General features: G+C 69.2%; 54 protein-coding genes and 1 pseudogene (2 of these 55 running past the window's edge). 18 read left to right on the plus strand and 37 right to left on the minus strand.

The features are described 5' to 3' along the window. A protein-coding gene (locus ACIGWZ_RS09530) for a tRNA-dependent cyclodipeptide synthase (protein WP_400062550.1) crosses the window boundary here: on the minus strand, positions 1–368 show its 5' portion. Its footprint begins 346 nt before the window's first position; the window shows 368 of its 714 coding nt (coding positions 1–368); the start codon lies at positions 366–368; the stop codon falls past the left edge of the window. Between the two features lie 429 nt (positions 369–797). After that, positions 798–1,967: a macrolide family glycosyltransferase gene (locus tag ACIGWZ_RS09535; protein WP_400062552.1), complete on the minus strand. Its 1,170-nt coding sequence runs from the start codon at positions 1,965–1,967 to the stop codon at positions 798–800. Between the two features lie 96 nt (positions 1,968–2,063). Here ACIGWZ_RS09535 and ACIGWZ_RS09540 point away from each other — a divergent pair. Then, a pseudogene (locus tag ACIGWZ_RS09540) lies at positions 2,064–2,466 on the plus strand (IS5/IS1182 family transposase); the annotation flags it as partial. 160 nt (positions 2,467–2,626) lie between these two features. Here the strand turns inward: ACIGWZ_RS09540 and ACIGWZ_RS09545 are convergent. After that, positions 2,627–4,417 (minus strand): protein kinase, encoded by a 1,791-nt coding sequence (locus ACIGWZ_RS09545; RefSeq protein WP_400062554.1) that lies wholly within the window; start codon positions 4,415–4,417, stop codon positions 2,627–2,629. Positions 4,418–4,480: 63 nt separating this feature from the next. Here ACIGWZ_RS09545 and ACIGWZ_RS09550 point away from each other — a divergent pair, with 63 nt between their 5' ends. Both ACIGWZ_RS09550 and ACIGWZ_RS09555 read left to right on the plus strand, forming a co-directional pair. After that, positions 4,481–5,071, plus strand: a complete 591-nt coding sequence (locus ACIGWZ_RS09550) for a TetR/AcrR family transcriptional regulator (protein ID WP_400062556.1) — start codon at positions 4,481–4,483, stop codon at positions 5,069–5,071. 311 nt (positions 5,072–5,382) lie between these two features. Further along, positions 5,383–5,760 carry a DUF6193 family natural product biosynthesis protein gene (locus ACIGWZ_RS09555; protein ID WP_400062558.1) on the plus strand — a complete coding sequence of 126 codons (378 nt, stop codon included), beginning with the start codon at positions 5,383–5,385 and terminating at the stop codon, positions 5,758–5,760. Positions 5,761–5,943: 183 nt separating this feature from the next. Here ACIGWZ_RS09555 and ACIGWZ_RS09560 read toward each other — a convergent pair whose 3' ends face one another. The 13 genes from ACIGWZ_RS09560 to ACIGWZ_RS09620 all read right to left on the minus strand — a co-directional run bounded on the left by ACIGWZ_RS09560 (position 5,944) and on the right by ACIGWZ_RS09620 (position 18,344). Then, positions 5,944–6,129, minus strand: a complete 186-nt coding sequence (locus ACIGWZ_RS09560) for a DUF5132 domain-containing protein (RefSeq protein ID WP_400062560.1) — start codon at positions 6,127–6,129, stop codon at positions 5,944–5,946. Between the two features lie 376 nt (positions 6,130–6,505). Beyond that, positions 6,506–6,694 (minus strand): hypothetical protein, encoded by a 189-nt coding sequence (locus ACIGWZ_RS09565; protein WP_400062562.1) that lies wholly within the window; start codon positions 6,692–6,694, stop codon positions 6,506–6,508. A 31-nt stretch (positions 6,695–6,725) separates the two neighbouring features. Beyond that, positions 6,726–7,490, minus strand: coding sequence for an SRPBCC domain-containing protein (locus ACIGWZ_RS09570; RefSeq protein ID WP_400062564.1), 765 nt, complete (start codon positions 7,488–7,490; stop codon positions 6,726–6,728). 3 nt (positions 7,491–7,493) lie between these two features. Beyond that, complete coding sequence (locus tag ACIGWZ_RS09575; RefSeq protein ID WP_400062566.1) at positions 7,494–8,741, minus strand: cytochrome P450; 1,248 nt, start codon at positions 8,739–8,741, stop codon at positions 7,494–7,496. A gap of 10 nt (positions 8,742–8,751) precedes the next feature. After that, positions 8,752–8,967 carry an MbtH family protein gene (locus ACIGWZ_RS09580; RefSeq protein WP_400062568.1) on the minus strand — a complete coding sequence of 72 codons (216 nt, stop codon included), beginning with the start codon at positions 8,965–8,967 and terminating at the stop codon, positions 8,752–8,754. 5 nt (positions 8,968–8,972) lie between these two features. Next, a complete protein-coding gene (locus ACIGWZ_RS09585) occupies positions 8,973–10,268 on the minus strand; it encodes a condensation domain-containing protein (RefSeq protein ID WP_400062570.1) in 1,296 nt (431 codons plus the stop codon). A gap of 106 nt (positions 10,269–10,374) precedes the next feature. Further along, positions 10,375–12,669 carry an ATP-binding cassette domain-containing protein gene (locus ACIGWZ_RS09590; RefSeq protein ID WP_400062572.1) on the minus strand — a complete coding sequence of 765 codons (2,295 nt, stop codon included), beginning with the start codon at positions 12,667–12,669 and terminating at the stop codon, positions 10,375–10,377. A 169-nt stretch (positions 12,670–12,838) separates the two neighbouring features. Continuing rightward, positions 12,839–13,237 (minus strand): DUF5132 domain-containing protein, encoded by a 399-nt coding sequence (locus ACIGWZ_RS09595; protein ID WP_400062574.1) that lies wholly within the window; start codon positions 13,235–13,237, stop codon positions 12,839–12,841. A gap of 476 nt (positions 13,238–13,713) precedes the next feature. Beyond that, entirely contained in the window at positions 13,714–13,932 is a 219-nt protein-coding gene (locus ACIGWZ_RS09600) for a hypothetical protein (RefSeq protein ID WP_400062576.1), read from the minus strand. A 255-nt stretch (positions 13,933–14,187) separates the two neighbouring features. After that, positions 14,188–15,750, minus strand: a complete 1,563-nt coding sequence (locus tag ACIGWZ_RS09605; RefSeq protein ID WP_400062578.1) for a carboxylesterase/lipase family protein — start codon at positions 15,748–15,750, stop codon at positions 14,188–14,190. A gap of 15 nt (positions 15,751–15,765) precedes the next feature. Continuing rightward, positions 15,766–16,404 carry a GPP34 family phosphoprotein gene (locus ACIGWZ_RS09610; RefSeq protein ID WP_400062580.1) on the minus strand — a complete coding sequence of 213 codons (639 nt, stop codon included), beginning with the start codon at positions 16,402–16,404 and terminating at the stop codon, positions 15,766–15,768. 114 nt (positions 16,405–16,518) lie between these two features. After that, complete coding sequence (locus ACIGWZ_RS09615) at positions 16,519–17,178, minus strand: response regulator (RefSeq protein ID WP_400062582.1); 660 nt, start codon at positions 17,176–17,178, stop codon at positions 16,519–16,521. Then, positions 17,175–18,344, minus strand: a complete 1,170-nt coding sequence (locus tag ACIGWZ_RS09620; RefSeq protein ID WP_400062583.1) for a sensor histidine kinase — start codon at positions 18,342–18,344, stop codon at positions 17,175–17,177. Before ACIGWZ_RS09620 ends, ACIGWZ_RS09615 begins: the two co-directional genes overlap by 4 nt. 443 nt (positions 18,345–18,787) lie before the next feature. Between ACIGWZ_RS09620 and ACIGWZ_RS09625 the strand changes: the two genes are divergently transcribed. Further along, positions 18,788–20,548 (plus strand): M28 family peptidase, encoded by a 1,761-nt coding sequence (locus tag ACIGWZ_RS09625; RefSeq protein ID WP_400063248.1) that lies wholly within the window; start codon positions 18,788–18,790, stop codon positions 20,546–20,548. Positions 20,549–20,704: 156 nt separating this feature from the next. Here the strand turns inward: ACIGWZ_RS09625 and ACIGWZ_RS09630 are convergent, their stop codons facing one another. Next, a complete protein-coding gene (locus ACIGWZ_RS09630; RefSeq protein ID WP_400062585.1) occupies positions 20,705–21,409 on the minus strand; it encodes a TetR/AcrR family transcriptional regulator in 705 nt (234 codons plus the stop codon). 125 nt (positions 21,410–21,534) lie between these two features. On the opposite strand from ACIGWZ_RS09630, the gene ACIGWZ_RS09635 reads away from it, so the two are divergent. Further along, entirely contained in the window at positions 21,535–22,236 is a 702-nt protein-coding gene (locus tag ACIGWZ_RS09635; RefSeq protein ID WP_400062587.1) for an NAD(P)-dependent oxidoreductase, read from the plus strand. A gap of 160 nt (positions 22,237–22,396) precedes the next feature. Here the strand turns inward: ACIGWZ_RS09635 and ACIGWZ_RS09640 are convergent, their stop codons facing one another. Beyond that, positions 22,397–23,338, minus strand: a complete 942-nt coding sequence (locus ACIGWZ_RS09640) for an alpha/beta hydrolase (protein ID WP_400062589.1) — start codon at positions 23,336–23,338, stop codon at positions 22,397–22,399. A gap of 574 nt (positions 23,339–23,912) precedes the next feature. Here ACIGWZ_RS09640 and ACIGWZ_RS09645 point away from each other — a divergent pair. The 5 genes from ACIGWZ_RS09645 to ACIGWZ_RS09665 all read left to right on the plus strand — a co-directional run bounded on the left by ACIGWZ_RS09645 (position 23,913) and on the right by ACIGWZ_RS09665 (position 28,842). Then, the gene (locus ACIGWZ_RS09645) at positions 23,913–24,614 is read left to right on the plus strand and encodes a helix-turn-helix transcriptional regulator (protein WP_400062591.1); all 702 of its coding nucleotides are present in this window, start codon (positions 23,913–23,915) and stop codon (positions 24,612–24,614) included. Positions 24,615–25,259: 645 nt separating this feature from the next. Next, positions 25,260–26,009 (plus strand): uridylate kinase, encoded by a 750-nt coding sequence (locus ACIGWZ_RS09650; RefSeq protein ID WP_400062593.1) that lies wholly within the window; start codon positions 25,260–25,262, stop codon positions 26,007–26,009. A 225-nt stretch (positions 26,010–26,234) separates the two neighbouring features. After that, entirely contained in the window at positions 26,235–26,777 is a 543-nt protein-coding gene (locus ACIGWZ_RS09655; protein ID WP_400062594.1) for a DUF4232 domain-containing protein, read from the plus strand. 364 nt (positions 26,778–27,141) lie between these two features. Then, positions 27,142–28,059: an endo-beta-N-acetylglucosaminidase H gene (locus ACIGWZ_RS09660; protein ID WP_400063250.1), complete on the plus strand. Its 918-nt coding sequence runs from the start codon at positions 27,142–27,144 to the stop codon at positions 28,057–28,059. Between the two features lie 162 nt (positions 28,060–28,221). Further along, the gene (locus ACIGWZ_RS09665; protein ID WP_400062596.1) at positions 28,222–28,842 is read left to right on the plus strand and encodes a GrpB family protein; all 621 of its coding nucleotides are present in this window, start codon (positions 28,222–28,224) and stop codon (positions 28,840–28,842) included. Between the two features lie 80 nt (positions 28,843–28,922). Here the strand turns inward: ACIGWZ_RS09665 and ACIGWZ_RS09670 are convergent, their stop codons facing one another. The 6 genes from ACIGWZ_RS09670 to ACIGWZ_RS09695 form a co-directional block, all read right to left on the minus strand. After that, the gene (locus tag ACIGWZ_RS09670) at positions 28,923–29,192 is read right to left on the minus strand and encodes a hypothetical protein (RefSeq protein ID WP_400062598.1); all 270 of its coding nucleotides are present in this window, start codon (positions 29,190–29,192) and stop codon (positions 28,923–28,925) included. An 88-nt stretch (positions 29,193–29,280) separates the two neighbouring features. Further along, positions 29,281–29,784, minus strand: coding sequence for an SAM-dependent methyltransferase (locus ACIGWZ_RS09675; protein ID WP_400062600.1), 504 nt, complete (start codon positions 29,782–29,784; stop codon positions 29,281–29,283). Between the two features lie 283 nt (positions 29,785–30,067). Continuing rightward, positions 30,068–30,976, minus strand: a complete 909-nt coding sequence (locus tag ACIGWZ_RS09680; protein WP_400062602.1) for a class I SAM-dependent methyltransferase — start codon at positions 30,974–30,976, stop codon at positions 30,068–30,070. 241 nt (positions 30,977–31,217) lie between these two features. Next, on the minus strand, positions 31,218–32,321 hold the full coding sequence (locus ACIGWZ_RS09685; protein WP_400063252.1) for an NAD(P)-dependent alcohol dehydrogenase: 1,104 nt from the start codon (positions 32,319–32,321) through the stop codon (positions 31,218–31,220). A gap of 2 nt (positions 32,322–32,323) precedes the next feature. Beyond that, a complete protein-coding gene (locus ACIGWZ_RS09690) occupies positions 32,324–33,727 on the minus strand; it encodes an aldehyde dehydrogenase family protein (RefSeq protein ID WP_400062604.1) in 1,404 nt (467 codons plus the stop codon). A 6-nt stretch (positions 33,728–33,733) separates the two neighbouring features. Next, the gene (locus ACIGWZ_RS09695; RefSeq protein WP_400063254.1) at positions 33,734–34,510 is read right to left on the minus strand and encodes a (5-formylfuran-3-yl)methyl phosphate synthase; all 777 of its coding nucleotides are present in this window, start codon (positions 34,508–34,510) and stop codon (positions 33,734–33,736) included. A gap of 452 nt (positions 34,511–34,962) precedes the next feature. Between ACIGWZ_RS09695 and ACIGWZ_RS09700 the strand changes: the two genes are divergently transcribed. Further along, on the plus strand, positions 34,963–35,496 hold the full coding sequence (locus ACIGWZ_RS09700) for an EF-hand domain-containing protein (RefSeq protein ID WP_400062606.1): 534 nt from the start codon (positions 34,963–34,965) through the stop codon (positions 35,494–35,496). Positions 35,497–36,091: 595 nt separating this feature from the next. Here the strand turns inward: ACIGWZ_RS09700 and ACIGWZ_RS09705 are convergent. The 4 genes from ACIGWZ_RS09705 to ACIGWZ_RS09720 form a co-directional block, all read right to left on the minus strand. Beyond that, complete coding sequence (locus ACIGWZ_RS09705; protein WP_400062608.1) at positions 36,092–36,829, minus strand: DUF6333 family protein; 738 nt, start codon at positions 36,827–36,829, stop codon at positions 36,092–36,094. Then, entirely contained in the window at positions 36,826–37,185 is a 360-nt protein-coding gene (locus ACIGWZ_RS09710; RefSeq protein WP_400062610.1) for a hypothetical protein, read from the minus strand. Before ACIGWZ_RS09710 ends, ACIGWZ_RS09705 begins: the two co-directional genes overlap by 4 nt. Positions 37,186–37,440: 255 nt before the next feature. After that, positions 37,441–38,316, minus strand: a complete 876-nt coding sequence (locus ACIGWZ_RS09715) for an LLM class flavin-dependent oxidoreductase (protein WP_400063256.1) — start codon at positions 38,314–38,316, stop codon at positions 37,441–37,443. A gap of 134 nt (positions 38,317–38,450) precedes the next feature. Beyond that, positions 38,451–38,858 (minus strand): RidA family protein, encoded by a 408-nt coding sequence (locus ACIGWZ_RS09720; protein WP_400062612.1) that lies wholly within the window; start codon positions 38,856–38,858, stop codon positions 38,451–38,453. Positions 38,859–38,967: 109 nt separating this feature from the next. Here ACIGWZ_RS09720 and ACIGWZ_RS09725 point away from each other — a divergent pair, with 109 nt between their 5' ends. Next, entirely contained in the window at positions 38,968–39,348 is a 381-nt protein-coding gene (locus tag ACIGWZ_RS09725; protein WP_400062614.1) for a winged helix-turn-helix transcriptional regulator, read from the plus strand. A 177-nt stretch (positions 39,349–39,525) separates the two neighbouring features. On the opposite strand, the gene ACIGWZ_RS09730 is transcribed toward ACIGWZ_RS09725, so the two are convergent. Further along, complete coding sequence (locus tag ACIGWZ_RS09730) at positions 39,526–40,473, minus strand: GlxA family transcriptional regulator (protein WP_400062616.1); 948 nt, start codon at positions 40,471–40,473, stop codon at positions 39,526–39,528. Between the two features lie 280 nt (positions 40,474–40,753). Between ACIGWZ_RS09730 and ACIGWZ_RS09735 the strand changes: the two genes are divergently transcribed. Continuing rightward, complete coding sequence (locus tag ACIGWZ_RS09735) at positions 40,754–41,572, plus strand: alpha/beta fold hydrolase (RefSeq protein ID WP_400062618.1); 819 nt, start codon at positions 40,754–40,756, stop codon at positions 41,570–41,572. 153 nt (positions 41,573–41,725) lie between these two features. Next, entirely contained in the window at positions 41,726–42,772 is a 1,047-nt protein-coding gene (locus ACIGWZ_RS09740; RefSeq protein ID WP_400062620.1) for an SgcJ/EcaC family oxidoreductase, read from the plus strand. A gap of 346 nt (positions 42,773–43,118) precedes the next feature. On the opposite strand, the gene ACIGWZ_RS09745 is transcribed toward ACIGWZ_RS09740, so the two are convergent. Further along, complete coding sequence (locus ACIGWZ_RS09745) at positions 43,119–43,598, minus strand: MarR family winged helix-turn-helix transcriptional regulator (protein WP_400062621.1); 480 nt, start codon at positions 43,596–43,598, stop codon at positions 43,119–43,121. 223 nt (positions 43,599–43,821) lie between these two features. Here ACIGWZ_RS09745 and ACIGWZ_RS09750 point away from each other — a divergent pair, with 223 nt between their 5' ends. Next, the gene (locus ACIGWZ_RS09750) at positions 43,822–44,448 is read left to right on the plus strand and encodes an isochorismatase family protein (RefSeq protein WP_400062623.1); all 627 of its coding nucleotides are present in this window, start codon (positions 43,822–43,824) and stop codon (positions 44,446–44,448) included. 163 nt (positions 44,449–44,611) lie between these two features. On the opposite strand, the gene ACIGWZ_RS09755 is transcribed toward ACIGWZ_RS09750, so the two are convergent. Further along, entirely contained in the window at positions 44,612–45,022 is a 411-nt protein-coding gene (locus tag ACIGWZ_RS09755; protein WP_400062625.1) for an ester cyclase, read from the minus strand. A 91-nt stretch (positions 45,023–45,113) separates the two neighbouring features. Further along, entirely contained in the window at positions 45,114–46,325 is a 1,212-nt protein-coding gene (locus ACIGWZ_RS09760; protein ID WP_400062627.1) for an MFS transporter, read from the minus strand. 122 nt (positions 46,326–46,447) lie between these two features. On the opposite strand from ACIGWZ_RS09760, the gene ACIGWZ_RS09765 reads away from it, so the two are divergent. Both ACIGWZ_RS09765 and ACIGWZ_RS09770 read left to right on the plus strand, forming a co-directional pair. Further along, positions 46,448–47,011 (plus strand): TetR/AcrR family transcriptional regulator, encoded by a 564-nt coding sequence (locus tag ACIGWZ_RS09765; RefSeq protein ID WP_400062629.1) that lies wholly within the window; start codon positions 46,448–46,450, stop codon positions 47,009–47,011. A 275-nt stretch (positions 47,012–47,286) separates the two neighbouring features. After that, the gene (locus ACIGWZ_RS09770) at positions 47,287–48,393 is read left to right on the plus strand and encodes an alkene reductase (protein ID WP_400062631.1); all 1,107 of its coding nucleotides are present in this window, start codon (positions 47,287–47,289) and stop codon (positions 48,391–48,393) included. Between the two features lie 118 nt (positions 48,394–48,511). On the opposite strand, the gene ACIGWZ_RS09775 is transcribed toward ACIGWZ_RS09770, so the two are convergent. The 4 genes from ACIGWZ_RS09775 to mdlC all read right to left on the minus strand — a co-directional run bounded on the left by ACIGWZ_RS09775 (position 48,512) and on the right by mdlC (position 54,255). Next, a complete protein-coding gene (locus ACIGWZ_RS09775) occupies positions 48,512–49,792 on the minus strand; it encodes a cytochrome P450 (RefSeq protein WP_400062633.1) in 1,281 nt (426 codons plus the stop codon). A 52-nt stretch (positions 49,793–49,844) separates the two neighbouring features. Further along, positions 49,845–51,458 carry an FAD-dependent oxidoreductase gene (locus tag ACIGWZ_RS09780; protein WP_400062635.1) on the minus strand — a complete coding sequence of 538 codons (1,614 nt, stop codon included), beginning with the start codon at positions 51,456–51,458 and terminating at the stop codon, positions 49,845–49,847. Between the two features lie 468 nt (positions 51,459–51,926). Continuing rightward, positions 51,927–52,412 carry a VOC family protein gene (locus tag ACIGWZ_RS09785; protein WP_400062637.1) on the minus strand — a complete coding sequence of 162 codons (486 nt, stop codon included), beginning with the start codon at positions 52,410–52,412 and terminating at the stop codon, positions 51,927–51,929. Positions 52,413–52,635: 223 nt separating this feature from the next. Beyond that, positions 52,636–54,255: a benzoylformate decarboxylase gene (gene mdlC / locus ACIGWZ_RS09790; protein ID WP_400062639.1), complete on the minus strand. Its 1,620-nt coding sequence runs from the start codon at positions 54,253–54,255 to the stop codon at positions 52,636–52,638. Between the two features lie 167 nt (positions 54,256–54,422). On the opposite strand from mdlC, the gene ACIGWZ_RS09795 reads away from it, so the two are divergent. Then, positions 54,423–54,959 carry a tautomerase family protein gene (locus tag ACIGWZ_RS09795; protein ID WP_400062641.1) on the plus strand — a complete coding sequence of 179 codons (537 nt, stop codon included), beginning with the start codon at positions 54,423–54,425 and terminating at the stop codon, positions 54,957–54,959. A 774-nt stretch (positions 54,960–55,733) separates the two neighbouring features. Here ACIGWZ_RS09795 and ACIGWZ_RS09800 read toward each other — a convergent pair. Beyond that, positions 55,734–56,307: the 3' portion of an NAD(P)-dependent oxidoreductase gene (locus tag ACIGWZ_RS09800; protein WP_400062643.1), read on the minus strand. The gene runs 374 nt beyond the window's last position; the window shows 574 of its 948 coding nt (coding positions 375–948); its start codon lies beyond the right edge, outside the window — the gene reads right to left on this strand; it ends in the stop codon at positions 55,734–55,736.

The following is a 56,307-nucleotide window of genomic DNA, read 5'->3' on the forward strand; positions in this document are numbered from 1 at the left end:
TAGGCGGGGTTGTCCAGCAGCGCGGACATGGGGCGGCCGCGGAGCCTGATGCCGTCCGGGTCGAGCGCGGCAACGGCGGCGGTCACCTTGGCCCGTACACCGCGCAGGTTCTTCACGGCCTTGCGCTGGGCGTCGACAGCCGGATATCCGAGCGCCTCATACATGTCGGCGACATGCAGATCCGTAAAGATGAGATCGACCTGACGGAAGTTCTCCACTCCCCAGGCGGCGAGGCTGAGGACTCGCTGATGGGTGAAGTAGGAGTTCCCCGGAGAGATGCCGATGACGGCGTGATCACCTTCGTCGGTGATGACCTGGCAGTGCGGGGTGTACGGACGGACGTGAAAAATCTCGGTCGCTGTCGTCAAGAGACGATGTCCCTACGTGCCGCTAGTCCCTGGGAACCTTGTGTTCCCGGTGTGGCGGCGACAGCGGAAACCTACCTGACTGTCGGTTCCGGGTGATGCCGAACTAGGCAGTAACTCGCAGGTCAGACCGCCTAGTTGAGTTCATATGGCGTTCACAAGCGCGGCCTGAAGATCGCGAACGAGCTTGTCGCGAAGCCGCTCAGGTCGAACCGTCGGGTCGGGGAAGGCGCACCATTCCCCGCCAGTCCGCGCCGGTACTCCCTCCCCTGACCGTCGAACCCGGCAGTCGGCCTCGGATGGCACGCGCTCAGCCCTTGCTGTCACGGGACGGTGATCGCGGTGGGGCGGAGCGTCCTCGCTGCGACGAGATCGCCTCCTTGGTTGGCTTCTTGGTCGGCCGGACCGCGCGGTGCCTGCTGCCCGGCGGGATCAGCCCACTCGCTCCGGCACCAGCTGCTCCTCGATCACATCCACGGCCCGACGGGTGCCGCCCTCGGTGCGCACCTCGGCCCACAGCCATGCCGAGCGCGCGGCGACCTGTGGATCGCCGATGAGTTCCATCAGGGCCGTACGCAGCGCCGCCGCCGTGAGGTCCGCGGTGTCGATCCGACGGGCGACACCCAGTTCGACGAGCCGGTCGGCGTGGAGGCACTGCTCGGCCCCGTGCGGTACCGCGATCATCGGCACACCGGCGTACAGGCCCTCACCGCTGCTGCCCATGCCGGTATGCGTCACCCATGCGTCCACCTGCTCAAGGATCGTCAACGACGGCACCCATGGCAGCACTTCGAAGTTGGGAGGAATGCGTTCCCCCAGCCCGACCGGATCGCTGCTGCTGTCGAACTGCAGCACCACATGCCAGCCCGGAAGATCCGCGAAGGCCGCCATGCACTGCTGGTAGATCTCCCGCTGCCCGGTGGACGCCGAGCCGCTCAGCGACACCAGCAGCACCTTCTTCGCGCCGGCCGGCCGCATCCAGCCGCCCTGCTTCTCAACGGTGCCGCAGCACGGGCCGACGAACGTCACCGCCTTGCTGTCGACCCGGTCCGCATGTGGCTGCATGGCGCGCGGGATCAAGGCCAGCACCCGCCGCGGCCGACCCGTGAACTCTTCCACGTTCGTGGTCACCGCACCGCACCGGGCCAGCCAGCCGGCGAACCGCGCGCGGTGGGCGGGACCTCCCGGCAGCCCGGCAAACGCCGCATCCATCTCCTCCTGGGCACCCTCCCAGGCCACATGCGCCGGTGACAGCTGGACGAGGCCGCGGCCCTGCGCCTCGGCCAGCGCGCGGCCCGCGTACGCGCCGATGTCGTAGAGGTAGAGGTCGGCGGGGGTGTCCCCGTACGCGGCGTGCAGCTGTGGCAGTACGGCCATCGCCTCATCGAGGAAGAGGGAGGCAGCGGCGATGGGATCCTGCGGCCAGTCGCTGTCGGCGACCGGCAGAGTGGAGGTCAGGCGGACCAGCTCGGCACCGGAGGGGGTGATCAGCTCGGCGACGCGGTCGGCGTTGGCGTACGTCACGCGATGGCCGCGGGCCACCAGTTCACGGATGATCTCCAGGCTGGGCAGCACATGGCCGACCATAGGTGTGCCGATCATGGCGATATGGAATGGAAGGGGCATATCCGAACTTCCTTGCATAGAGGTCTACGGCAGGCAAACGCCGAGGGGCGCAACTGGGCAACGCGACAGTGCGCAACAAGGCAACGCGGCGCGCAGGGCCCGGGATGCGGGGAAGGCACATACTCGGCAGTGACCGTCCCGCTGGTGGCCGTGTACCACCGCACGAACCTGACGATGCGCCAGCTCGCGCCGCTGCCCGGGATCTCGTCGGCAACGGTGTGCCGAGTCATCCAGCGGCCGCGGCCGCTTCTGGCCCTGGAGCCGGCTTGCCGCCCCGCCCGACGCGGTTCAGTGGCCGTGGATCGTGGACGGCACACTGATCCCGGTGCGTTGCCGGAAGGCCCGCGCCTCCTCACGTACCTACCGTTTCTCTGCAAACGTGCAGGTCATCATCGATGCCGACACCCGCCTGGTGGTCGCCGCGGCCCGCCCGGTACCCGGCACCACCGCGGACGCGAAGGCGTGGCGAGGAGCACCGCGAGCGGACCGAGGCATGGCTGCGTCGGCACGGGGTCCCGTACGACGAACGGTGAGGAGTGAGGAGTGAGGGGTGAGGAGAACGCCGCACCGCTGTATGCGGGAGATGTGGCTGCGTCCCTCCTCGGTCCCCACCCCGAGGATCCGAAGGAGGCGGCTCAGGCCTGCCGCGTCCAGCGCTGCGATGCTTCCCCGGCGCATGTCTGCGTCACCAGGTTGCCGCTCATGCCCAGGTCGAGGCAGCCGCCGCCGTAGTCGCTCCGGAGGCTGCCGCCCGAGCCCGTATGCCACAGTCGGCCGGTGTCCTGGGTGCAGTCGCCCACGAAGACGGCTTGGCCGAGCCCGTTGGAGTACAGGCACTGGCCGGTCTGCTGGTTGACGAGGGTGAAGCTGCCGTCCGACTTGCTCCGCGCGGTCCACCGGGTGGACGAGTCCGAGCAGTCCCGGTAGTCCGCGGCGCCGTAGACCTGGCTGATGCACTTGCCGTTGTCGCCGTTGCGGTAGCGGGAGGTGCCGGAGGTGGGAGGCGTGGACGCTCCGCCGCCGGAAGTGCCCGTGCCGCCCGCACTCCCCGGACTGCCGTTTCCGCCCGTGCCGTCCTGTGCGCCGGTTCCGGCGCCCCCGGCGGCCGGGGCCTGGGACCCGCCCTTCTTTCCTTGCCCCTTGTCCGTGGCCTTCTCCTCGCCCTTGGTCCTGCCCTTCTCCTTGGCCGGCAGCTTTGCCGGTGCCGCCGTACCCGACGGGCTCCCGCCGGCCGTGGACGCCGACGGACCGGCCGCTGCGGGGGCCGAGCCGGACGGGGTGGCCTGTCCCTCGGCCCGGGGCGAGGACGTGTACGGCAGGTTCTGGAGGGCGAGTGTCGTACCGCCTGCCACCACGATGGGTATGAGGGCGAGGAGGATGCGGGTACGGCGGCGGCGTTCCGGCCGCTCGGGTCGTGCCGGACGGGATGTGGTCCCGGGCTTCGGTTCGGGAGCTGTCTCCGGTTCTGGCTGTGCCTCGGTGAGCGGGGCCGTCGGCAGGTCGATCTTCTGTACATCCGCGGCAAAGGCGGCCCGCTCGGACAGGCACTCGGTGATGGCCGCGGGCCAGAGCGGGGCGGTGAACGGCCCGCGCTGCCCGGCGCGTTCGAGAAGCTCGGCGGCGGTGGGGCGGCCCTCGGGGTCCTTGTCGAGGCAGGACGCGACGACCTCGGCGAGTTCCGGTTCCAGCTCCCACAACGGCTCCAGGTCGGGTTCTTCATGGACGATGCGGTACAGCACGCCGTGCCCCGACTCGTCGCCGAACGGTGGCCGGCCGCACGCCGCGTACGCGAGTACCGAGCCGAGTGCGAACACATCGGTGGCGCCGCTCAACCGCCGTGAGGTGGAGGCTTGTTCGGGAGCCATATAGGCAGGCGTGCCCACGGCCATGCCGGTCCTGGTCAGCTGGCTCTGTTCGGCGGCCCGGGCGATGCCGAAGTCAATGAGGGTGAGACCGTCGAGGGTCAGCATGATGTTGGATGGTTTGAGATCCCGATGCACCATGTCCAGCCCGTGCACTGCCGCCAGGCCCGCCGCCGTCTCTCGCAACAGCAGCCACAGTGCGTGCGCAGGCAGGGGGCGGCCGTGCAGCTCGACGGCTTCCCGCAGGGTCAGCCCGGGCACGTACGCGGTGGCGAACCACGGGGGCAGCGCGGTGCGGTCGCTGGCGAGCAACGGCGCGGTGGCCTCCGCGGGCAGTCGGGAAAGGTTGTCCAGCTCATGCCCGAAACGGCGCAGGAAGTCCCCGTCCTCGCCGACGACGGAGGGCAGTAGTTGTTTGACGGCGACGTACCGGCCCTCTCGTACCCCGAGGTACACCCGCCCCATGCCGCCGGCTCCGAGCCGGCCCGCCAGCGGAATCGACCCGATCCGGCGCGGATCCCCCGCCTCGAGCGGCTCGGCCCCGCTCCCACTCAGCTCCCACACGTCAGCCCCGTTAGAATTGGAATCAGTTTCTAGAAATCTACTCTAGAACCAGCGAAGGAACCGATGAGCCCAAAACAACAACGGGGCGAGGCGACTGTCGACTTGCTCCTTGATGCCGCACTGCGCGTCTTTGCCGCCGAGGGCGAGCAGGGCATCACCGTCGGCGCGGTCACGCGGGCCAGCGGGGTCAGCCTGGGGAGCCTCTACCACCACTTCGGCAGCATCGACAATCTTGTCGGCGCTCTGACACACCGCTGGCTGAGCCGTCTGTTGGGTGAACTGGCCTCGTCTCTGCACGGTGCCCGCACCGCCCGCACGGGCATCCGCGCCCTCGTCCGGACCTACCTCACATTCATTCAGGAACACCGGGACGCCGCCCTGCTCCTGCACTCCTCCCTGGCCGACCGATACGGCATGGCCCAGGGAAAGGAACTCCGCGACGCCCAGGAGGCCCGGCTCTCGGCCTTCGCCCAGTGGGTCCAGCCCCGTGTCGAGTCCGGCGAACTCGCCCCACTTCCCTTGCCGTTGATCGAGTCCCTGGCCCTCGGTCCGGTCGTCGGCGTCGCCCGCCGCTGGCTCTCAGGCGTTGACGTCGACCTCGGCGAGGCCGCCCGGATTCTGCCGGACCGGATCTGGCGGTCGCTGGCCCCGTGACGTGCGTACCCGGTCGCACCCTCGGCCCGAGGCCGGAGGCTGCAGCCCAGGTTGCACGGTACGACGGCGCACTGTCCGGCACCGATTTGCCTGAGCCCCGTTCGGAGTGAGGCCCGCGCCCGCGCGTGGCCTGGGCACGGGGACCAGCGGCACTGCACGTGCCTGACCGTCTCGTACCCGGGCGCTCGCCCGGCCTCCACGGGACGACACGAAACGTTCGCCCTCTGGAGGTGAGGCGTGCCCCAGGGCGGGGCGAAGAGTTATCACCCTGAGCTGGCCGAAATCCTTCGGTGTCGAGCAGAATGCGGGGCATGACGGAGGGCACGCCCGAGAAAGACATCATCGAATCCGCATGGCAGAAGCTGTTCACTGCCCATCGTGTGGACGGCCGGTTGCTACGCGCCGCCTACGCCGAGCCCCGACTACGGCAGCTGTTCCCCTGGGTCGGCATGGGCGAGCTGCACTTCAGCCGGTGCACAGAGCTGCGTTGGACCTGGGACGTTCCGTTCATCGCCCCGATGATGGGCGGCGGCTTCCTCGTCGGCGGGCCCTCACGGTCCCAGAGCGTCGGCCCCGCCCCGACCGCGGAGGCCGCCATCGCGATGGTGGTCGAACGACTCCCCCCGGACTGCGGTCGCGCCTTCGTCGGCACGCCAGAGGAATTGGCCGAAAGGGAACGGTCGAAGTAGTTCAGAGCGGAAGTTCCTGGAGGCGTTGAGCCGTCGAAGCACGGTCGGTTTGCGCACCGAACGTCGATGCCGCGGGCGAGGTCGAGATCGCTCCCGAGGCGCAGGCTGTGTTGCCGTAAGAAACGGCGAGCCAGGGAGCAGGCTGCTCCCGCCCGCACCCGGCTTCTCGCGGACCGCCGGTCTTCAGCCTGCCGTGGCACCTTGCGCCGTTACCTCGCCGTCGGCTTTCGCACGACGCGTGCGAGCGGAGTTCGCACGCTTCTCGGCGGCCACTTGGGCGGTGAGGTCCTGGATCTCCTCGCCCGCCTCGATGGCTGCGCGTTTGACTTCGAGGGTCAGGCCGACGGACGTCTTGATGATGCCCTGCACCAACGGTTTCGCCACTCTCTTGACCAGAGGGGCAGCGAGGAGGCCAACGAGGAAGGGAGGAACTACGGGGGGCATGCGTGAACCTCTCTTGTACACACCGTACGGCTGCGGCCGTACGTGCCGGTACCGCCTGGCCGACGGCGCCGGACAGGAATTTCACCCCCACCGAAAACACCGTAGTCGACCCTCGGTCGATATTGCCCGGGCACGCCGACGCTCTTCATTCGATCGGACGGCGGCGCGCCGGAGGGGATCGTGGCTGCGGAACGGGATCATCGACCTCGCCCCGGAGTACGAGGCCGCCTGCTGGCGGCCAGCCGGTGCCGTCCGGGAGTTGCTGCGCAGGACGGCACCGGCCCCGTGGCGTCGAAGAGGTCTACCAGCGGCCGCGTGCGGGTGCGGAGCTGAGCTTGGAACTCAGCACGGACAGGAAGGCCGGGAGTTTGTCCACCGCGGATTTGGGGACAGGGGTGACCTGGACCGTGTCGCGCACCACGTCCTGCACGACGAGCTTGTAGGTACCGCCCTCCTGGACGAGTTCGGCGGCGTAGAGCACTGTTTCCACCAGGGGCCCTTCAGTCGTGTCGTGCGACGGGTCAGGCACCATTGAGCCAGGCGTTCCAGGCCTTGGTGGACTGCTGTTCGTCCACGCCCTCGGCGAACAGGTGGTGGCCCAGCCAGATCGGCCAGTTCCAGGAGCTGCCGTTGAAGAACCGGTACACAGCGTCCGGGCCGCGCAGGCTGACGAAGTCGGGGCTGATCCAGTCCACGACCACCTCCTCCGCGCCGCCGTTCGCACCCGGGAGGTCGAGCGACAGCCGGTCTCCGGCGGTCGTGTCGTCGGCGAGGCCGAGGCGTCGGCGCAGCGCGGCGAAGTCGGCCGGATCGTCGGTGCGCTCGTCGCGGCCGGCCTTGACGTAGACGGCGGGGCGGCCGGCGAAGTGCCTCAGATACTTGGCGAGGCCGTGCTGGTAGAAGTCGACGTGCTTCTCGGCCGCGTCCGCCTTGGTGTCCCAGTACTCGTCGACGACTCCCGTGTGCACCCAGTGGATGCCCATCCGCAGGTGGCTGGTTCCCTCGTCGCGCGGCTCGATCCGGTAGCTGAGGGTGTTGGAGAACCCGTCGTCCAGGGCCACCCGCACGGCGAAGTGCTGCGGCGGCTCCCACGCCACGACGGTGCCGTCGGACCGGGTGACCTTTCCGCCGACGCGCGGCTCGACCTCCATGGGATACAGCCAGCCGAGGTTGCCGGCGCCGGTGGCGACCGCGCGCCAGACCTGCTCGGGTGTGGCGGGCAGGTCCTGCTCCCGGCGGACCTCGAACTCTCGGGCCATGGTCAGTTCTCCTTCGTCGTCGTTCATGCGTCAGTAGGCGAGCGGGAGGGCGTCCAGCCGCCGTTGCAGCGGGTTGGGCCGCCATTCGAGGGTCGCCTCGTCGGCCAGCCGCAGGTGGGGGAAGCGGCGGACCAGCGTGCCGATGGCCACCTCTGCCTGGAGCTTGGCCAGCGGGCCGCCGAGGCAGAAGTGCGGGCCGTTGCCGAAGCTCAGGTGCCGGTTGTCGGGGCGCGACAGGTCGAGCCGGTCGGGCTCCTCGAAGCGTTCGGGATCACGGTTGGTCGCGGCAAGCACCAGGTACACCAGCTCGCCCTCGCGCAGCGCCTGCCCGCCGATCTCGACGTCCTCGGCCATGACCCGGACGATCGCCTGGGTCGGCGTGTCGTAGCGGACGAGTTCGTCGACGGCCGTGCGGATGAGCGCCGGGTCCTCGCGCAACCGGGCCAGCTGGTCGGGGTGGCGCAGCAGTGCGAGCATGCCGTTGCCGATCAGGTGGGTGGTGGTCTCGTCTCCCGCGGTGATCAGGACGAAGCAGGTGGACAGCAGTTCGGAGTCGGTGAGCCGGTCGTCCTGCGCCTGCGTCGTGACCAGGGCGCTGACCAGGTCGTTGCCCGGGTCGGCCCGGCGGCGGCTGACGAGCCGGGCGAGGTACTCCTCGTACTGCTCGATCGCGGCTTCGGACTTGTCGATGTCCTCGCTGAGCCGGCCGAAGCGGCGGAACCAGGTCTTGACCTGCGGGAGGTCCTCGGGCGGGATGCCGAAGAGCTCGCAGACGACGGACATCGGCAGCGGGGAGGCGACCGCCTCGATCAGGTCCATGGCCGACCCCGCCGCCAGCGCCTCGTCGACGAGCCGGTCGACGATCCGCTGGATGCCGTCGCGCAGGGCTTCGACCCGCCGGGCGGTGAAGGCACGGTTGGCCAACTTGCGCAGCCGGGCGTGGTCCGGCGGGTCGGTGTTGCTCATCACCCGGCCGAGCCGGTCGGTGAGCCTGCTGAAGGCCTTCAGTTCGCCGCCGAGCGCTCCGTAGGCGCGGGTCATCCGGCCCCGGTCGTTGGACAGCCTCAGGTCCCCCAGGGCCGCCTCGACGTCGGCGTACCGGGTGAGGTACCAGATGCCCTGGGCGCTGCGGTGGACCGGGCTCTCCCGCCGCATGCGGGCGTAGAACGGGTACGGGTTCCGGCGGGCCTCGGGGGTTTGCAGCGCTGCGGCGAAGTCGCCGGGCCGGACGGGGCCCGCGGTGCCGCGGGTCCCGTCCAGGGTCTCGGTGGAGGTCACGTCGGCCGCGCTACCGCTGGGCGTCCATGGCGTCGACGAGGCTCTTGGGCCGCATGTCGGTCCAGGTCTGCTCGACGTACTCCAGGCATGCGGCGTGGGTGTCGGGGCCGTGCGCGACGGTCCAGCCGGCGGGGACGTCCGCGAACTGCGGCCACAGCGAGTGCTGGTTCTCCTGGTTGACGAGCACGAGGAAGGTGCCGGCCTCGTCTTCGAACGGATTGCTCATGGGTATCAGTCCTCCTGGTTGCGGGTTGAGGTGTCGCCGGTGGCCTCGATCAGCCGCCGTTGGTGGACGGCGAGTTCGTCCTCGCTCCAGGTCTGGGGCGCGCCCTTGAGTTCGACCCGAAGCTCCTTGTCTCCCCGCCGGCCCATGACCCAGAGGGCCAGCCCGGTGGTCGGTTCCGGGAGCAGGTAGTGCAGCGTGGCGGGGTGCCCGGCGAAGCTCGGCGGGGAGTCGAAGACCATGATGTTGACGACGAGCGGGAACGCCGCCCCGGTGGAGCCGGGCAGGCCGAGGTCCCGGAGCATGTCCTCGCTGCGGTAGCGCTGGTGAGCGAGGGCCGCGTCGGCCTCCTGTGCCACCTCGACGACGAGGTCGTGCCAGCGCTGGTCCGGTCGCATCGCCAGGCGCAGGGGCACCGTGTTCGCCGTCATGCCGGGCGTGGACAGCAGGGTGCGCTCGGCTCCCTCTCGCCCGGTGACGGGAAGGTCGATCAGCACGTCCCGGTCCCCGGTGAGCCGGTGTACGTAGAGCGCTGCCGCTGCGATCAGCGGGCGGGACCAGTGGACTTCGGCCTGCGTGGCCCGCGCTCGCAGCGCGTCCACGCGGAGCACCGCCGGTTCCACCACGGTGCGCGGGCCGCTCCCGCTCCGCGGAGCCCGGCCCGTGAGCTGAGCCGGCTCCGGCTGGTCGGCGAGCCGCTCCGTCCAGTACGACCGATCGGCGGTGAACTGCCTGGAGGCGCGGTAGTCGGCGTCACTGCGGACCAGCTCGTCCAACGAACGGAACGGCGACCGCGAGACCGGGCCGCCCGCGGCCAGCGCCGTGTACATCCGCGTGAGGCGCCGCCGGACGAGGGAGAGGCTGAACCCGTCCATCACCAGGTGGTGGTGGTTCTGGTACAGGAGGTGGTGTGTCGGCGACAGGCTGATCAGCGCGAAACTGAAGAGCGGATCGCTCGAGAGGTCCAGCGCACGCATCCGGTCACGGGCCATCCACGCGAGGCCTGCCGCTCGTGGGTCGGGCTCCGAGCTCAGGTCGAGCAGATGGGGTTCCCAGTCCCATGCCTCGCGGACCACCTGCAGCGGCTCCTGCCCGTGGTCGACGAAATTCACGTGCAGCGCGTCGATCTCGTCGACCACCCGGCGCAGCGCGGTCTCGAAGAGCTCCGCGTCGACCGGGCCGTGTACCTCCAGATAGTCGCCGATGCGGTAGGCGTCGAGCGCCGTCCGCGCGCGCTGCTCGGCCAGCCAGATCTCACGTTGGGCCGCCGTCAAGGGAAGGGCATCGCCATCGCGACGGGACATGGGGGTACCTCCAGAAGCGTGGGCAGGCGTGGTCGCCGGGCACGCCGGGACACGCCGGCCGCGGAGACGTCACGCGGTCGGCGGTCGGGTCGGGCGGTGGCTGCGGTCAGGCGGCGGGTTCGCCGGCCTGGAGTTGCCAGAGGGATGCGTAGAGTCCGTGCTGGGCGAGGAGTTCGTCGTGGGTGCCCTGCTCGGCGACGACGCCGCCCTTGTCCATGACGTAGATCCGGTCGGCGTGGCGGACCGTGGAGAGCCGGTGGGCGATGATCACCATCGTCCGGTCGGCCGCGAAGACGCGGAGCGTGCGCTGGATCGCGGCCTCGGTCTCGTTGTCCACGGCGGAGGTGGCTTCGTCGAGGATCACGACCGGTGCGTCCTTGAGGATCGCGCGCGCCAGCGCGATCCGCTGCCGCTGCCCGCCCGAGAGGGCGGCGCCGCGTTCGCCGATCACCGTGTCGTAGCCGTCCGGCAGCGTCGCGATGAAGGTGTGTGCCTCGGCCATCGTGGCCGCCTCGACCACCGCCTCGTCCGAGGCGCCGAAGCTGCCGTAGCGGATGTTGTCGACGATGGTGCCGTCGAAGAGGAAGGGGTCCTGGGCGACGAACCCGATCGCGTGGCGCAGATCGTGCCGCGGCACGTCACGCACCTCCCGCCCGTCGAGCAGCACACTGCCGAACTCTGCGTCCTGGAAGCGCATCAACAACTTGGCGATCGTCGTCTTGCCGGAGCCCGTGGCGCCCACGAGGGCGGTGACCTGCCCGGCGGGGATGGTCAGCGAGAGGTCCTCCAGCGCCGGCGGCCGACCGGGGTAGGCGAAGGTCACGTTGTCGAGGACGATCTCCCCGCGCACCTTCTCGACAGCGAGTGGTTCGCCGGTGCCGTCGGTCTCGGCGGGCAGGGCGCGCAGCCGCTGGACCCGGTCGTAGGAGGTGAGCGTGCGCTGGTACTGGTCGACGATGCCGCCGAGCCGGTTCATCCGCAGCAGCACCATCTGCGGCAGCCCGATCAGCGGGCTGAACACTTCGAACGGCAGGCTGCCGTTGAGCACCGACCGGCCACCGATCAGCAGGGTTCCGGCCATCGAGCTGGTCGTGCAGACCCGGACGATCTCGGCGTGGCGGATCGTGCTGTGGTCGGTCTGCCGGCTGCTCTCCTGAGCCTCCCCGCTCAGCTGGTCGATGCGCTCGGCCTCGTAGTCCTCGGTGCAGAAGCTCTTGACGGTGGCGCCGGCCTCCAACGTGTTCACCAGTTGGCTGTGCAGCCTGGCGCGGTGCTCGCCGGAGATGGCGTAGTCGGCCGCGACTTTGTCCTGGTAGTGGAACGACAGCCAGGCGATGACCGGGATCGGCAGGAACGCGATCCAGGCGATCTGCGGCGCCAGCAGCAGGAACAGCGGCACCAGGAGGGCCAGGCTGGTGCCCAGTTGCAGCAGGTCGTTGGCCGAGGTGGCGAAGAAGGCACCCAGCTGGCGGACGTCGTCGGTGAGCGCACCGGCGATCCGGGTGGTCCGCTCGCCTTCCAGGTGCCGCAGTTCGAGGTGCTGCACGTGGGCGTATGTCCGGTTGCGCCAGTCGTGCTCGATGTCCTGGCCGAGCCGGCGCCACTGGAGGTTCGAGGTGTACGAGAGGCTCGCCACGGCGGCACAGGCGGCGGCCACCAGCCCCGCCAGGCCCCAGAGTTGAGCGGACGCGGTGGTCAGGCCGAGGCTGACCAGCGGTGCGGCCTCGCCCTTGATGAGGACCAGCGCGGTCCAGCCGAGGAAGGTGCCGAGCGCCATCTCCGAGACCTGGCAGGCGACTGACAGCGCGGAGGCGCGGTAGAGACGCCGGCGGTGCGGTCCGACGATCTCCAGCAGGGGGTGTCGTTCGGCTCCGGTTCCGGGCAGGTCCTGGGTCGCGTCGGCCGTTTTGCGCCAGGCCTTCCGGACAACGGTTCCGGTCGCCGCCGCCACTCCGCCCAGCGCCACCAGCTGCTTGCTCAGCGCCGACCCGCGGATCAGGGCGATGCCGGCCGCCACCCCACCCCCGACGGCGAGCACGGGACGCACGACGCCGTGATCCGCGCGCGGGGCAGGTTCGGCGGCGGGCCGTGCCGGGGCCGGACGCCTCGCTCCGGCCGAGCCCCCCACAACCAGGGTGACGGCTTTGCGGACGAGCCGGCCGACGTCCGCCGCTTTCACCCGCGCGTCGTGCCGGACGAGGACGCCACCGGTGATCGGGCTGGCCTGCGCCTCGGTGATCCCGGGAAGGCGTCGCAGGACTGCAGCGAGGAGTTCGGCCGCCTGAGGCCGCCCGAGAACCAGTTTGACGTCCCAGCGCTGGCGCCCTGGAATAACCGAACGCGGACGCACGTCCAAATCCACGGAGCGATATCCGGCTGCGGCACCCAGCAGAGAGGGCATGTGTACGATCACCTTTATAGAGGTCGTAAAAACCGTGACGAGCACGACGAATTAACGCGACAGAGCGGAAAGTCCGGGGAATACGATGCGGTCGGTAGGTCCGCGGCCGACCACCACTCGGGCACATTTCTCCGAGCCCGCGTGGCGGCCCGGGCCGCTGGAGGAACCGTCAGCGTGTCTTGCCGGTGCCGGTGCCGGTGCCGGTGCCGGTGCCGGTGCCGGTGCCGACGCCGGCGGTCGCGCGGATCTTCGGAGCCCTCGCCTCGGCGTTGGCCCGGGCGGCGGCCTCGTCCTTCTCGCTCTTCGGGGTGCCGCTCTCGGCGGCCTGCTGACCGTCACCCGAACGGGCTTCGACGTCACCGGCGGCGATGTGCGCCGCCACCATCTCGGCGGCCACCTCGGCCGCAAGGTCGTGGATGTTCTCTCCGGCCGCATGGGTCGCCTTCTTCACCTCAAGGGCGAGACCGACGGACGTCTTGACGACGCCGCGCATCAGAGGCTTGAAGAGACGCTTGGCCAGTGGCGCGGCGATAAGGCCGATCAGGAAGGGCGGCACTACGGGCGGCATGTTGCTCCAACTTCGCTACGCATACGTATGACAGGAACCCCGGGTACTGCGAACACCGAAGCAGCACACAGCTGGGCGGATGGAAGCACCCATTCCCAGAATTCGCGATGCCCTACTGGGTTGAATTCCTCGTCGAAAGGGTCCGGCACCCGCCCTTCCATTACCGTAGTCGAGTCATGCCCATCGAGGCCAAATGGTCTCGGCTGGTTTCACCCTTGTGAGTGTCCTCGATCGTCCCGAGCAAGATTGATCGCTGTACGCACACTCACCGAACTATCTATTTAACTGATTTACCTACATACCGAGGAATGACGAGTTCGCGTGTCACCCGCCGCCGCAGGGCGGGAAGGGGATGTTCCGGCGCCGCAGCCACGTATCGTGGGGCTCCCTTTCGTGCCGGTGCGCGCTCGCCGGCCTGGTGGTCACGGCGTCAAGTCGAGAAATTCCCAGTGCGCTCAGGGTTGTGCATCGCTGAGTCATTTCCCCCAGTTCTGCAGGACCGTGGGGGTTGAGGTGATGTGCTGGGTGCCTGCACCGGGATCACGCAGAAACCGGTCTGCGTGGAACTGCGCGGTGTCGACGGCGGCGTTACGTGTGCCGGATTTGGCCGCGGCCACCACTTTCAGTTCATCGAGCAGGCGCCGCCCGACACCGAGCGCCCAGCCGGTGTGTCCGATTGCGGACATGTTGACCAAGCCGAGGCGGTAGATCGCGCCGCCGTTGGCCGGGGTCGTGGTTGTGGCGAGATACGTGGGGAGAACTCGTAACCGCCGAGGCTCTGCGGCAGTGCGGCCCCCACGACCCCAGCATCCAGCAACGCTCGCGCGATGTCCTCGGTGAGTCTGCCGAGTTCCTCGGCCGCGTCCGCGTCCGCGTGGAGCGCCCCGCCGAGTGCGTTGTTCCGCTCGAGCAGCGCGGGAAATTCCGGGCTCACGCGATCGTCTCCGTGGTCACCCGAGGGCGTGCCAGAAGGCGCAGTGGTGGCGGAGCTGCGCCGTGCGGGTGGGGGCGATGTGGTCCGGAGCCAGGGACAGCACGGTCTGCCGGGTCCAGTGCGGCGACGAGGGGCCGTTCGGATCGGTGGTGCGGGCGAAGCGGGTCCAGTAGTCGATCATGGTGTTGGCCAGCCGGTGCTGTGCCGCGGTCAGATCGCCGGGGCGGCCGCCCAGGTCGAACAGGTAGGGCAGTTCGCTCGCGTGTGGTGCGCCGAGCGGGAACGGCGGCGTGCCCGAGGTGAGTGGCGGGGGGTGCTCGTCGGCGAATTCGTAGCGCCAGACGGGCACATGGGCAGCGAGCAGGCCGTCGGTGTGCGCCGTCGGGCAGGCGAAGTCCGCGTCGCCGATGACCGCGCCGAACACCGGGCCGCCGTCGGTGCGGTGCACCGGGTATTCGCGGACGATCGCCTTCGCTTGCCCTGGGGAGGGGAAGAACGAGGCCACGACGTCGGGCCAGGTGTCGGGAGTGACGGGATGGCCGGCCTGGATGATCCCGGCGGCCCAGCCGTTGCCCTCGTCGTGGTTGTTGCCGATGAGCACGGGGACGCGGTGGAAGCGGCCGGCGGCGATCGCCGTTGCGGGGTCGGTAGGCAGCAACGGTGTGGTGTGAACGGGCTGTTGATCGGTGTCCTGGGCCGCGAGCAGACGGGAGACGTCCACCCGCCGAAGGCAGGCCAGGGCGTCGCGGGCGGAGCCGCAGCCGACCTTTGCCGCGAGGTCCGCACCCGCGGCGCGCGCCGTGGACAGGGGGACGGAGGACGGGGCGAACGGCCGGTCGGGGCGGCCTGTGCACGGGCCGCTCTCGATGATCGCCCGGTCGAAGAGTTTCGCGGCGGCGGGTGAGGCGAGCTGGGCGCAGACGCTGTAGCCGCCCGCCGACTCGCCGGCCAGCGTCACGTTGTGCGCGTCGCCGCCGAAGGCGCCGATCTCGGCGCGGACCCAGCGCAGCGCCGCCTGCTGGTCGGCCAGGCCGAAGGTGCCGGAGCCGGTCAGCCCGCTGTGCGCGAGGAAACCAAGGGCCCCGAGGCGGTAGTTGACGGTGACGACCACGACGTCGCCGCGGGTGGCCATCCGATGGGCGTCGTACGAGCTGCCCGCTCCGGTGGTGAATCCGCCGCCGTGCAGCCACACGAGCACCGGACGGGGGCGTGCCGGTCCTGCGCCGTCGGGTGTCGTGACGTTCAGGTGGAGACAGTCCTCGTCGGTGCTGCCGCCGGGCACCTCGCCGGCCGGTTGCGGGCAGGCGCTCGCGGGCCTGGTCGCGTCCCGTACCACGGGCCAGGGGGCCGCACGGCGGGGCGGCGCCCAGCGCAGACTGCCGACCGGGGGCGCCGCATAGGGGATGCCCTCGAAGGTGCGGTAGCCGTCGTGGGCGGTGCCCCGCACCGGGCCGTCGTGGGTGCGTACCGTCGTGGCGGCGGGCCGGGCGTGCTCCGTCGGCGGTGTTGCGGAACAGGCCGCAGCGAGCATGGCGGACAGGGCGCAGCACAAGGTGGTCAGGACGCGGTGCATGGTCATCATCTCCCCATCCGGTCAGCTGCCGCCCATGCCGCCCTGTGCGGCGATCATGGTCATCGGCAGAGCGCGTACAGCTGTCTCCAGGCCGGGCGCGAGGGTGGCGAGACACCCCGTGCAGGCGTCGATACGGGCCCGGAAGGTGTTCTGGTCATGCCGTGACACGACCGAACGCACGCCGCCCGCTGCGGCCAGCGCCAGCAGCGCGGCATCGGCCGCGGGGATCTCCTGCACGGGGCCTTCCCCGCGCAGCGCCGCGGACACGCGGGCGCGGAGTGCGGCGGGCACGGCGCGGTCCGGCACGGTCAGCCGCCGGGTGCCGAAGCGGGTGCGGGGCGCCTTCACGGTGAGGAGTCCCGCCTCGGCGAGCCGGTCCTCCACCTCCGTCAGAGTCCGCTTGCGGTGGCGGCGCACGAGGCTCTTCCAGCCGTGCCCGGCGGCGGCGTCGCGCAGCACGCCGTCCAGGACGGGGTCGCCGGTCGGGTCCGTGCCGGAGGCGGTGACCGTGCCGCCGTCCTCCCTGAGGCGGCCGCGCAACGCGAGGTCGATCAGGGCGGCGGCACGGACCAGCAGCTCCGTCCGGGAACGGTCGTAAGGGCCTTCGGCCGCGTCGTCGTGGGCGAGCAGATACATGAGGCATGCCAGGTCGTCGATCACACCTCGACGCTATGGGCGGCCACCCCGGATCCGGATCGGCCACGGGAACGGACTGGCACTGGGAACACAGGAGGACCGCGGCCCGGCCTCCTCCTCAAGGAGGAGACGGCGCCGTCAGGGGCGGCGCGGCCTTACGAGGTCGTGGTCGTAGGCGGCGACGACGGCCTGGACGCGGTCGCGCAGGCCCAGTTTGCGCAGCACCGCGGTGACATGGTTCTTGACGGTGGCCTCCGACAGACGCAGCCGCTCGGCGATCTCCGCGTTCGACAGCGCCTGCCCGATCAGGGTGAGGACCTCCCGCTCGCGGCCGGAGAGGTCCTGCAGGGAGGGCGGCGGCGCCGGGTCGGGCGTGGTCCGCAGGAACCGGTCCAGGACGCGGCTCAGCACGGTCGGCGCCAGCAGCGCGTCGCCGCGCGCGGTGAGGCGGATCGCGTCGACGAGTTCGGCGGGGCGCATGTCCTTCAGCAGGAAGCCGCTTGCCCCGGCCCGCAGGGCGGCGACCACGTATGAGTCCACGTCCCAGGTGGTCAGCACGAGCACCCGGGCCCGACTGCCGCACGCCGCGATCTGCCGGGTCGCCTCGATGCCGTCCACGACGGGCATGCGTACGTCCATCAGCACCACGTCGGGCGCCAGTTCCCGCGTCAGCCGCACCGCCTCCCTGCCGTCGGACGCCTCACCGACCACCTCCAGGTCGTCCCGCGCATCGATGATCATGCGGAATCCGGTCCGGACCAGGACCTGGTCGTCGGCCACCACCACGCGCAGCGTCATGACGCGCCCTCCACCGGCAGCCTCGCCGCCACCTCGAACCCGCCTCCAGGCAACGGACCAGCGTGCAGGCTGCCGCCTACGAGCCGTGCGCGCTCCTTCATCCCCACAAGACCGCGTCCCGCTCCTGCCGCGGTCGAACGGCCCTGTGATGGATGCCCGTTGTCGACCACTGTGACCGTCACGTACTCCCCTTCGGCCGCCACGCGCACGCGCACCTCGTCGGCGCCGGCCGCGTGGCGCAGCGTGTTGGTGAGCGCCTCCTGGACGATCCGGTACGCCGCCAGGTCCACCGCGGCCGGTAGCTCGTCGATGGCGCCCGTGCGGTGTACGTGCACCCTCATCCCGGTCGCGCGCACGGTGTCGACCAGATCGTCCAGGCGCGCGAGCGAGGACCCCGGCTCCCGCTGATCCCCGACCTCGTCCTCCCCCGTATCAGGACGGAACGCGCGTAGCAGCAGGCGCAGTTCGCCGAGTGCCGAGCGGGCGCCCGTCTCGATGGCCCGCAGTGCCTGACGGGCCTGTTCGGGCCGCTCGGTGAACACGTCGTCGGCGGCGCTTGCCTGGATCACCATCACCGACAGACAGTGCGCCACGACATCGTGCACCTCGCGCGCGATCCGCGCGCGCTCCTCCACCACGGCCCGGCGCATCTCCGCCCTCATCCGTGCCTGCTGTGCCCTGCGCCACTGCCCCGCGGTCCACGCCAGGACCACCGTCAGCAGATAGACCGTCAGACCCGCGGGACCGCCCGCCCCGAACGCCAGCGGCGCCGGCAGGCACATCGCCGCGAGCGCCTGCACCGACACCCGCCGAGGCCTGATGGCCGACAGCACGCACAACGAGACCTGCGCCGCGAGCAGCGCCCCCGTCAAGGTCACCGCGGGCAGCAGCGCCCACACCGCGAGCCCCGTCGCCGCGTTCACGGCCAGTACGGCGACCGGGGCGCGCGCCTGCCATCTCAGGGCGCAGGCCTGCGCGAGGACCAGGGCCACGGTCACCGGCAGTCGACGGCCGTGCTCTGCGCCGGCGACGAGCACCGAGGTACCGAGGACGGCCAGTACCAGACCGGCAGACCCCCACCACAGCAGCCGGGCCGCACGGGGCGACAGCTCACCTCGGGCTTTCCCGTCGAACGCGTCGTCCGGCCGTCTGCTGCTGCGGTCCACGCCCCGACCCTATCCGCGCCGGCGCGGGCCGGGCGGTTCAGGAGGCCGCCGCCCAACACGCCGACCGCCGGCCTCGGCGGCCGGCGTGTTCGGTCGTGTCCTGGACGCAGTAGATGCCGTCGCGGGCCCTCGAAGTAACGAAGCATCGCAGCGGCCGCCCCGGCCGGCACCCACCGGCGAGTGCCCGGATATCGGGCGCCGCCTGCCATTTTCCGACAAACACCGCTCAGTGTGGGAACTTCCGTTGACGCCGCGCCTGTCGCGATGTGATGGTACGGCCGCCCGGTCATGGACATGTCGTCCTCGGTCATCGTTATGTCGTCCGCCTGCCGTGCCAAGCCCCACCTCGTCGGAGACAGCAGGACGACGACAGGACGCTGCCCCGACCCGGCGTTCCACCAGAACCTCCGTCGGCGAACTCGCTACCCCCTCAAGGAGCCATGGTGTTACGAAGACTCGCGGTGGCCGGTATATCGCTCGCCATCACCCTCGGAACGGCGGTGCTGACTGCAGCACCCACGGAAGCGGCCGCACCGCAGGCGCAACCGGCCACCACCCCACCCGTCGTCAGCAAGGCCGCGGCCGGCGACGCCCCGGACGTCGACGTGGCCAAGGTCCAGGCACATCTCACCGAGCTGAACGCCATCGCGACCCGCAACGGCGGCACCCGCAAATCCAGCGGCCAGGGCTACCGGGACTCCGTCGCCTACGTCAAGGGCAAGCTCCAGGCGGCCGGCTACACCGTCACCGAGCAGCCCTGCACCTCCGGCTGCTCCACCGGAGCCGGACCCAACCTGATCGCCGAATGGCCCCAGGGTGACGCCGGCACGGTCTACATGTTCGGCTCCCACCTCGACAGCGTCGGGGCCGGACCCGGTATCAACGACAACGGCTCCGGCTCGGCCGCACTGCTGGAGACGGCGCTCACCCTCGCGGAGCAGAACCCCGCCATGGCGGCCCGGGTCCGCTTCGGTTGGTGGACGGACGAGGAGCAGGGCCTCAACGGCTCCGACTTCTACGTCGGTTCGCTGTCCGCCACCGAGCGTTCGAAGATCAAGGCGTACTACAACTTCGACATGATCGCCTCGACCAACGGCGGTTACTTCATCAACCACGTCAACTCCGCCGCCGCCCAGCCGATGAAGGCGTACTGGGACTCCCTCAACCTCCAGCCGGAGGAGAACACCGAGGGCGCCGGCCGCTCCGACGACTACTCCTTCGAGCAGGCGGGCATCGCGACCTCCGGGTACGCGATGGGAGCCGGCGCGAGAAAGACGTCCGCGCAGGCGACCAAGTGGGGCGGCACGGCCAATCGCGCCTACGACTCCTGCTATCACCAGTCCTGCGACACCACCAGCAACATCAACAGCACCGGACTGAACCGCAGCGTGGACGGCATCGCCTACACCCTCTGGAAGCTCGCCGTCGCCAACTCCACCCCCGCGAACGACTTCTCCCTGGCCGCCGCCCCCACCACGGGCAGCGTCGACCCGGGCGGCACGGCCACCAGCACGGTCTCGACGGCGACCACCAAGGGCTCCGCCCAGACCGTGAAGCTGTCGGCATCCGGCGCCCCGGCAGGCGTCACCGTCTCCTTCAGTCCCGCCTCGGTGACCTCCGGCGGCAGCTCCACCATGACCGTCGCCACGGCGCCGAGCACGGCCCCCGGCACCTACCCCCTCACTCTCACCGGCACCGGATCCGTCGCCCACAGCACGACCTTCACCCTGACGGTCAAGGGGACCGGAAGCTGCACCGGCCAACAGCTCCTCACCAACGGAGGGTTCGAGAACGGCACCGCACCCTGGACGGGTGACACCGGCACGATCGGTGCCCACTCGGGCCGGTCCGCCCACAGCGGCAGCCGGTTCGCCTGGCTCGGCGGCTACGGCTCCTCCGCCACCGACTCCCTCAGCCAGTCGGTGACCCTGCCCTCCGGGTGCGCCAAAGCCACCTTGACCTACTGGCTGCACATCGACACCGACGAGACCGACCGCGTCACCTACGACACCTTCAGGGTCAAAGTGGGCAACACCACCCTGACGACCCTCTCCAACACCGACGCCGCGACCGGCTACACCCAGCGCACCCTGGACCTGACCCCCTACATCGGACAGCAGATCACCCTGACCTTCGCCGCCACCGAAGACGCCAGCCTCCAGACCAGCTTCGTCATCGACGACGCAGCCCTGCAGACCGGCTGACCCCCAACTACCCGGAGGGGCACGGCACCTGCACACCGCCGCTCGCCCCTCCGGCACTCACCGGCCGCTGACCCCGAGCGGGTCGGCGAGCAACGTTTTCCTCCGCCTCCGGCAGACCTTCATCCGGGCTTACGGGGCCACCGGCTCAGCAGGCCGTCACTTCTTCGACGTAAGCCCCAATGACCTTACGAGCTGGGCCAGTTCCTCGTTGAAGAGCTTTTCCGGGCTCGTGGTCTGGGTGTGCAGGTGGCCGTAGATCTCCAGCGTTACGAGGCCGTGGAGGTGGCCCCAGATGCGCAGGGCGAGGGCCACGGCGGCAGGGGGGAGGTCGGGGAAGGCCGGGCGGACCTTGCCGAGGAGGCCGGCGTCGAAGTCGGACCACTGGAAGTCGCTGCCCGCGTAGCAGTGCTCGGCGTGCGGCCAGGCGGCGGCCGCGAGTGCGGTGAGGCCGGTGCAGACCCGCTGCGCGGCGTCGGGGGCGGCGCCGCCCTCGGGAGCGACGTAGCCGGGTACGGGGTCGCCGTAGATGAGGCGGAAGCCTTCGGGGTTGGCCAGCGCCCAGCCGCGGAAGGCGTGTGCCCATGCCCGGATCCGGTCGGCTGGATCGCCCGTGGGGGCGGCGTCGACGGCGTCGGCGAGCGAGGTGTACACGTCGTTGATGAGCGTGGTGACCAGGTCGTCACGGGTGGCGAAGTAGCCGTAGATGGCGTTGGCGGTCATGCCCATCTCGCGGGCGATGGCACGCAGCGTGATCGCGCTGGGGCCGCCCGAGGCCATCAGCTCCAGCGCCACGCTCTTGATTTCGGCCGTCGTCTCGGCCCGCAGCCGCTCACGCCGTCCTCCGGTCCCCGTACGTGCCATGCCGGCACTCTACAGCGTCACCGTATTGGGTGCCGTATCTAAACTTCACGCCGTATAGTTTCTGCACGGAGTCCGGACGTGCGGCGGTAGCCGGCATGTCCAGCCATGACCAAAAGGGGAGAACCATGCACATCGGAGTGATCGGTGCCACCGGCACCATCGGCAGCCGGGTCGTCACGGAGGCGCTCGGCCGTGGGCACCACGTCACGGCACTCAGCCGCGACGCCTCACGGATCAACGAGAGCCGCGCAAACGTGACGTGGGCCAGCGTGGACGTCCTTGATCCCGCAAGCATCGCCGCCATCCTGCCCGGCCTGGACGTGTTGATCAGCGGGTTCCAGCCGGGCAACGCGGCCAAGGATTTCGCGGACACCGTGCGGCGCTCCATCGCCGACCCCACGGTTCACTCCACCGCCGCCCGGGCCCTGCTCAAGGCCCTGGAGAGCCAGCCCAGGACCCGGCTGATCGTGATCGGCGGTGCCGGCAGCCTGGAGACAGCACCTGGAGTGGTGCTCGCCGACAACGACGACCAGATGCACGAGACCCTCGACCAGCTGGGACTGCCCCGCGAGTACGCGGCCGCGGCACGGGGAGCCAGGGACGGCTTGAACGTCCTGCGTACGTCGAACCGGCTCTGGACCTACTTCAGCCCCGCCGAGGACATCGCCCCCGGCGAGCGCACCGGCCGATTTCGGATCGGCACCGACCAACCGGTCCGGGATGCCGCCGGACTCAGCCGCATCTCCGCCGAAGATGCCGCCGTCGCCTTGATCGATGAAGTGGAACTGCCCCGCTTCGTCCAGCGCCGCTTCACGATCGGCTACTGAACGCAGGCACAGCCGCTTCCGGGATCCCCACGGGAAACCGTGGCGGTCGCTGCGAAGGTTCTCGGCAGGCTCGGCAGGCTCGGCAGGCTCGGCAGGGTCGGCGCACGGCGAGGGCGGGGGAGAGCCGGCCGTCGATGTTGCCGAGGGTCGGCCGAGAGCGTCAGGCCGCTCTGCCGAGCCGTTGGCCGAGCTGGGCGAAGAGTTCGCTGGTGGCGTCCGCGGCGGCGGGGGAGAGGGGGAACATGTTGAGGAAGCCGTGTATGAGCCCGTCGTAGTTGCGAACGAACACGTCGCCGCCGGCGGCTTCGAGGGCCTCGGCATAGGCCAGGCCCTCGTCGCGCAGAGGGTCGTGCTGGGCGGTGCCGATGACCGCGGGAGCGAGTCCGGCGAGCGTCTCGGCGTGCAGCGGGGAGACCTGGGGGCGGCCGCGGACCGCGGGGTCGTTTCCGGCGTACAGGTACTGGATGTCGGCGAGGTTCTCGGCGGTGAGCATGTATCCGTTGGCGTTCTCGGTGCGGGAGGGGTAGTCCCCGTCGAAGTCGGTCGGCGGGTAGGCCAGGAGCTGGGCGGCCAGTGGGCGGTTCTCGTCACGGAAGGTCTGGGCGATCACGGCGGCGAGGTTGGCACCGGCGCTGTCCCCGGCAACGGCCAAGCGGTCGCGCCGCGCCCCGTAGTCGTTGATGTGGTCGGCGATGTGGCGCGTCACGGCCAGGCAGTCGTCGTACGGGGCGGGGAAGGGGTGCTCGGGGGCTCGGCGGTAGTGGACGGCGACCACCACCGCGCCGACATCGCGGCACAGTCTGCGGGTGACCAGGTCGTGGCTGTCGAGATCGCCGGTGATCCAGCCGCCGCCGTGGAAGAAGACCACTGTGGGCAACGGGCCCTCGGCGTCGGGGCGGTAGATCCGCACCGGGATGGCTCCCTCCGGGCCGGGGACCGTGCCGTCCTGTACGGAGCCGACCTGGATCGGCTCGGAATCCGTTGCGGCGGCCAGCGTGCGCTGCGCCACGCGCAATATGTCGGGGTCGGTCGTGCGGATGGGCGCGGCGGTGGCGGCATTGGCCTGGTCGAGGATGGCCGCGATTCCCGGGTCGAGGAGCATGGAGGTCACCTTTCCTGGATGGGGGTGAGGGTTCCTGGCAGAGCCGGAGGGGGCGAGAGAGGCGTTGGTGTGGTGTCGGCGAGGACGGGTGAAGGGATGGAGGTCGCAGGCCCAGGGGCACCAGTTCTTCGATGTGGCGTGTGCGGTATCCGAGGTGACCGGGATGGCTGTCTGTTCCCTGGGGATGCCCTCGGGCAGGCGGGTGAGGGCCGCGGTCGGCACGACCACGTATTCCGGCCACGCACCGTCGTCATCGAATCCTCTACGGCCAGTTCGCGGGTGGCGGCATCGAAGCGCGCGGCACGTGTGGTGGGCATGAAGGCATGAAGGGCATGGGCAGTCTCTTCCTGACTCTGTGCGGGCCGTCGCTCTGGTTCCGTACGGAGTCACTGGCCGGCTGCCTCTCCACGATCGCCCCCGTGCGCCTGCCTGTGGCACGCTGGGCCTACAAAATTTTGTAGTGCTCCGTCGGGCAGCTTCGCCCACTTGGAAGAGGACTGTGCTACGGCGCCGCCCGGCGCGATGCTCCGCGACCGTGCACACACGCACTCGTACGAAAGGAGCCGCCCCCGCCATGTGCCCTCCCGTCCCGACCCCCGTCCCGACCGCCGCGCCGACCCCTGGGCCGCCCTTCCCCTCGAACCCGGGGGACCCGGAATCGGACCCTGCCGTCTGGCGTACCCGGTTCCTGAGTCTGCTCGACCGCATCCCGGCTCCGACCGCGGTCAGCACCACCGAAGGCGGGATCACCCTCGCCAATCCGGCTCTCGCGGCACTGTGGGGCCTGCCTCCGGGGCGTCTGGCGGGACGTAACCTCCTCGACCTGTTCACCCCCATCGATGAAGGCCAACTGGCAAGAGTTGAGGCGGCGTTGACCAAGGGGCGGCGCTCCCGCTATCCCGTACAGGTGCGCTGGACGGCCGGCGCGGCGACGCAAACAGGGCAGCTCACCCTCGAGCCGGTGAGCGATCCCGGCGGCGAGTCGCCGCCTCTGCTGGCCACCCTGCACATCGACGAGCACCCCTCCACGCCGGATCACGGGACACCTGCACCCCTCCTCAGCGCACAGGAGTCACGCATCCTGGCCCTCATCGCCGCGGGCTGCACCACAGCGGTGGTCGCCCGCACCGTCGGTCTGAGTGACGACGGCGTCAACTACCACCTCACCCGCCTGGGCCGCCGACTGCGCACCCCCAACCGCACCGCACTCATCGCCAGGGCGTACGTCCTCGGCCTGCTGTCTCCCACCGCCTGGCCACCCGAACCTCACCCCTGAGAGGGGCACCCGGCCGACGAGGGGAGCAGGGCACACGGTGACCTCCACGCCGCCGACCTCCGCTGTTGCCGGGTTGTACAAGCAGCTGGAGAAAGCGGCCCACAATGGGCCCGGCTCCACGAGACCAGGCCGTCCGTCCCGGTCAGGTCGCACCAGAACCACCGCAGTCCGGGTCGTGGAGCGGTCTGTTTCCCGGAGCTCTTCTTTGTCCCGGGGAGGCGCGTCAGGAGGCTCGCCGACAACTCCGTCACCATGGCGCAGACCGCGGCTCCCGCGTGGTTGTACGGCGAGCCATCCGTTCGGATCCGACTGGGTGGTGCGGTGCGGCGCGGCATCCATCGCTCCATGCGGGGGAGGGGCCAGGGGACAACCGGAGAGTGTCGGCCTGAGCACCCTGCTTGACCTGGGCGGCGGGTTCCTGGGATCTGGCGTAGGAGTAGTTCGGGTAGGAGTAGTTCGGCCTGGTCCCTGGTTTCTCCCCTCCGCGGTGCGGCGGTCGAGTCGCAGTGACGGCGATTCCGCGGTGGCCGCATGGCCACGCCGAGGCGAGGGCGATGACGTTGGACGTCAAGAGGATGCCCCTGCATGTGCATCACTGGAAGAGATGTGAACCGCAGTCGGCAGCAATGTCACTAGGATCTGCACGTGGCAGAAATGATCGACAACGAGCCGACCAGGTATGAGGGTCGAGGTAGCCGGTCCACCCGGGATCAGGTCATCGGCCGCATCGCGGACCACCTTGCCGCCCGGCGGCCAGGACATCCGCTGCGGGTCGCGGTGGACGGCATCACCGCCGCCGGCAAGACCACTCTGGCCCGCGCCCTCGCTACCGCGGTGGACGAGCGGGGCCGCCCGGCGGTCCACCTGTCCATGGACGGTTTCCATCACCCGCGAGCCCATCGTCACCGGCAAGGCCGCGATTCCGCGATCGGGTACTACCAGGACGCCTACGATTTCCCCGCGTTCGCCCGGTCCGTCCTCGTCCCTCTCGGCCCCGGCGGCGATCACCGCTATCGCAGCCGCATCATCGACCTGGCCGGCGACCATGCCATTGACGAGCCGCCGGTCACCGCCCTCGCCGACGCGGTCCTGGTGGTGGACGGCAGCTTCCTGCAGCGCCATGAACTGGCCGGCCTGTGGGACGAGGTTGTGTTCGCCGACACCAGCTTCCCCGTCGCCCGCCAGCGTGGCACCCGTCGCGACACCGCGCTGTTCGGCAGCAGTGCACAGGCCGAGCACGCCTTCGACAATCGCTACCACGCCGCCTGCCGGCTCTACCTGGCCGAGGTCGACCCTGCCGCGCACGCAACGATCGTTGTCGGCAACGACGACCTCGATCACCCTGTGCTGCGGCGGATCGGCGGCGAGGACATCGGCACAGGCCGGAATTCCTGACGCGCGCAAGGGTCACTGCCCGGTGCGCCTTCCGCCGTTCGGCGGAAGGAGGGACGGTATGCCAGGCCGTTGTGGTGCCCTCTCCGCGACGCCTCAACGGCCCGCGCCCTGAATGTCCGGAAAGGGCTCTCCGGCACACCGAACCTTCCCCGGGTATTGCGCATCTTCAGGTGCGTAGGTGCGCGCTGACCTCGCGCGCCGATTCGCCTTCGAGGGGAACCTGACATGAAGAGCAAGCTGACTGCCGTGGCCCTTGCGGCCATCGTCGTTGCCGGCAGTGCCGCTGGCGCCATCCCGGCCTCGGCCGCCCCCGCCAAAGCCGAGCCGACCCGCTGCCACACCGCCGACCTGAAGGCGGGCTTCGCCACGGGGGATGACGCGAGGCCGGAGATGGAACAGACCGAGAAGCAGACGCAGGCGTACATCTGGTTCACCAACCAGAGCAAGCGCACCTGCACCCTGTCCGGCTTCGCAGGTGTCGACATGATCGGCGCTCAGGAGACGGACGGCACCTGGTCGCTGGTGCGATCCTCCACGAAGCCCGAAAAGATGATCCTGGAGCCGGGGGACACGGTGGACTTCAGCATCACCCTGCTCCCGGTGGCCAAGTCCACGCCGCGGAAGGAGAAGTTCGTTCCGGCGACGTTCCTGGTCACACCGCCGAACGAGACGAAGCACTTCACCCTGAAGTGGCCGTTCGGCGGCCAGATCCTCAAGCAGGACGGCGCCACCCACCCGGCCACCTACCTCAATCCGGTCGGGCGGTAACCGACCGGACAGCCTCTGAGCTTCCCTTCAGTGTCGCTGGTGGCCACCGCAGGACTCCGGAATGAGGTGAAGCCCCCGGATAGTGCGGTGGCCATCCAGTCGCCGCCTGAGCGGTCAGCCGCCGCCGGACCGACGTCGGCAACTGCGCCCACACCGCTCCAACCGCCCGTGAGTCGGCCAGAGCGGAGGCGCATGCCGAACCGTGATCTGGACGCACCAACTCCCTTGCCAGGAGCCGAGTTGTGACGCAAGAGTTCGGGCATGACTCTCGGGATTTGGTCACGGGAGCGGAACACTCGGAGGGCTCACTCGGCGCTTTCGGGCAGGTCGGGCGCCGACCTATGCGAGGGGAGACCGATCAATGATGTTCACTCTGGTACGGAGAAGAGTGCGGATGGCCGCGCTCGCGCTCTCGGCAGTCGCGGCCCTTGCCTTCGGCGCGACCGCCACGACCGGCGCAGCAGCGGCCCCCGCCCCCGCGAAACAGGGGCCGACCTCGGTGGCGTACGTCGAGGTGAACAACAACAGCATGCTGAACGTCGGCAAGTACACCCTCGCCAACGGCGGCGGCAACGTCTTCGACGTCGCCGTGATCTTCGCGGCGAACATCAACTACGACACGGGCACGAAGACGGCACATCTGTACTTCAACGAGAACGTGCAGCGCGTCCTCGACAACGCCGCCACGGAGATACGGCCGTTGCAGCAGAAGGGCATCAAAGTCGTACTCTCGGTGCTCGGCAACCACCAGGGCGCGGGCTTCGCCAACTTCCCGTCACAGCAAGCGGCTTCGGCGTTCGCGAAACAACTGTCGGACACCGTGGCCAAGTACGGCCTCGACGGGATCGACTTCGACGACGAGTACGCCGAGTACGGCAACAACGGCACCGGCCAGCCCAACGACAGCTCGTTCGTGTACCTGGTGTCGGCGCTGCGCGCGAACATGCCGGACAAGATCATCAGCCTCTACAACATCGGCCCGGCCGCGTCGCGCCTGTCCTACGGTGGCGTCGACGTCTCGTCCACGTTCGACTACGCCTGGAACCCGTACTACGGCACCTGGCAGGTCCCCGGCATCGCGCTGCCCAAGTCGAAGCTGTCGCCGGCGGCCGTCGAGATCGGCGGGACCTCGCAGAGCACGGTCGCCGACCTCGCCCGCCGCACCGTCAGCGAGGGGTACGGCGTCTATCTGACGTACAACCTCGACGGCGCCGACCGCAGCGCCGACGTCTCCGCGTTCACCAGGGAGCTGTACGGCAGTGACGCCGTCTACACGCCGTAAGGCGACCGCACGCCCCAGTGCGCGGCGCTCCCTCAGGGCTTGCCGCATCCCGTAGGGCCGCGACCCGTGCAGGCCGCGCCTTCGACAACGATGTCGGAGGCGCGGTGCGGGGTGACCACTCACTGTCGTGCGCCCCCGCGACGCGGCTGCTGTACTGGACCGATGCACAAGGACAGCTCCCCCGACGTCGTAGTGGTCGCTCCCGATCCCGACTGGACGGTCCAGGGCGAGGACCTCGCAGAAGAGTTGTACGGCCTGCTCCGGCCGCTCGCGGTCCACGTCGAACACATCGGCAGCACGGCGGTCCCCGGTATGGCGGCCAAGCCCGTTCTCGACCTTCAGATCAGTGTCCATGAACTGGAGGAGGCAGAGGGCGCGTTCACCGGGCCGTTGGCCGACCGGGGTTTCGCCCTCGCTCCGTATCGGCAGGACCACGTTCCTGCAGGCAGTGACGACGATCCGGCGCGCTGGACGAAGCGGCTGTGGACCCGCCAGGGCCACCAGGGGCTGGACGTCAACCTCCATGTCCGGCAAGCCGGTTCGCCGAACGAGCGGCTGGCGCTCCTCTTCCGTGACTGGCTGCGGGCACACCCCGAGGCGGTGCCGGCCTACGCCCGCTTCAAGCAGGTTCTGGCTCAGGCGGTTCCGGATCTCGCCACCTACGCCGACGTCAAGGATCCCGTGGTCGATCTCGTGGTCGCCGTCGCGGAGCCCTGGGCACGGGCCACGGGGTGGCAGCCGTCTGCCACGAAGACGGCTCGGCCCGCGGCCCATCGCCGCTGATTCCGCCCTCTCCCCCCTGCACTCCCCACGCGTGTCAGCGTGTGCCTGGGCGGTTCTTGCGGGTGGTCCACGTGCGTCCGCTAGGTACCGGGGTTCCAGGTCGCCGCCGTACGGGCGGTCCAGGCGACCCACTGTGCCACTGCGTTGGTGGCGTAGCAGCCGGTGGGCAGAAAGAGGGCGAGCTCGCAGGCGTACCGGCCCGGTGTGTCGATATCCGCGCCGGTCCGGTCGACGCGGACGCGGGTCTGCACGACCGTAGGGCGCAGCCCCTCCGTTTGGCGGATGGCCCCGTCGGTCCAGCGGTAGCGCGCATAGGGCAGGGTTGCCGCTTGCTGGAGCAGGGACAGCACGTCGTCTCGGTGAGTAGCGAAGGCGTAGGGGATGCCGTCGCGGCGGGTTTCGTCGAGCGGGTGCCGATTGAGGGGCGTGGCCTGCGGGTCAGTAGTAGTCGCGCATGATCTCGGTGGACCACTTGGGCTGGCGGACCTCGCCGCGGGGCGCGAACTCGGCCATGTACGGCTTGATATCCAGCACCGGGGAGCCTGCGACCGCGTCCAGGCCGCTGACGTGCAGGTCGAGGCCGTCCACTCGGTGCAGGCGGCAGCGTGAGACGCCCAGCCGATTGGGGCGGTTCTTGCCGCGCTGGGCGAAGATGCCGATCAGCGGCCAGTCCTTGTTGCCGCGGGGGTGTCGCGCGCCGGTCTCGATCTTCTCCACCGGTACGCGGTCGAAGTGGAAGACCACCTCCAGGTGGGAGAAGGCGTCCAGGCCGTACAGCGCCTCCTCGGTGAACTGGGCGGCATCCAGCCGGATCACCGCCTCGACGCCGTTCCAGGCATCGTCGAAGACGTCCTCGCGCCCGCCCCTCACCTGCGCCACCGGCCGCGAAAGCACCGGCTGGACATCGACGTCGTGATCACCGTTCTGTATCTGGTCCCGCATCGGCAACTCCCTGTTGAACATGGGTATTCCGAGGCGAGCGTATCGGTGGAGGGGTGGGGGCTTACGGGTGGTGGTTCGATCCCGGTACGCCCTGTCCTCTCCTCCGTGCACGCGCAGTTCTTCCGGGGTCTGCGCCTGTACCCGGCCCCGTCATAGGGGCGGTTGCTGTGAGAGCAGGTGAGAGGTGAGGAACCCCGTCGGCTGGCTCCGGCGGGGTTCCTTCGTTCGGAGATGGGCCCTTCACGTTCGGTGCAGTGTGTCCGGACTGCGGATTTCTGCGGTGTTACGGTCGGGACTTATGGGCGAAGACCCACCGGTTGCCCGCTAGCGCGTCGTTCTGCTCGGGCAACGGTCCGCGTCCGTGATGGCGGGTGAAGTCGAAGGGGGTGCGGACCGATGTGGACCAGCCCTTGCTCGCCAGCCCACCGGCGGAGTCGGGCCGCGGCTCCCTGTCGAACAGGTGGAGCAGGTCGATGCCGATCTGGCGTGTCGTCGAGGTGTAGAGCGGACTGTCGCGGAAGGCCAGCAAGTCCTTTTCGAGCTTGACCTCGAATGCCAGAGCGCTCCCTTCCGTAGTCAACCGGTCCACCATCTTGATGAGGTACGTCTCGGCGGCGGCCGGCAGGTAGAAGAACAACCCCTCGGCCAACCACACGCTCGGAGCGGCCGTGTCGAAGCCGGCGTCGGCGAGCGCTCCGACCCAGTCGGCGCGCAGATCGATCGGGATGGGTACGCGCGCCGCTTTGGGGGTGGCCGCCAGTCCGTCGAGCACCTTGTGCTTGAACGCCAGCACTCCTTCCCTGTCGATCTCGAAGATCACGCAACCGGGAGGCCAGTCGAGCCGGAACGCCCGAGAATCCAACCCCGCCCCCAGGAGGACCACTTGGCGGACGTTTCCGGTGTGCACCGACCGGAGGAGAAAGTCATCGAGGACCCTCGTCCGCAGACCGAAGTAACGCGCAAATCGTCCCCACAGCGGGTTCGCGTCCCCGTCCAGGACCTGTTGCATGCGGACCGGCCAGCCGGCGGACGCGGGTGCGGCGAGCACGAAGTGTTCGGCATAGACGTCCCGTGCCAGGGTGTCGTGGCGGTGAGTCTCGATTGCCCGTGCCGCGGCGACCATGAGAGCGGTCACGCCTACGCCTCCTTCCACGCTTCCCACGTCGGTGTCGCGATGCGTTGTGTCGACCACGCTTCCTCCACTAGCAAGTTGAGACCACGAACAATGAGGGATACGGCTGATGAGCAGAGGGCGCACGACAACGCTGCTCAGCGTGCTCGGGACGCCTGATGGCGCGCAGAACTGCGGCGCGCGGTGTCTCAGTCGGGCCGACCACCGGGAAGCGGTGACCTGGGTGTGCCGTCGGACGGCGGCCGGTGAGACGGCGGGCCGTGAGGGATTATCGGTGGGCAGGGGGCGAGGAAAGCCGTGCTCATCGCTTCCACGCCTCCGGAATCAGGACGGGTTTGACCACGCGGCCCGTTTCGCAATCGCGTTCGGCCTCGTTGATGTCGGCGAGCGGATACGTACGGATCAGCTCATCGAAGGGGAACCGCCCTGCCCGCCACAGCCCGGTCAACCGCGGAATCAGCAGTCCCGGCACCGCGTCGCCTTCGCAAATGTGGGAGATTTTCCTGCCTCGGTCCAGTGCCCCCGGTTCGAGCGGCAGTGTCGAGTGGAGCCGCGCCACCAGACCGAGGTGGCCGGTAGGACGCAAAGCCCTGAGCGCGTGATTGATCAGCTGACCGGAAGCAGTGGTGTCCAGCGCGTAGTCCGCGCCGCCGTCGGTGAGCTTCCCGATGCGGCCGGGCAGGTCGAGTGATGCGGCGTGCAGCGGGGTCGCGCCGAATCGTTCGGCGAGGGCCAGCCGTTCGGGATGCCGGTCGACGGCCACGCTCACCACCCCGGAGGCGGTGGCCGCCATCACCGCAGCCAGGCCCACCGCTCCTGCACCGAAGACCGCGAGGGTATCGCCGGGCCCGGCGCCGAAGGAGTTGAAGACGGTTCCGGCGCCGGTGAGGAAACCGCAGCCGAGCGGGCCGAGCAGTTCGACGGGCAGCGAGGGATCGACCCGCACGGCGTTGCGGGCCGGGACCACCGCGTACTCGGCGAACGAGGACTGGCCGAACCATCGAGGGGCCAGTTCGTCCCCGGCCACGTCGGTGAACCGCGCGGCATTCTCCGTGCGCCCTCCGAACAGGTTGAGCGAGGCGAAGGAGTCACAGTGGGCGGGAGCGGCTTTCCTGCAGTTCCGGCATTGGCCGCAGGAGTCGAAGCTCAGTACGACGTGGTCGCCTTCGCTCAGGCCGGTATTCGGGCTGCCCGTCTCCACTACGACCCCGGCACCTTCATGGCCGAGCACCGCCGGCAGCGGTGAGCGGCCCGCCGAACGCCGGACCGCGATATCCGTCCGGCACATCCCGCAGCCCGCGATCTTGACCAGGACCTCGCCGTCGGCCGGCCCCGTGTGCAGGATCACCTCCTCGACGGCGAATCGGCTCTCGCACGAGCGCAGCACCGCCGCGCCGAACCTCATCGTCACGCCTCCTGCGGAACGTGCAGGACGAAAGGCGTGAGGTTGCCGTAGAGCCCCCAGAGGCCGCCTGCGACGCCGACACCGCTCTCCTTGGAGCCCGTGAAAGGCTGGGCGAGGGACAGCTCGGCGTGGTGGTTGACCCATGCCGTTCCGCACTCCAGCCGATCGGCCACCTCCTCGGCACGGCCGAGGTCGGTGCCCCATACCGAGCCTCCCAGCCCGAAGCCGGTGTCGTTGGCCGCCTCGACGGCTTCGTCGAGGTTCCCGTACGGCAGCACCGGCAGGACGGGCCCGAACTGCTCCTCCGTCACCACCGGGCTACGCGCCGGGACATCAGCCAGAACCGTCGGTGCGAAGAAGTAGCCCGGTCGATCCAGACGTCGGCCCCCGGCCGCAACCCGGGCACCGTCTGCCACGGCCTGCGCCGTGTATCGCTCGACCCGGGCCAGCTGGGGGGCATTGTTGACCGGTCCCAGTTGCGTGGCCGGGTCGAGGCCGGCGCCGACGACGGCGGTCTTCGCGCGCTGCGCGAGAGCCTCGACAACGTGGGAGTAGAGCCGGGCCGGAGCGTACACACGCTTGACCGCCATGCACACCTGCCCACAGTTGCGGAACGCCGCCCAGAACAGCCGGTCCACGATCTTTTCCACGTCCACGTCGTCCAGCAGGATGGCGGCGTCGTTGCCACCCAGCTCCAGGGTGACGCGGGCGAGCGACGCCGCTGCGCCCCGCGCGACGTCCCGTCCGGTGGGAATTGAACCGGTGAACGTCACATGGCGGATCCCGGGGTGGGACGCAAGTCGGGCACCGAGAGGCTCATGACCGGTGACGATCGTCAGTACGCCGTCGGGGAGGGCGGCGGAAAGGACGGATCCCAGCAGCCGGGTGGCGAGGGGCGTGAACGGGGAGGGCTTCAGCACCACCGTGTTGCCTGCGGCGAGCGCGGGCGCGAACTTCGCCGACGCGAGTTGGAGAGGGAAATTCCACGGGACGATCGCGGCGACGGGCCCGAGTGGTCGCCAGCGGACCTCGCTGCACACCGGCCGACCGTCTGTGATCAGCTGGGGCCGGAGGTCCAGCTCGGCGAAATAGCGCAGACGGGCCGTCACGCGGGCGATCTCCGCGTACGACTCGGCCAGGGGCTTGCCCTGTTCGCGAGTGAGCAGCGGGGCAAGGTCGGCCCCGGCTGCCTCCACGGCGTCGGCCGCCGCGAGCAATGCGGTGGTGCGGGCGGCGGGGTCGGCCCGCCAGCTGCGCCACGCCCCGTGGGCACGGCCGACAAGGGCGTCCAGTTCGTCGGGCTGCTGGTCGGGAGCCTCATCGAAAGCCTCGCCGGTTGCCGGATCGAGGACGGCGAAGCGCTCGCCGGAGGGTGAGGGTGCATGCGCGGACTGGTGTGTGGCCACCGGTGGTCAGCTTGCGGCGGTCGCGGCAGCCCTGTGTTCTCGGGCGTGCCGGTCCATCTCCGCCCGGAAGGCAGCCACCAGCTGCGGCTGAATCCTCCCGGTGTTGCGGTCGCCGCCCTCGCATACCGCCCCGCGAACCCCCACGATGTCCGTGCCGATGCGGTTCAGTACACCGAGGTCTTCCACCTTCACGCTGCCCGCCAGGGCGGCGAGCAGATCGGCTTCGTGGGCCCGCCGCACGAACTCCGCGCAGATCTCAGGCGAAACATGGTCGAACAGCCGTGTTCCGTCCTTGACCGCGGTGTCGAGCATGGCTGCGTCGGAGCCGGAGCGCAGGGCGATGTCGGGCAGTGCGAGCGGGTTGACGCAGCCGATGCGGTGGGCATCCGCATATCCCGAGGCGACGACGAAGGCATCCGGCCGATAGTCCTTCACCGCCCGGACGACCCCTCGCATCACGTCGATGGCCTGGACGAGCGTCGTGCATCCGTAGAGGCCGACCTTGATGTAGGTGGCTCCGGAGACGGCCGCACCGAGTGCCGCCTGGGCCACTGTGCCGGGCTTGTACGGCACGTCTCCCACGGTGGCGGACACCGGTTTGTCCGCCGGGACCGCATCGCGGATCTCTCTGATGACCCACGGGAAGTTCGCACCCAGCGAGCCCTCGTCGGGCTTCTTCACATCGACAATGTCGAGATGCTCCGCGGCCTTCGCGCATTCGAGGGCCTCCTCGACGCTGTCCGGGGAGATAAGAAGCAACAATGTGAGCTCCTTCCACCGCATTTCCACCTGGCCGGGAAGCAGGTGTGCGGAGTCGCTGGGAATTCTTGCGGCCTGAACATCATTGGGCTGGCCCGTGACCGCCGGTAGGGCGCGCGGAGACTGAACGGGGTATTGGCGGCGTGCGCAGCGCGCCGTGCACGCCGGTACGAACCAGCTGTCCCATCCCCGGTTCGGGAAGTTCCTATCGGTGCATGTTCCATGCCGGAACGGCGCCAGTTTCATCCATTCCGTTGAACAGCCCGTCTTCCCTCGGGCACCGGATTCCGCAGCCCGCATAGTGACAGCGCGACGGCCGAACGACCGGCCACCGGACACAGGCTCCCCCGCCCTGCGCGGGTGTTCACCGCACCTGCCGGCGGCTGACCGGTGCACTGCCGGGCCGTCGCGAACCGTACGGTGCAGCCGGCACGTACGGCCGTCCCGTCTCCTGGTCCAACGAAAGGCAAGAGCCGATGCGGAACGAAGCGATCAACCGGGTCAAACTCGTGTTCACCCTGTTCGACGCCGACGGAAACGGTGTCCTGGAATCCAGCGACTTCGATCTGATGAGCAGCCGGGTCGCCGCAGCCGTCCCCGAAGCCGACGAAGCACGGAAGCAGGCCATGCGGGCCAGCTTCAGGCGCTACTGGAACACACTGGCCGGTGAACTCGATACCAACGACGACGGCCGGATCACTTACGACGATTTCCAGGCGTGCGTCCTGTCGCCGGAGCGCTTCAGCGGAGCAACTGACGAGTTCGCCGCCGGCTTCGCGCGTCTCGGTGACCTGGACAGCAGCGGTACTGTCAGCCGCCCGGTGTTCGTCGGCATGATGAGGGGGGTTGGCTTCGACCTGCCGAACATCCATGCACTCTTCGACGCCTTCGCGCCCGATGATGACGACCGGGTCCGGGTGGACGTCTGGGAATCCGAGATCAAGAACTTCTACGCTCCCGACAAAGGCGGTATCCCCGCGGACCTGCTGACGACCTCTCCGGCAGCCTGATCCAGCCCGGCCCGGTGGCTCGCACCGTGCGGGGCGAGCCACCGGGCTCCCAGCAGGACCGCTCCGATCACTGACTGCGCCACAGCCGCGCTCATTTGCCGAATGGTCGCCTCCCGCGCCTTCCAGGAGCGCAAGAACCTGGCCAGAGATCTTTCGATGGTGTCCCGCGATGCAGTCGAATCGTGTGTGGCGCCTATGCGGGCTTTTGGCTACGGCAACGTGCTTGCCATCTTCGCTGACACGCCGCTGGACATCAGCGTGAGGAAAGCAGATTCCCGTCACCGGGTAGGCCACGAGGAATGGAGAAACGGCCGCGGCCGGGGCGGGCGCCATGTACCGACCCGGCTCATCCGCATGAGTGCACATCCACCGTGGGGGAGTGTCAATCGCCGACCTTTCGAGGAGGCGAAGCGCCGGTTCGCCCAATGGTTTCACCATGACTTCTGGTGGAGGCGTGAGGGGTGTGGGTGGCGCATTGGGCCCCGTTACGTGTACGCGCCGCCCGCTCCCGCTCGGGGACCGCCCAGACGAATGTGCACGGGATATCGGCGCTTCGACATGCCAACTCGGTTCGTGATGAGGGAGGTTCGCCCCGTCACCGGCCGATGAAGTACGCGTCTTCCATGTCGGCCGTGGCCGACTCGGTGTGCCGCACGCGCAGCGCCGACAGGTTCAGGCCGGGAACGCCCCACGGGTCGGCGGCCCCCAGGGCCAGGCCGGCGAACACTCCCCATTCGATCTGGTTCGGGTCGTCGTCCAGGTCGATGAAGGTGTCCAACTCGTCGTTGTTGTCGAGGTCCTTCTGCGTCATGCCGAGAGCGGCGAGAACCGCTGCGGGGTCTCCGAAGACGACGAACGGCTCGTCACCGGTCCATCCGGCAGCGTGGAACATCGTCCCGTCGGGCAGCCATACGAGGTCTTCGGTGCGTGTGGCTCCGCAGTGGGTCTCGACGCGTCCCACGATCCGCGCGTCGGGGAAGCGTTCGCGCAGGGCCGTTGCTTCGCCAAGGAGGGGATTGTCGTCGCCGTCGGAGACGAACGCCGGGTCGCAGACGGCCAGCACATTGCCCCAGGCGCCGGCATGGACGATGTCCAGGTCCGCGAGCGTGCTGAAGACCGGTGGGTTGGCGGCCGAGCGCGGGCCGAGGTCTTCCAGCACCGCATCCACGCTCGACAAAGACGCGGCGAAGGCGGCGGCCCGGCCCGGATCATGTACCGGGAACCCGGCCGTGTCCGAGGCGAACGGCGGCTGGAAGACGGTCAGGTTGCCGTGGACCATGGAGCCGCGGACCATCTCGGTTGGGGGTATGGTCCAGAAGCTTTGATCAGTCATGCGGGCCACCGTAGCGGCCGGAAAACGGTTCCCTTGAACTGCGGTACAGGAGAGGGCCGTTGGCCCGTCAGGGCGCTCACCACTGGCACTTCCCGGCCTGTCGGCAGCCCCATTCCGGACCCGCGCATCGGCGGTGAGAACTCCACCCGATACCCACGCTGGTCGACGAAGGTGATGACCGGTACCCAGGTGGCCCCGTGACTGCCGTGGAACCTCACGTTGTCGACCACGACGCCCCGCGTGTATATCCCGTGTCGCCGCAGCCGCAGTACCACGACGGCGTCCCGCAGTGTGACCCTGAAGAGGAGCATGGCGGCCGCCCCGCATGCCACGATTCCGATGGAGTCGTTCGACACGCTGCCGCCTCTTCCGTCTCGCCCGACGCTTTGAGTGCCCAGAGACAGGGGCGCAGCCCCCTTGCCCGGTTGCACACAGATACACCCGCCGACGGCGAGCGTCGATACGCCGCTCAACACCGGCCCCGGCCTACTCGCGGGCGGCGCGTGCAGGAGCAGGTGGCGTGCGCAGGGCCTTTCGGGTGGGCAGTTCGATATTCAGCAGCAGCAGCAGCAGCAGCCGACGACGTACGTTGTGGCGACGGCTCGGTCACGTTAGGCCGACGTGCTGATGAGTTCGTCGGTGACCCACCGTGCGACGTCGGCGGGGTAGGGCGCCGGCAGTCCGAGGACGATGTGTCGGAAGCCGGCGTCGATCGCGTCGCCGATCGCGTCCTGGGTGATGCTGGGCCGGTCGTAGGAGACGGGCAGGTGGATCGAGCGGGTGATCGAGGCGGGGTCGCGGCCGATCTCGGCGCAGTAGCGGTCCAGCAGTGCGCTGCGGCGGGCGGCATCGTCGATGTCGCCGCCGGGGATGTTCCACAGGTCGGCGTGCTCGGCGACCACGCGCAGCGTCGGGGCCGAGCGTCCGCCGATGAGGATCGGCGGGTGGGGGCGCTGGACGGGTTTGGGGTTGCCGAACGCTCCGATGAGGTGGTGGTAGGTGCCGTGGAAGTCGAACGGTTCCTCCTCGGTCCACAACCGCCGGATCACCGTGCAGGCTTCGGCGAGGCTCCCCACGGCGTGCGCGGTGTCGTGGAAGGGCAGGCCGTGTGCTTCGTACTCACGGCGGGCCAGGGGATGGCTGGGGCGTGAGCCGACGCCGATGCCGAAGTCGAGCCGTCCGCCGGAGACGATGTCGACGGTCGTGGCGATCTTGGCCAGCATCGCGGGCGGCCGGAACCGGTTACTGGTCACCAGCACGCCGAGCCGCAGTCGTCGGGTGTGGGCGGCAAGGGCCGAGAGCAGTGTCCAGCCCTCGTAGGCCGGACCGGCCGGGTCGCCGCCGATCGGCATGAGGTGATCGAACAACCACGCATGCTCGATCTCCGGGATGGTGTCTGCCTCGTGCCAGACGCGCAGTACCTCGTGGAAGTCGACCTGCGAGGGGGCGGTCATGATCCCGAAACGGGGCCGGGGTGTGTGCGGCATGGAGCCGTTGGTCCTTTCGATACCGGCGGCGCCGGCGAGCTGGAGGAACAACTCCTTCTCGCCCCCGTCGAGCGCGGACATCCGTGAGCGCCCGCGAAAGGGCATCAGACAGTCGCAGCGCGAAGATCGTGCGTTCAGTCGATGACGGCGGTGGCTTCGATCTCGACCAGGTGCTCGGGGACGTCCAGTGCCGCGACGCCCAGCAGCGTGGCCGGCGGTACCGGGGCGACGCCCAGCTTCGCGGCCGCCCGGGCGATCCCCTCAAGGAGCGCAGGCATCTTGTCAGGGGTCCAGTCGACGACATACACGGTCAGTTTCGCCACATCGTCGAAGGAGCCACCGGCCTCGGCCAGGGCGGCGTTGATGTTGAGGTAGCACTGCTCGACCTGCGCGGCGAGATCGCCTTCGCCGACCGTGACACCGCCGACGTCCCAGGCGACCTGCCCGGCGATGAAGACCAGCTTCGACCCGGTGGCGATCGACACCTGCCGGTAGGCGTCGATCTCCGGCAATCCCTTGGGGTTCATCAGGGTGATGCTCATGGTGCCTGCCTCCATTGCTCTGCGAGCCGCTCTCTTGTGGTTACTCGGAAACCGTAGGAGAGTGGCCGCTGACATGGAAGAACGCACTTTTCAGTGACTGGGGAACCTGATGGTGACCAAGCAGTTCAGCGGCTCGCCCGAGGATGCGGACCTGAGGCGTGCGGACTCTCTGGCGCGGGAGATCTTCTCGGACGTCGCCAACAAGTGGGCGCTCCTGATCATCGAGTCTCTCGGTGAACGCACCCTGCGCTTCAGCGAGTTGCGGAACGAGATCGAGGGCATCAGCCACAAGATGCTCACCCAGAACCTGCGCATGCTGGAGCGCTACGGTCTGATCGAGCGGACGGTGCATCCCGTCGTGCCGCCGCGGGTCGAGTACACCCTCACCGAGGCGGGCCAGGCCCTGCGGGTGACGATCGACGGACTGTGCGACTGGACCCACCAGTACCTCGGTCACATCGAAGCCTCCCGCCGTCGCTTCGACGCCTGACCGGCGCGGCACTCGCACATTCCAGCCCGGGCATCACCCCGTCCGGACGCACGCTCCCCGTAAAAGCGAAGGGCAGCGGCAACCGATCCATGGGGCGGGCTGGTCCCTGCCCTGGACCCGAGGCGGACGCGCGCCTGCGTCGGCGAACTCCGCGGCGACCCCGCCTGATCCGCGCCGTCAGGCAGTCTGGTGCTGGAAGGCGCGGCGATACGCCGTGGGCGTGATGCCGACGGTGTCGCGGAATCGGGCGCGCATGTTGGCGCCGCTGCCGAGGCCGCAGCGGGTGGCGATCTGTTCCACCTGGAGGTCGGTGGTCTCCAGGAGTTCGCGTGCACGGTTGATGCGTGCGGCGACGAGCCATTGGTGGGGGCTGACGCCGGTTTCCTGGCGCCATAGGCGGGTCAGGGTGCGTGGGGAGACGCCGGCGTGGTCGGCGAGTTCGGGGATGGTGAGGTCCTCTTCCAGGCTGCGCAGGGCCCACTCGCGGGTGTCGGCGAGCGTGGTGGCCTGGGGGTCGGGGAGGCTCCTCGTGATGTATTGGGCCTGTCCGCCGTCACGGTGCGGGGCGGCGACAATTTCTCTGGCGATGTCGTTCGCGACGGCCGCGCCGAGGTCTTTGCGGACCATGTGCAGACACAGGTCGATGCCGGCCGTGACGCCTGCGGAAGTCAGGATGGTGTCGTTGTCGATGTAGAGGACGTTGCGGTCGACGCGCAGCCGGGGGTAGAGCTCTTCGAGGTCGTCCGCGCTGGCCCAATGGGTGGTGACGGTGCGGTCGTCGAGCAGTCCGGCCGCGGCGACGGCGAAGGCGCCGGTGCAGATGGAGGCAATGCGTATCCCTGCGCGGCCGGCGAGCTTGAGAGCGGCCCTCACCCGTGGGTGCGGAGGGCGCCGGAAGCCCTCGAATCCCGGGACGATGATGGTGTCCGCATCGGCGAGCGCTTCGAGGCCCGCGGTCAGCCCGAGGCTGAAACCGGCGCTGGTGGTCACGGCCTCCTCGGTGTCGCCGCACACCGTGAGCTCGTAGGGGGTGTTCGGACGGGCGTTGAAGATCTGTGTGGGGATTCCCAGATCCATGGGCAGCACGCCGTCCAGCGCCAGGACCATGACGCGGTGCTTGTTCATGGCTGCAATGTTACGGCCGTCGCCCATTTCTCAGGGAGGGCCAGTGGGACACCCTGCTCGGCTTCAAGGGCGTTTGCTTGGCAAACCCGCTGTTCATCGTGTAGTTCGTGCGGCCGGAGAGTACTGGCTCATCCGCACCATCCTGGCCCATCCTGGCCCAAAAAATGCGTATGTCGGCAGATAAGCCGTGGTCCGGAAGGCGGGTTCCGGAGAAGGATCGAATAGCGAGTGCGGGGCAACCAGCTCCACACACCGGTGGAGCGGTCCGAGAGCCCGGGCCGTGGACGAGGAACTGACAATGACTTCGCAGAATGTGGTGGGCCGCTTCGTCGACGTGCGGGGCGGTCAGGTGTACGCCCATGTCCGCGAGGGTGATGGCCCGGCGCTGATCTTCCTGCACTACTGGGGAGGCTCACGGCGCACCTGGTTCCCGGTGCTGCAGCGTCTGGACCCCGGCCAGGGCTTCGTGGCCTATGACCAGCGCGGATGGGGCGACTCGACGAGCGTGCCGGGACCCTATGGCCTGGAGCAGCTCGCGGACGACGCCCAGCGGGTCATCGACGCGCTCGGATGCTCCCGCTATGTGCTCGTCGGGCACTCCATGGGCGGCAAGGCGGCCCAGATGCTGGCCGCACGCAAGCCCGAGGGATTGAGGGGAGTCGTCCTCGTGGCGCCCGCGCCGCCCGCGCCGATCGGGGTGACCGCGCAGGTGCAGGAGACGGTTTCCCGCGCCTACGACAGCGAGGAGGCGGTTCTGCAGAGCATCGACTTGATGCTGACCCATGGCGGGCTGACTCCCGAGCTGCGTCGGCAGGTGGTCGAGGACAGTCTGCGCGGCGGCGACCAGGCCCGTCTCGCGTGGCCGCGCCAGGGCCTGGTCCAGGACGTGTCGGCCGGCGTCTCAGCCATCGACGTGCCGGTGCTGGTTCTCGCGGGCAGTCACGACAAGGTCGACCCGCCGACCGTGCTCGCCGACCACCTGCTGCCGCTGATTCCGACCGCCTCGCTGGCCGTTCTGAAGGACACCGGCCACCTCTCACCGCTTGAGGTGCCCGACCAAGTGGCCGCGCACATCGGCGCGTTCGTCGCCCAGCTGTAAGCACACCGCTCCAGCCGCACATCCGCCGCGGGGCGATCGGCCGTTGCTCCACGTGCCGTGCGCACGCAACACCCGGCACGCGCGAGCGCGCCGCCCAGCCACCGCACCCCATCGATCTGTCCCGGACCGGGGCACCCGACGAAAGAACACACCGTGACCACCGACGCACACCTGTCCGTCTTCGAGCAGCTCAGCCTCCCCGACACGAGCCTCACCCGAGACACATACGCCTATGCGGCACAGGGCACGCCCGCCTTCGTTTTCCATCACAGCGTGCGCTCTTACGTCTTCGCTCGCGCCCATGCCCAGAACCAGGGCCTGCGCGCCGGTACCGACTACGACGACGAGCTGCTGTTCGTCTCCTGCGTCCTGCACGACATCGGACTGAGCGAGGAGGGCAACGGCGACCAGCGCTTCGAAGTCGACGGCGCCGACACCGCAGCGGCATTCCTCCGCGAGCACGGGGTCGAGGAACGGCGTATCGCCATCGCCTGGGACGCCATCGCCCTGCACACCTCGGACGGCATCGCCCCGCGCAAGGGCACGGAGGTGGCGCTGACCCAGGCGGGCATCGGCACCGACATCCTCGGAGTCCAGCGTGAGAGCCTTCCGCCCGGCCTCGCCGACCACGTGCACGCCCTGCTCCCGCGTCAGGACCTGGCCTACGCGCTCAGCGACGCCATCGTCACCCAGGCCAAGACCAAGCCCCACAAGGCGTCCCCGCTGACCTTCCCGGGCGACCTGCTGCGCCGCCACCTGCCCTACGGCGCCCAACCCAGCTGGTACGACCTGCTCGCCGCGGCCGGCTGGGGCGACAAGCCGGTCGGCGTCACCGCCCGGCGCCGCGCCGAGACACCACAGCAGGTGGGCGCGTTGTTCATGGAGTACCTGGACGCCGGTGACATCGAGGGCCTGGTGTCGCTCTACGAGCCGAACGCCCACTTCGTCCCCGTCCCCGGAACCCACCTGGCGGGCACGGACGCCATCCGCGAGGCGCTGCAGCAGATGATCGACAGGGGCGCCCGCCTCACGCTCGAACTGCGCGACATCCGCCAGGTCGGCGACGTTGCCCTGGTGTCGAACAACGCCACCCTCACCGGGGTCGGACCGGAACCGGTGAACTCCACCACCACCGAAGTACTTCGACGCCAGCCGGATGGCGGCTGGGTCCACGTCGTGGACGACCCGTACTTCAGCTGACCACCGTCGGCTCCGTCTCCGTCCTCACCGGAAACGGCGACCCGGTGGCCGGAGATCTCGTGGCCACCCCGTTGATGGGCTTCGTCAAGGGGCGGCCAGTCAACCCGCTCTTCCACGAGGGGAGGCTCGGCAACCTGGCGAGCCTGCGCATGCTGCCGGCCCTCTGCCCCACCAAGCTCCACGTCGGCCACGGCACGCCCCTCGACCCCGAGCGGGTAGGACACTGGGCGGCGGCGGAGCAGCGACGGCTCGATCGCCTCGTGGCTCGAGGACGTGCCACATGTTCCGTTTCCAGCAGGTCCGTTCATGGAGCGACGATGCTCAACCAGCCTTACCCGTCGCCCAGTTATCCTGGCTTCGTCCCGGTGTCCTGACTACCGTGCGGGACCTTGCGTGGGAGATCGGCCACACGTTGGAGAGCCGCCTTCAAGGCGGCGTACTCCTGCTTCCCCAGTGCCTTGGCGTGGCGTTCCTCGATCGTGCGCATGATGGAGGCGGCGGCCTCCATCTGCAGAAGGCCACGTTCGGTGGGGCAGACCAGTTTCGCGCGGCGGTCCGCAGGGTCGGGTTTGCGGTCGACGTAGCCCAGACGTTCGAGGTCGTCGATGAGGGAGCCGATCACTTGCTTGTGCTGTCCGGAGGCGCGGGCGAGTTCGCTGGCCCGGATGCCGTCGGCGCGCAGGTGGGCGAGGACGGCGCCGGCGCGGGGCCGAATGTCGTCAAAACCCTGCTTGGCGAGCTCGGTGAACAGCTCACGCTGAACGGAGAAGAGAATCCGGGCGGCGAGCACGCCGAGGTCCGGTTCCGCAGCCTGGTGCCCGTTCAATGCCGCTCCCATCTCGGCGGCCGTCCGCCGCCTGTGCCGTGTGACCAGCGATTTTAGTCACCCGCCCAGTGGGCTTGGACATCGCGACCCAGCCCCGACGGACCCGAGGCGACCATTTGCTTGCGCTTCGGAGGACCGCGGCATAGCCTCAAGTAGTCACGAATAATGACTATCAAGTTTAGTGACCAGTGAGGCTGTGGCTCAACCCTCAAAGGAGCGGAAGATGAGCGAGCGCAACAAGTTCCTGGAGCCGGTCACCCGGGAGAACGCCGCCGTGGTGCTGGTCGACCACCAGGTGGGCCTGCTGTCCGGCGTCCGGGACATCCCCGTCGGGGAGCTGAAGCACAACGCGGTGGCGCTGGCACGGGCGGCGACCGTGTTGGGCATCCCGCTGGTCGTCACCACCACCGCGGCCGACAGCATGTGGGGGCCGACCACCCCCGAGCTGGTCGAGGCGCTGCCGACCGGACAGAAGATCATCGACCGCAGCACGGTCAACGCCTGGCACGACGACCGGGTCCGCGAGGCCATCGAGGGCACCGGCCGGCGAAAGCTGATCTTCGCCGGAGTGTCGCTCGAGGTATGCGCGGCACTGCCCGCGATCTCCGCGACGGCCGCCGGGTACGACGCCTACGTTGCCGTGGACGCCTCCGGCACCTTCAGCCAGACCAAGCGAGAGACCGGACTGCTGCGCATGCAGCAGGCAGGCGTCATCGTCAGCGACTACGCCACCCTCATGGTCGAGGCCCTGGCCGACAACGCGTCCCCCGAGGCCGGACCCTGCTATGCCGCACTCGACATGCCGTTCGCCGTCCTGGTCGGCCAGATCTCCGCCGCGTACCAAGCCTAGAGGTCCGAGGAGCTCGCTGACGTCGTTCGTGGCGCTGGCCAGTGGCAGACACCGCATGCCTCCACGGCGATCCCGACCTTGCCGGCGCCGGGCGGTGGCACCTCGTTCTCGGTCAGACGCAGTGTGCCGTTGGGTTGGGTCACGTGCGTGACGCGATAGGTGTTCATGCTCCGCGCTCCTCGGGGAAGTCGTCGCCGTACATCGGCAGGCCGCTCAGGGACTGTTCGCGGGTGGCTTCCTCCTCGATCACGTCCCAGTGCTCGGCGAGGATGCCGTTCTCGATGCGGAGGAAGTCGGTGGCGATCCACGGGGCGGGCTGGCCGTGTCCGGAGAACCGGCCGCGCACCATGACCATGTCCCCGTCGGCCATGACCAGTTCGCATTCGTGCCGCAGCTCCGCCGGCAGGCTCCTGACGAGGTCGAAGAGTCCTTCCCGGCCGGGTGCGATGTGGGCGCTGTGCTGAAGGTAGTCGGGGGACCAGAACCGCTCGGCGGTGGCGTAGTCCCGCTTGTTGAACAGGGTGTCGAACGCCTCGCGGACGACGGCCTTGTTCCTGTCCTCGACGGTGCTCATGAGGTGGTCACCTTCTGTCTGATGAAGCGCTTCTGATGCGGTGATGCGGTGATGTGGTGAGCAGGAGGGTGTTCCTGGACACTCCCCGCATTCAGGGGAAGTGACGTCCGCTGATGCGGTACTGCGCGAAGAGCCCGAGGGCTGCGACGGCGATGACGGCGGCGCCGTAGCCGAGGACGGTTCCCAGCAGACCGACCGGAGCGACCAGGAGGCCCGCGATGATCGCCGGGATGTCGAAGCTCAGGTAGGCGACCAGGTAGACGGACGCGAAGAGCCCGGCACTCTGGTGCGGCTGTGCGAGTGGGGCGATGGTGCGGATGGCGCCGGAGAATGACGCTCCGAATCCCACACCGCCGATGATGCCCCCCACCCACAGCAGGGAGAGCATGCCGGCGGCCACACCGGCCTCGATCACCGCGGTGCCCAGCAGCACGCCCGCGCCGCCGACGAGGATGGTGCGCCGGGCCGGCAGACGGCCGAGGAAGACGCCGGCCGCGGCGGCCGTCGCGGGCTCGATGAAGGCCGTGGCACCGTTCAGCAGACCGCTGTGCAGGCCCAGCAGGTCTCGGATGATGGTCGGTACGAGCCCCATGAACAGACCTCCCAGCATCCATGCGGCCATGTGAACGGGGACGCTCGCAGTGAACTCGCGGCGCGCCCTTTCCGGCACGGAGACGCGGGGAATCAGGGACCGCGCCGCTCCCGGCCGCGGGGAGACCGTCTCCGCGGAGAACGCGACGACCGCTGTACCGACGACCATGATCAGTGCGAGAGCCGAGAACACGAGCGCATTCGCGTGGCTACTGAACTGGATCGCCAGACCGGTAAGCAGGGCTCCCAGGCCCAGCCCGCCGGCCGGGGCGATGCTGGTGATGATCGTGCCCAACTGCTTGAGCCGCTGCGGGGCGTGTTCCACGACCGAGGCCGAGAACGCGCTCGTGGCTGCTCCTGTGGCGACTCCCTGGATGGTGCGGGCGGCGATGACCCAGCCGATGTTCGGAGCGAAGGCGAACATGAGCATCGCGGCGAGCTCCACGACCAGTGAGCCGACCAGCACGGGACGGCGCCCTGTGTGGTCGGACAGCGAGCCTGCGAAGAGGAGAGCCGCGAGGAGTCCGAGCGCATAGGAGGAGAAGGTCACTGTCAGAACCCAGGCGGGGAAGTGCCATTGCTGCTCGAAGACGACCAGGAGCGGTGTGGGCGCGCCTGCTGCCACGTACAGCGCCGCGAACGCGGCGGCGGATCCGGCGAAGGTTGCGAAGGGAGGAAGTATCTGGCGGGCCCGAACGGATTCGGAAGCCACGCGGGCGGGGCCTCGGGTCTGCCGTGAAACGGTGCGGAACACCTCGGGCCTCCTAAGGCCAAAGTTTGTGCGTTAGATTCACGGTAAACCCGGAGAGCCCTTAATGCCAAGGGGTGTGCGTTATGGTGTGGTGCATGGTTGCTGAATCGTCCCCGCGCCGGCGCACCGGCGGCCGAAGCGCCGTGGTGCTGATGTCCATCAGGAAGGCCGTTGAGGAACTGATCGCCGAGCGCGGCAGTGACGCCGTCACGATCCCGATGGTCGCGGAGCGGGCGGGGGTCAATCACTCCAGCATCTACCGGCGCTGGGGCGACGCCCGGACCATGATCAACGATCTGGCTACCTACCGGCTCGATCGGGACCGTGGTCTGCCCGACAGTGGAGACCTGCGTGCCGATCTGACGGCGTGGGCACGGGAGTTGATCACCCACTACAGCAAACCGGTGAACGCCGCCCTTCTGCGTGGCGGGGCCGCCGCGGCGGGCGGGAGCGAGTCGGACTGCCTGCGCGACCGACGGGCCGAAGCGGCCGCCTTCGCCGGCCGGCCCGGCAGTACCTTCAGTGAAAACCAGGTCGTTGACAAGCTGGTAGCCCCCATCATCTACCGGGTCATCTTCCTTCCCTGGACGCTGTCCGAGCTGGATGCGCGCACCTATGTCGACGACCTCTGCGGCCGGTCCGCCTGATCCTCGCCTCTCTGCGAGCGGCTTCGGCGCGTCGGCCGGGGCCGCGGTCGGTGGGTCTTCCGTGTTTGCGCCTGTACGGGGCGGCGGTCCGCACGGTTGCGGCTACCCACCCGTCCCCTTGAAGCACAGTCCTTTGCGTTAGTGTCATGCGGGTGCTAGCCTCGAGCTAAAGCACAGGTTCGTGCATTAACTATTCGGCGGGCTCGCGCCACCCCATAGATGGACCGCCCGCGGAACACGACAGAAGCGTCTCCTTCGCACCAGGAGTGGCGAATATGTCTTCGACTCAGCCCCTGCTTCAGCCCTACCGGTTGCGCGACGACTCCCTGGCCAATCGCGTGGTCATGGCACCGATGACGCGGTCGCGGGCCCGCAACCGTGAACTGCTGCCCACCGAGCTGCACGCCCAGTACTACGCGCAGCGGGCATCCGCCGGCCTGATCATCTCCGAGGGCGTGTGGATCAGCCCCGAGGCGGTCGGATGGCACGACGTGCCGGGGCTGTTCACCGACGAGCAGGTTGCTCACTGGAAACCGGTGACAGACGCGGTCCACGACGCGGGCGGTGTCATCTTCGCCCAGCTGTGGCACACCGGGTCCGCCTCGCACCCCGACTTCTTCGACGGTCGCGCGCCCCTCGCGCCCTCGGCCGTCAACCCGGGGCTGCTGGCACCGACACCGACCGGCCGAAAGCCCACCGCGGTGCCCCTTGCCATGTCGAAGCGCGACATCCAAAGGACAATCACCGACTTCGCGAGAGCTGCCCGCAACGCCATGGCGGCAGGATTCGACGGCGTTCAGCTGCAGGCAGGCTTCAACTACCTGATCAGCCAGTTCCTGAACCCCCGCACCAATGTGCGCACGGACGACTACGGCGGCCCGATCGAGAACCGCGCCCGGTTCCTCTTCGAGATCATCGAAGCCGTCAGCGCGTCCGTCGACCTGCGGCGCGTTGGTGTGAAGGCCGGGCCTGCCTGGTCCGAGAGGGGAGAATTCGTCGCCGGGGCCGACGCACTCGCGGACAGCGAGCACGTGATCGGACGCCTCAATGACTACGATCTGTCGCATCTGCTGCTCATGGGGATGATGGCGGATCCCGCCGCAGGACCGCTCAAGGATCTGGCCGGCGACGAGATGTTCCGGCACTTCCGGAAGCTCTATCAGGGCACCGTCATCGCGAACGTCGGGATCGATCAGCACCGGGGCAATGCACTTCTTGCCGATGACCTGGTGGATCTCGTCGCCTACGGACAGGCGTTCATCGCCAACCCGGACCTGCCGGCCCGGTTCGCTTCCCGCGCGCCGCTCGCCGAACCGAAGCCGGACCTCATCTACGGCCCGGACGTCGCCGGCTACACCGACTACCCGCCGCTGCAAGGCTGAGACGGCCGCCGCCTCGGGGTTCATGCGGGTCAACGCGACCATGCCGGTGACGATGACGTCGCAGACCTTGGCCTCGACGTCCTCCCAGGTATGCGAGTGACCCTTGCAAGCTGCCTGCTCACGGGGTCCGGTGTTGCGCGGGGTTGACGCCGTCGATCTCGACGAGGAGATGGCGGGGGCCGCGCAGACCGGCGTTCGCGCGGTAGGGCGGTGGGTCGGCGACGAGTCGGGGGTTCTTCAGCCGGCGTGCGAGCTCAGTGAGGGCGATCTGCGTCTCGGGACGGGCCAATGGGGCACCGAAGCAGTAATGGATGCCGCCGCCGAAGCCGAGGTGCTCGTTGTGCTCGCGATCGGGGTCGAAGCGGTCGGGGTCCGGGACGAATTCGGGGTCGCGGCTGCCGGCGGCCAGCACGAGGGTGACGGGTGAGCCCTTGGGGATGGTGGTGCCGGCGACCTCGATGTCATCCAGGGTGTTCCGGTTGTTGGACAGAAACTGCACCGGTGGTTCGTAGCGCAGGAGTTCCTCGACCACCCGGGCGGCCAGATCGGGTTCGTCGCCGCCGCGTAGCCGGTCGAGCACATCGGGGTGCCGCAGGAGGGTGAGCATGCCGTTGGTGATGAGGTTGACGGTCGTCTCGTGGCCGGCGACGAGCAGCAGGGCCGCGTTGCTCAGTACCTCTTCGGGGGACATCGCCGCCTCGTCGCCGTCGCCGTTGAGGAGCCCGGAGAGCAGGTCGTCGCCCGATTGGCCGTGGCGGGTGTCGAGGAGCTGGGCGAAGTACTGCCCGAGGTCGGCGATGGCCTTCGCGTGTCGCCGCTGCCGTTCCGCGATCCCTCCGGTGGTCGGGTCGGTGGCCTTGGTGACCGCTTCGGACATTGCCTGGAATCGCGGTTCGTCCTCGCGGGGCACGCCCAGCAGTTGGCAGATCACCGTGACCGGGAAGGGGTAGGCGAAGTCGTCGACGATGTCGACCCGGGTCGTGCCTGACCGGTCCTTCCCCGCGAAGCCGTCGATCTCGTTGGTCACGATCTCGAACAGATGGGGAATCATGGTGTCGATGCGATCGGGACGGTGGGGCGGGCCGAAGTTCCGCGTCAGCAGGCGCCGGAGCCGGTCGTGCTCGGGAGGGTCGGTCTGGATGAAGGTGGGCGGGAGTGGGGGAGTGCCCTCTTCGGCCGCTCGGGCGGGTGAGTCGGCGGCCAACTCGGGGACGTTGCGCATGTCCGAGCTGAGCCGTGGGTCGTGGAGCAGGGCGACGAGTTCCCGGTAGGTGCTCACGACATAGCTACCGTCCTCCAGCCGTATCACGGGTGTCTTGCGCAGCTCGGCGTAGAGCGGGTACGGGTCGGCGCGGTGGGAGGGATCGAGGATCTGCTGCCAGGTGCTGGTCTGGGTCATGGGGGCATCTTCCGCAGCTCGGGGGTCCGGCGTGTAGTGGCTCGGGCAGGGGTCACAGGTACGTTCTGCGGACCAAGGTGGCCCTGCGGTCGCTGGGTTTGTGGCCGGTCACCACGACGGTGGCGTGAGGGGTGGGCCGGTCCGGGATCCCGGCTGCCACCGGGCCCCTGTCAATGGGCTGGTCGACGGCGCGGAAGGAGGGCGGGAACGGCGCCGCCCGGTCGATCAACCCCTCATAGAACTCCAGCCACTTGGACTGGTTGAAGGCGACCGCCGCGGTGATGCGCCCGCGGTAGCCGTAGGCAGCGACGAACCGGCGCTGGGCCACCGATCCCTGGACGACGAGGACCTGGTCGGCATAGGTCGGCACGCCCACGGACTTGATCTCGACACCGAACTGGGTCGACCAGAACTCCGGTAGCGCCAGGTGCGGCCACCGCTCGCCCTGCGCACTGACCATGTTGTGTGCGGCGATCTCCGCCTGGGCGACCGCGTTGCCCCAGTGCTCAAGGGCCAGATACTGGTAGTCGTAGACGGGATGGGGGCAGCGGGCCACGTCGCCGGCGACGAACACATCGTCGGAAACCACGCCGTTGACGTCGAGAGCGCGGCACCCCGCATCGCACGCCACCCCCCAGTCACCTGCCGCCAGCCCCGAGCCTTCCAGCCATTCGACGTTGCGGATGCTGCCGAGCGCGGCCACCGCCACATCGACATCCAGGACGCTCCCGTCGGACAGGCGGGCCCGCCGCAGCCGTCCGTTCGCATCCCCCTCCAACGCCTCGACCTGAACGCCGCACCGCAGGTCGACCCCGTGGTCACGCTGCATCTGCGCCGCGACACCGCCGATCACCGTGCCCAGCGCCCCGACCAGCGGGGTCAGCCCCCGCTCGGCGACCGTCACCGGCACACCCAGCTCACGGCAGGCGGAGGCGATCTCACAGCCGGTGAACCCGCCACCGATGATCAGCACCCGGCCCGGACCGGCATTCAGCCTTCGCCGCAGCCCGTCCGCGTCGTCCGGCGTGCGCAGCACGAACAGCCCGTCGAGCCCGGCCTCTGCCTCGTTCGGCCACGGGCGGGCCCGCACCCCGGTGGCGATGAGCAACCGGTCGAATCCCACCTTCTCGCCGTCAGCCAGAACCACCTGCTTGCCGCCCAGGTCAAGGCCGCTGGCCGCGACTCCCAGCCGCCAGTGCACGCCGATCTCGTCGCGGCGGGGGAGCGCGGTCCGCCCCGCATCGGCCTGGCCCATGAGGACCTGCTTGGACAACGGCGGCCGGTCGTAAGGGAGTTGAGCCTCGTCCCCGATCACGGTCAGCGAGCCGGTGAAGCCCTCCCGGCGCAGCGTCCACCCCGCCCGCAGCCCGGCCAGGGACGCCCCGACAATGACCATACGTCCGGTGCGCTTGAACGCTTCTTCCGCGCTTTGGGCGGCCACCTGCGGCTCGGGCCCGGACCGCTGCTTCCGGGCGTCCTCCCGTTCGAGGAAGATGGCCTGGACAGGGCAGGCCGCCGCGGCCCGCGCGACCTTCTCCCGCTGCGCGTCGTCCGGATCGGGGTCGTACAGCAGCGCCTCGTCCCCCCGTATGGTGAACACATCCGGCGCGGCGAAGGCGCACTGTGCGTATCCCTGGCACCGCGTGAGATCGACGACGATCTTCATGTGGACGCCCCTTCCGAACCTTGCGGATCGGCTGTTTCGTCACACTCCAGGCACGGACGTCGTCACGTCTGCTCTTCCAGTGGAGCACAGCACGGTGAGGGCTGCATCCTGCCGCGGGCCGGCCAGCGACACTCTCGCGGCCGGTGATCGACTACCGGGACCTCGGCGTCGCCGAGGTCATGCAGGTCATGGTGGCGCGGGCAGTGGGAGAGCACCGGGCAGTCCCGGATCCGGCGCTTCGTGGGGTGGCGATGCCTCTTTCGGCATGTGCAGGTTCGGCAGGGTGAAGCCCGTTCCGGCAGGGCTGGAGCTGACTCGGTGCTGACTTTTCTGACGCTGCTTCAGCCTTGGGGCTTATGTCTTTCACGGCACCGTGACCGTTGCCGCAATTCGCCTGTGGCTTCGTGCATGACCCGTCAGACGGAACCTGGTGACCTGGGGCGGTCGGCAAACCTCCGGTCGGGCCGCCTATGGCGCGGCGGGCCGCACCTGCTCGGCGTTTTCCTGCGGGTCCACCATGCGCATGACCTCGCCGGGTTCGCCCGAGGTGTGTTCCTCGACAGTGTAGAAACGCACCTCGTGACCGTCGGGGTCATGCAGTCGCGGCAGCATCCATCCGCGCAGACCGCGCCAGACGCCGCCGTGCGGCTCGTCAAGGGCCTCCAAGCGAGCGGCGAGCGCCTCGATCGCGGCGCTGTCGGGCACCGCGATCGCGAAGTAGTCGAAGCCGGCGGCGGCCTCGGCCCGGTCCGGGGCGAGCCGCAGCACCAGGTCCGGTCCGCCGGCCGGATGGCTCAGCACGATCTCTGTCAACGCCCCCTGCTCGACGAACTCGGCCGCCCGCCGGTAGCCGAGCGTGCGCCCGTACCACGTCTCGGAGCGGGCGAGATCGCGTACCGGCAGCTTCAGGTGGTGGACGCCGACGAGCCTCGGGATGTCAGCTTCCCCGTTCATGGCTCACCTCAGAGCGCGTTGGCTCGGCACTCAGGGGCCGAGGCCGATCGTGACCAGTTTGCCCTTCTCATCCAGCTGCCGCACCCGCTGGCAGCCTGCCCCGATCGTTGACGGTGAAGAAGGGTGCGTTCACCGGCGTCCCGACCGGGCCCTCTGCTCGGCCCGGCAGCGACGGACGGGGCGGTGGGATACGCGCCGACCGTCTCTGCCGGGGTGGGCGGGCTCAGGTCAGGCGGGGGGCGACCTTCTTGACCTTGTTCGTCCGGACGTTGATGAGGGTCGGGCGGCCCCGATCGGCGACTCCGGCGCGGAGCATCTCGGCGACCTGGTCGGTGTCGTTGGCCTCGTGAGCGTCGATGCCGTAACTCGCGGCGGTGGCCGCGATGTTCAGCTCGGGCAGGTCGAGTCCGGGGATGCCGACGGTGCTCTCGATGTTGGCGAACTGCTTGAGGACGCCGTATTCGTCGTTGGAGGAGACGACGATCGTCAGCGGGATCTTGTAGTGGGCCGCGGTCCACAGGGACGTGATCGCGTAGTGCATCGACCCGTCGCCCATGAGGGCGATCACCGGACGGCCCGGGGCGCCGAGTTGGGCGCCGACAGCGGCGGGCAGCCCGAATCCGAGGCCCGCGCCGACAGCGGACATGTGGGAGAGGGCGGCGCCGGGCCGTACGTATTCCGTGATCGGGACCTCGTTGGAACCAGCCTCGCTCACGAACAGGGCGTCCGCCGGGGCGGCGTGGCCGACGGCCGTCCACAGGTCCGCCGCCTGCATCGGGGCCTCGGCCCGTTCCGGGCGCGCCAGGTCGGGCCGGGCCTGGGGGGCCGTGCGCGACGATTCGGAGGTTTCGCCCAGCAGAGCTTCCACCGCGGCCCGGACGTCCGCCACGTAGGCGTCGCCGATGGGCGCGCGGGCGGCTTCGTCCGGGTCGCTCGTGAGGTGGATGAGCGAGGTGCCCTCGGGCAGATACGGGCCGGGGATGTAGGGGTAGTAGCGGAAGGCCGGGCCGCCCAGGACCACGACGAGGTCGTGGCCCTTCAGCTCTTCGGAGATCCAGCCGGCGCCGGGCGGGAGCAGGCCCTGGTACAGAGGGTGGTTCTCCGGGAACCCGGACAGCCCCGGGAGCGGCGAAGTCCACACGGCGGCCTTGCTGCGCTCGGCCAGCTTCACGACCAGGTCCCAGGCTCCGGCGTGCTCCAGGTCGCCGTGAACGACGAAGGCGGGCGACTTCGCGGCGGCGAGCCGGTCGGCGATCTTCTTCGCCAGGTCCTTGCGGAAGCCTCCGGCATGAATGACCTCCCGGTCCCGGATCGCCTCGACCTCCGCAGTCTGGACGTCGTTGAGTTCGAAGGCCATGTCGTCCATCGGCAGGGAGACGAAGACCGGACCGGTGGGCGGGGACATCGCGATATGGATGGCGCGGGCGAGGACCGCGGGTACCTCGCTCGCAATGGCCGGCTCGGCGGACCATTTGACGAACGGACGCGGGACCATGACGGCGTCCTCGTTGGTCAGAAGGGTCTTCTGATTCTGCATGGCACGACGCTGGTTGCCCGCGGTGACGATGAGCGGCGTCTTGTTCAGGTAGGCGTTGTACAGGGCGCCGATGGCATTGCCGAGGCCGGGCGCGGTGTGCAGGTTGACCAGAGCGGGACGTCCGGTGACTTGTGAGAAGCCGTCGGCCATGCCGACCGGCACCATTTCCTGCAGACCCAGGAGATAGCGGAAGTCGCTGGGGAATTCGTCCAGCAGGGTCAGTTCGGTGGAGCCGGGATTGCCGAACCAAGTGTTCAGCCCGTGCTGCCTGAGCAGATCGATGGTGGCTTGACGGACAGTCGGCACAGCATGTCCCTTCGTCGCGCACTTGCGTCGTCGTCCCGATGGCCGGTCGGCGATACCCGGGGAGCTCCGGATCCGGCCGTCGGCCGAATGCAGAGCCGGTAGTCGGCATTGACGCCCGCCGCCAGGCACTCTTCGCGAATTTAGCAGCGTAAGAGAGAAATCCGGCGTTGCCGCTCGCGTGCTATCCGGTACCCGCGGGCGGTCGGAAGCGTCGGCGTGGTGGATCGCCTGGGCCCGAGCGATCCCACTCATCTCCTCGTCCAGGCATAAACGCCCACGTCCTGCTGTATCCGGTTCCCCCGTCGTCGCCGGTTGCGCTGACCGCGGATGTCGCGGGCGACGTAGGCCAAGCGGAAGGCGAACTGGCCGCTGAGATCACCAGAATCCACGCGGAGATCAATCACGTGCCGCCCACCTACGTCCATGTGGTCTTCTCCGAACTGCCTCAGGACAGCGTCTACATCGGTGGAGAACCCGGTGAGCCGCTGCTGATCGCCGGCTGGGCACGCCGCGGCCACCCACAGGAGGAGACGACCCGCTTGGCACTCGAGCTGTCGAGGGCCGCTTCCCGTACCACCGGGATGCCCGAGCGCCGCATCCTGGTGGTGATCCAGGACAGTCCCGCGCGTTCCGCTGTCGAAGCGGGCCAGGACCTGCCTGACCCGGGCCAGGAGAAGGAATGGCTGAGCCGGCGCGAGTCATAAAACCCGACGTGAATAACTCCATGGCGCAGGCAGCCGGGAATTCCGTAAACGCAAAATCGTCATGCCACAGTGGCACCGCTGCCAGCTCTGGGCATCCGCCTGGAAGAATATGATGATCCCTGCTCCGTCCTGTTCTTGCCGCTCAGTAATGACCTGCAGGGAACGGGAAGACAGTCGTGCTGATACATGGCAAGGCGTTCGCTGTTACTTCTTCCGCAACGTCATCGAGGCACTGGCCGCGGCCAGGTAACGGGAAGTCACGCCCGACCAGATGGGCTGCCCCGGAAAGTCGTCCAGCCCGATATTCATTACAACTTCCAGCTGCTGGCCGCCAACACCGCGGGGCAATTCGGTGTCGGAAGGTCGCTGTCCTGGCCATTGGACCGGCGGCATGACCGCGGTGCGGTTCACATTCCGCGGCTACATCTCGGGGTAAGGGTGGTACCCAAGGCCGGGGCGGTGAGAGTGGCGGCGTACGGGATCCGTTCGCCCTGGACGAGCCGCCCATCGGGGCCGCGCGCACCAGCTCGGTGCGGGCGAGGATCGTGGTTGGCCCTACTTCCCGGGTGCGGCCTCGTGGCACACCCGGAGCGACGTAGCTGGCGGGCTTCGGCAAGTTTCCGGGCCCAGCACCTTGTTCACGTGCGGTGGCGGCCGACGACGCAGCGTCGTCATCGTCGCCGGAGCGTATGGCCGAAGCCGATAGACGAGAGCATTGTCGAGCAAACCGTCGGTCGGGGCCGGCGGGCCGCACCAGTGGTCGCGGTCGGCAGGTCAGGTTTGCGGTGACAGACCGTCGTCCACTGGCACGTTCTGGGCTTCCAGCGTGATGCCGGAGTTTCTGGCCTGCTCGAGGATCAAGGAGGCGAAGTCCTCTTCGACATGCCCCGCGCCGATGGCACCCGCGACGAGCTGAGCCGTGGCGGCGGCGAGCGGCATCGGGACCTCCAGCTCGCGGGCCGCGGAGAGCCCAAGGTCGAAGTCCTTGCGCAGCAGCGGCATGGTGAACGTCGGCGTGAAGTCCAGGTTGACCAGCGCGGGCGACTTGTATCGGGTGAAGACCGAGCCCATCACGGAGTCGTTGAGGAATTCCAGGAAGGCGGCACGGCTGACACCGCCCCTCTCGGCGAGGATGGTGATCTCGGCGAGCGACTGGGTGACGACACCGAGGAAGACGTTGTGCGCGATCTTGACGAGACGGGCGGCTTCGCCCTCGCCGACGTAGGTCACCCCACGCCCCAGCATTGCCAGCAACGGCTCGACCTGGCCGAACACCTCGGGTGAGCCGGAGACCGCAACCGTCAGCTTGCCCGCGGCGACCACCTTCGGGTTCCCGCTCACTGTGGCG

Source organism: Streptomyces sp. NPDC053427 (genome assembly GCF_044544985.1).
Lineage (GTDB): Bacteria > Actinomycetota > Actinomycetes > Streptomycetales > Streptomycetaceae > Streptomyces.

Coding starts and splice junctions, on each gene's coding strand:
- ACIGWZ_RS09695 (WP_400063254.1), bottom strand. CDS start 34,510: ATGCGGTGGAAGGAGCTCACATTGTTGCTTCTTATCTCCCCGGACAGC.
- ACIGWZ_RS09730 (WP_400062616.1), bottom strand. CDS start 40,473: ATGAACAAGCACCGCGTCATGGTCCTGGCGCTGGACGGCGTGCTGCCC.
- ACIGWZ_RS09780 (WP_400062635.1), bottom strand. CDS start 51,458: ATGAAGATCGTCGTCGATCTCACGCGGTGCCAGGGATACGCACAGTGC.
- ACIGWZ_RS09720 (WP_400062612.1), bottom strand. CDS start 38,858: ATGAGCATCACCCTGATGAACCCCAAGGGATTGCCGGAGATCGACGCC.
- ACIGWZ_RS09715 (WP_400063256.1), bottom strand. CDS start 38,316: ATGCCGCACACACCCCGGCCCCGTTTCGGGATCATGACCGCCCCCTCG.
- ACIGWZ_RS09665 (WP_400062596.1), top strand. CDS start 28,222: ATGCACAAGGACAGCTCCCCCGACGTCGTAGTGGTCGCTCCCGATCCC.
- ACIGWZ_RS09725 (WP_400062614.1), top strand. CDS start 38,968: ATGGTGACCAAGCAGTTCAGCGGCTCGCCCGAGGATGCGGACCTGAGG.
- ACIGWZ_RS09685 (WP_400063252.1), bottom strand. CDS start 32,321: ATGAGGTTCGGCGCGGCGGTGCTGCGCTCGTGCGAGAGCCGATTCGCC.
- ACIGWZ_RS09585 (WP_400062570.1), bottom strand. CDS start 10,268: ATGTCCCGTCGCGATGGCGATGCCCTTCCCTTGACGGCGGCCCAACGT.
- ACIGWZ_RS09555 (WP_400062558.1), top strand. CDS start 5,383: ATGACGGAGGGCACGCCCGAGAAAGACATCATCGAATCCGCATGGCAG.
- ACIGWZ_RS09535 (WP_400062552.1), bottom strand. CDS start 1,967: ATGATCGGCACACCTATGGTCGGCCATGTGCTGCCCAGCCTGGAGATC.
- ACIGWZ_RS09660 (WP_400063250.1), top strand. CDS start 27,142: ATGTTCACTCTGGTACGGAGAAGAGTGCGGATGGCCGCGCTCGCGCTC.
- ACIGWZ_RS09645 (WP_400062591.1), top strand. CDS start 23,913: ATGTGCCCTCCCGTCCCGACCCCCGTCCCGACCGCCGCGCCGACCCCT.
- ACIGWZ_RS09630 (WP_400062585.1), bottom strand. CDS start 21,409: ATGGCACGTACGGGGACCGGAGGACGGCGTGAGCGGCTGCGGGCCGAG.
- ACIGWZ_RS09615 (WP_400062582.1), bottom strand. CDS start 17,178: ATGACGCTGCGCGTGGTGGTGGCCGACGACCAGGTCCTGGTCCGGACC.
- ACIGWZ_RS09595 (WP_400062574.1), bottom strand. CDS start 13,237: ATGCCGCCCGTAGTGCCGCCCTTCCTGATCGGCCTTATCGCCGCGCCA.
- ACIGWZ_RS09775 (WP_400062633.1), bottom strand. CDS start 49,792: ATGACCCAGACCAGCACCTGGCAGCAGATCCTCGATCCCTCCCACCGC.
- ACIGWZ_RS09635 (WP_400062587.1), top strand. CDS start 21,535: ATGCACATCGGAGTGATCGGTGCCACCGGCACCATCGGCAGCCGGGTC.
- ACIGWZ_RS09755 (WP_400062625.1), bottom strand. CDS start 45,022: ATGAGCACCGTCGAGGACAGGAACAAGGCCGTCGTCCGCGAGGCGTTC.
- ACIGWZ_RS09590 (WP_400062572.1), bottom strand. CDS start 12,669: ATGCCCTCTCTGCTGGGTGCCGCAGCCGGATATCGCTCCGTGGATTTG.
- ACIGWZ_RS09640 (WP_400062589.1), bottom strand. CDS start 23,338: ATGCTCCTCGACCCGGGAATCGCGGCCATCCTCGACCAGGCCAATGCC.
- ACIGWZ_RS09770 (WP_400062631.1), top strand. CDS start 47,287: ATGTCTTCGACTCAGCCCCTGCTTCAGCCCTACCGGTTGCGCGACGAC.
- ACIGWZ_RS09605 (WP_400062578.1), bottom strand. CDS start 15,750: ATGACCATGCACCGCGTCCTGACCACCTTGTGCTGCGCCCTGTCCGCC.
- ACIGWZ_RS09580 (WP_400062568.1), bottom strand. CDS start 8,967: ATGAGCAATCCGTTCGAAGACGAGGCCGGCACCTTCCTCGTGCTCGTC.
- ACIGWZ_RS09705 (WP_400062608.1), bottom strand. CDS start 36,829: ATGACTGATCAAAGCTTCTGGACCATACCCCCAACCGAGATGGTCCGC.
- ACIGWZ_RS09785 (WP_400062637.1), bottom strand. CDS start 52,412: ATGAACGGGGAAGCTGACATCCCGAGGCTCGTCGGCGTCCACCACCTG.
- ACIGWZ_RS09570 (WP_400062564.1), bottom strand. CDS start 7,490: ATGAACGACGACGAAGGAGAACTGACCATGGCCCGAGAGTTCGAGGTC.
- ACIGWZ_RS09655 (WP_400062594.1), top strand. CDS start 26,235: ATGAAGAGCAAGCTGACTGCCGTGGCCCTTGCGGCCATCGTCGTTGCC.
- ACIGWZ_RS09765 (WP_400062629.1), top strand. CDS start 46,448: ATGGTGTGGTGCATGGTTGCTGAATCGTCCCCGCGCCGGCGCACCGGC.
- ACIGWZ_RS09700 (WP_400062606.1), top strand. CDS start 34,963: ATGCGGAACGAAGCGATCAACCGGGTCAAACTCGTGTTCACCCTGTTC.
- ACIGWZ_RS09750 (WP_400062623.1), top strand. CDS start 43,822: ATGAGCGAGCGCAACAAGTTCCTGGAGCCGGTCACCCGGGAGAACGCC.
- ACIGWZ_RS09675 (WP_400062600.1), bottom strand. CDS start 29,784: ATGCGGGACCAGATACAGAACGGTGATCACGACGTCGATGTCCAGCCG.
- ACIGWZ_RS09550 (WP_400062556.1), top strand. CDS start 4,481: ATGAGCCCAAAACAACAACGGGGCGAGGCGACTGTCGACTTGCTCCTT.